This is a genomic window from Sphingomonas sp. OTU376, from assembly GCF_038440415.1.
GTDB classification, from domain to species: Bacteria; Pseudomonadota; Alphaproteobacteria; order Sphingomonadales; family Sphingomonadaceae; genus Sphingomonas; species Sphingomonas kyeonggiensis_A.
This window is the reverse complement of the sequence record NZ_JASATQ010000037.1, coordinates 1-49,816: the sequence shown is the minus strand read 5'-3', so window position 1 is coordinate 49,816 and position 49,816 is coordinate 1. Positions and strand designations below refer to the sequence as shown.

Below are 49,816 nucleotides of genomic sequence, written 5' to 3'. Positions count from 1 at the left end.
CCCCCCCCCCCCCCCCCCCCCCCCCCGGGGAACTTGTACTCTTTGTGCGATGCGCCATCATGCGGCCCGATGGCGATCGGGGGCACGCTTTGACCAGCACGGACGCGCATGCCCGGCGCCGCAACGTTCGTTTCTGGCATGCCTTCATCTGGCTGCTGGTCGGCGCGGTGAGCTATGCGGTGGCGCTGGCGGTCGCGGTGCTGCTCTATCCCGATCCCAAGGACGTGCTGGCGCCGGTGATCGGGCCCAGCCTGTATCTCACGCCGTTGTTCGGCATGCCCTATCTGTTCGCCAGCGCCCGGCAGCGCGGCTGGGTGCGAAGGGTGGTCTATTTTTCCGCGGTGCTGACTTGCGCGCATGTCGCGGCCAACTATCTCGCGTGGCGGCATGCGATGCTGAGTTACTCGTTCGAGCCGGGCACCCAGACCTGGGTGCGTGACCTGGGCACCGGGGCGGTGGGTGGCCTTGCCGGCGGCGTGCTGGCGCTGATGCTGCTGGTGCCGCTGCGCCTGGCGCCGTTCACCGCCGCCAGCCGGGCGATCATCCTGTTCGGGATCGCGGCGCTGACCGTCTTGGGGGCATGGGGCATGGCCGAGGGGCTGCAGCTGACCAACGCGCTCGAATATGAACTCAAGTCCTCGCGCTTCGTCTTCTGGTTCGAGTGCGTGCATCTGCCCTGGCAGGCCTGTCTGGCGTTTTTCCTCGCCTGGCTGATGCGGCTCGGGCGGCGGGCCTAGTTGGCGTGATAATGGTGGAGAAGGAAGCGGTTCCACCCGCGTTTCGTGCGGCTCTCCACCGCAAAGTCGAATCCCTCCCCCAAGCCGGGCCAATATGCAAAGCGCGCCAGCCCGGCCGGCATCTCCGCTTCGAAGGCGATGGCTTCCGGATGGATATCGCTGGCGTCGGCGAGCTTGCCCTGTGATCGCTTGCCGTCCGAAGTGAACGACCAGAAGGCAAGGGTGCCGTCACTGTCCTTGCCGAACAGCGCCATCTCCTCATAGCCCATGCCGCTCCACTGCGCGTCGAGCCGGATAAAGGCGCCATTCCAGATTCGCTCGAAACGGCGGCTGCAATTGGCCTGGCTCGCGGGTTCGGGGCCGCCCGGCCGTGCGGTCCAGCTGCCGATCAGCGGCGCGAGTGCGCCCAATGCGCCACGACCCTTTTTCCAGCCGTTCATCCCTGCTTCCGCATCAACAGGGTGTAGATTGCCAGGGCGATCGCCAGGCCGATGAACCAGGCCCAGGTATAGATCGCCATCCACAGCGCCCCTGCCGAGAAGATCGAAGGCACGGCGGTGGCCAGGAAACCGGGCAGGTTGGGCAGCAGGCCGGCCGCAAAGGCGATCAATGCCGCCGGGTTCCAGCCGCCGCGATAGCGATAGGCGCCGTCGGTGCGGTAGAGATCCGGGACCAACAGCTCGGTGCGCCGGATCAGCCAATAGTCGGCGATGAGGATGCCGGCGATCGGGCCGAGCAGCGCCGAATAGCCGGTGAGCCAGACGAAGATGTAGCCGCCGCTGGAGGCAAGGAGCTTCCAGGGCATCATCAGGATCGCAATGGTCGCGGTGATCATGCCGCCAGCGCGGTAGTTCACCTTCGACGGCCAGACCGATGAGAAGTCGTAGGAAGCGGAGACAAGGTTCGCGGCGATGTTGCACGAGATCGTGTCGATGCTGATCACCAGGAGGCCGAGCAGCACCAAGGGCCCCTCGAATCGGCCGGCGAGCGCGACCGGATCCCAGATCGCTTCGCCATAGATGGTCACGGTCGCGCTGGTGGTGATGACGCTGGCGAGCGCGATCAGGCCCATCATCGGCGGCAGGCCGATCAACTGCCCGATCAACTGGTCGCGCTGGGAACGGGCGAAACGGGTGAAGTCCGGAATGTTGAGCGCCAGCGTTGCCCAATAGCCGACCATTGCGGTGAGTGCAGGCCAGAACACCGTCCAGAACTGGCCCTGCCTCGCACCGCCGGGAGCAAAGGCCGACGGTGCGTTGAAGATCGGGCCTAGCCCGCCTGCGGCGTCCACGGCCCACCAGACCAGAGCGATGCAGACCAGGATCTTCACCGGTGCCGTCCAGGTCTCGAGCCGACGGATGGTCAGCAGACCCTTGCGCACGAAGAAAAGCTGGAATGACCAGAAGGCAAGGAAGGCGATCAGCTGGCCGATTCCGATGCCGAGCAGCGGTAGCTGAGCGCCGCGAAGGTCGCTGCCGAGTGCCACGCCGAGCAGGGTGAGCAGTGCTTCGCCACCGATCCAGGTCTGGATGCCGTACCAACCGCAGGCGACCAGAGCGCGGGCAAGGGCAGGAAGCCGCGCGCCGGCGGTGCCGAACGAGGCGCGGACCAGCACCGCATAGGGAATGCCGTGGCGGGCGCCGGCATGGCCGATCAGCAGCATCGGAATGAGGACGACAACATTGCCGAGCAGTACGGTCAGCGCGGCCTGGGCTGCGGACATGCCCTGCTCGACGAGCCCGGCTGCGAGCATCCAGGCCGGCACCGCGACGATCATCCCGATCCACAGCGCGGCATAGTGATACCAGGCCCAGTTGAGCTGTTCCGGCCCGGTGGGCGCAAGGTCGCTATTCCAGAGCTTCTCGTCCGCCACGCTTCCCCCCGAAATGCCGGCTCCAACGCGCTGGAATGTCGCCCGATCTTCGCTGCGCTGCAAGATCGACTTTTGTTGACGCGACTCAAGATGAGGCGCACCCTCGCTGTATTAGCCGGATAAAGGAGTTGTCCTATGTCTGATGCTGCAATCCTCGCGGACGAAGACCCCCGCGAGTATCATTCGTCGTTCAATCTTGCGCTCGATTCCGCTGCGGGCACGGCTTTCAAATGGCTCGTCCTTGGCCATCTGTTCTTCATAGCGGCGTTGTGCGTGCTCACCTTGGCGAATGTCGCCAACGGAGCGGTGTGGATCACGCCGTTGCTTACTTTGCCCCTCGTCTGGGCCGGGCGAGGCCACAAGCTGGTGATGAAGATCGCCGTGCTGATCGTCGGGCTCACCTTCGCACATTGGGCGGCCGCCCAATTGGCGAACCAGGTCAGCCTGTCGACCGATCCGATGCGGTTCGGCCTGATCGGCGGCGGTGTCGGCTCCGGGTTGGCGCTGCTGTTCGTGCTGGGCAGCGGACTTGGCCGGCCGGGGATCGCCACGGCAATCTTCGCGGTGTTCGGCACTGCGTTGCTTGCGGGCCTCGGCGCGCTGGTCGTCTATCTCTACATGACGACCGTTACGGCAAACCAGGGCTTCCCCGGCGACTGGCTCCAGTTGCTCAAGATCTATGTGCCCTGGCAGATCGCCTTCGGCTTCGTACTGGCCAAGGTGCTGCGGCCCGATGGCGGGCTGATCGAGGAGTAACTTTCCCCCGGGCTCAGAGGAGCCCGGGTACGAAGCGCTTCACGCGCGCGGCATAGGCGTCATAGTCGGCGCCGAACTGTGCGCGGAGAAGCGCTTCTTCGCGCCGCACGCGCATCCAGGTCCCGATCCAGTAGAGCGGCACCGCGATCAGCAGGCCGCGCCAATGGCCGAGTGCCAGCGCCATGACGAGGATCCAGGCGAACAGCGCGACGTAGATCGGGTTGCGGATCACCGCGAAGGGCCCCCAGGTCACGAGTTGGTGATCGTCGCGGGTGCGCGCGACGATCGCCCAGTTGCGGCCCATCGCCCGCGAGGAGGCGAAGAACAGCGCCAGCACGGCGCCGGCAAGCAGCAGTACGGCGATCGCGGCGCCGTCCGGCGCCCCGAGGATCAGCTTGAGCGGACCAAATCCCACCGCGAAAAAGGCGAGCCCCTGTACCGCTACGCCCAGCATCGAGCCCGAATCGCGTTCGCTGGTGACCTCGCTGCCCGCTGGACCGCGCCTGGCCTTCGCAATCAGCAGCATCACGATCCAGACGAGCAGGCTGCCGGACAGGATGGCGACCGCATAGATACTGGTGGGCTCGGGATGGACCAGTCCGATCATCGATCACCTCCGATAGGCGTAGCGCTGAAACGCATCGACCGCGGCCGAATATTTGAGGATGCGCGAATCCGGATCGACGATGACATGCGCCCCGGCGGGCACGGTCAGCGTCGCGGTGCCGCCCGGCATCTCGACCTTCTTCACCTTGCCGTCGATCGACACTTCCACCGGCAGCGGGAAGGGCTTGTTGTTCTGCACTTCCCACTTGAGCGTCAAGCTATCGCCCTGGCGCTGCTCGACCAGCTTCGGCAGTTGGGCCTGGTAGAGATAGACGTCGAAGAACCATTGCAGGTCCTGGCCGGTCACCTGTTTCACATAGCCGATGAACTCGGGTGTAGTCGCGAAGCGCGGCTTGAAATTGCCGGGCTTGGGATCGGTCCGGCCATAGACGAGCAGGCGCGTGGCATCGAGGAACTTGTCGTCGCCGATCAGGTTGCGCAGCGTGTGGAGGATCCAGGCGCCCTTGACGTAGATGTCCTGGCCCGGTCCGCCATTGTCCTCTTCATAGACCTGCTCCTCGGTGCGGATCTGGCCCGAGACGATCGGCGCGTGGTTGGTGATCGAGAGGCGGAAATCCTCCATCATGATCGCATAGCGCGCCTCGCCCTCGCGCCAGCGGCCATAGAGCGGCTGCATGTACTGGGCGAAGCCCTCGTGCAGCCAGTAATCGTCCCAATTGCCGGCCGACACCTGGTTGCCGAACCATTCATGGCCGAGCTCGTGCTGGAAGATCTCGTCAAAGCCCGACGGGTATTGCTTGTAGTTGTTGCCGTAGGCGTTGATCGTCTGGTGCTCCATGCCGAGATGCGGGGTCTCAGCGACGCCCACCTTCTCGTCACCCCAGGGATAGGGGCCGATCACGCTCTCATAGAAGTCGAGCGACGGCGCGAACTCGTCGAACAGCTTCTTGGCCTTCTCGTCGCGGCCCGGCAGATACCAATATTGCATCGGGATCGTATTGCCGAAGCGGCTCTTATAGTCCGCCTGGAGCAGCTTGTAGGGCGCGATCTGCAGCGTCACCGAATAGGGATTGGGGCTGCGCGCGGACCAGTTCCAGGTCGAGCGGCCATCGGCAAGCTCGTCCACCTTCACCAGCTTGCCGTTGCCGGCGGCCTTCAGCCCCTTGGGCACCGTGATGTGCAGGTCGACCGTGTCCGGCTCGCCGCGCGGGAAATCGAGGCAGGGCCAGAACAGGTCGCAGCCATAGCCTTCGGCGGTGCTTGCGATCCAGGGCTGGCGGTCCGCCCCCGGCGTCTTCGCCCAGACCATGCCGTCATCCCAGGGCGCGCGCACGGCGACGTGCGGCGTGCCGCCATAGGTGATCTTCACTACCACCTTGCCGCCGGCCTTGAGCGGGTGGGGCAGGGTGACGGTGAGCCGCCCTTCCGGATTGCTCCAGTCCGCGGCGGTCAGCGCCTTGCCGTCCACGCTCACCGCGCTGACCGGCAGGTTCTTGTCGAGATCGATCTGCAGCGCCTTCTGGGCAATCGCGCTGGTGATGGTCAGCGTGCCGGTACCTTCGATGCGCTGCTTGTCGGGAAACACCTCGATTGCGAGATCGGCATGGTCGAGGTGCAGCGCGGCGCGCTCCGGACTGATCGGGCCGCCCGATTCCTGCGTGGTCGGGGTGATCGGCGGCTCGCCGGGCTTGATCGTCTGCGCGCCCGCGGAAGTGGTGACAAGCGCCAGGGTGGAGGCGGCGAGGAACAGGGACGTACGGATGAGAGCCTCCTTCAGGCGAGTTCGACGTCAAAGGCGTCGATCCGGAGATCAAAATCAAATGCTTTTTGCAGCACCTGGATGCGGGCAGGCCACGCGATCCTGTTTGGCGAGCGCACGCGACCCTCGAAGATCAGCTTCTCTTCGATCGTCGGGCCTCCGTCGGGAGAATCGACCTGATAGGTGCCTGTAGCAGGGCGGCCGTCGGCGCCCAGCGTGAAGCGGATATCGGGGAATCCCTCTCTCTGTGCGATCACATCGTTACCTTCGGCGCGCAATCGTGCGCCGACGAGAAGCAGATAGCCGTAGATGCCGAATTGCTGCAGCTCGTGCAGCGCCTGGGGAGCGGGCAGGGAGTCCGCTTTCCGGCCTGTTCCACGAACCCGCCGCTCGGTTCGACCGTCATCGTCCTGGCAGTCCAGGAGCCGTGCAGGGGCAACCAGCTACGGGAAATCGCCTGGCCAAAGGGAGTAACTCTCGTCTCGACCGCGATTTCCACAGGATTGTCCCGCATGCCAGTGTAGATGGTTGCTCGGCCATCCCACTTTAACACCCTGACGCGGCTCAATAATTTTCGTCCGCCCAGTGCTTCGATCGCCTGTTCGGCCAGGTCGGGGGCAGGAAAAATGCTTGCCCGTGCCGCAATGGGAAGCAACACTCCGCATCCTAAGAGCGTTCGCCGATTGATGCGGGCTCCGCGGCCACCATATAATGGAGGATAGGAGCCCTGTACGGGCTCAGGAGTATTCATGAAGCAGTCCTACCCCGTTCTTCCCCTTCGGGACATTGTCGTCTTCCCGCACATGATCGTGCCGCTGTTCGTGGGCCGCGACAAGTCGGTCGCCGCGCTCGAGGCAGCGATGGCCGACGACAAGGAGATCTTCCTCGTCGCCCAGCTCGATCCGGCAGAGGATGATCCCGGCCGCGAAGACCTGTACGATACCGGCGTCTCCGCCGAAGTCCTCCAGCTGCTCAAGCTGCCCGACGGCACCGTGCGCGTGCTCGTCGCCGGCAAGGAGCGCGGCTCGCTTGTTACCATGCAGGAAGGCGGCGCCTTCCTGACTGCCGAGGTCGCGCCGATCGACGACGATGCCGTCGAAGGTAGCGAGATCCAGGCACTGATGCGTTCGGTCGTCGACCAGTTCGAGAACTACGCCAAGCTCAACCGCAAGCTGCCGGCCGAGACCGCCGTGCAGCTCGGTGAGCTGGAGGACGCCTCGCGCCTGGCCGACGCGGTTGCCGCCAACATTGCCGTCAAGGTTTCCGACAAGCAGTCGCTGCTGGTCGAGACCAATCCGATGAAGCGCCTCGAGATGGTGTTCGCCTTCATGGAAGGCGAGCTCGGCGTGCTGCAGGTCGAGAAGAAGATCCGCAGCCGCGTGAAGCGCCAGATGGAGAAGACGCAGCGCGAATATTACCTCAACGAGCAGCTCAAGGCGATCCAGCGCGAGCTGGGCAATGAGGGCGAGGAAGGCGATGGCGACGAAGTCGCCGAGCTGACGCAGAAGATCGCCACGCTCAAGCTGTCGAAGGAAGCGCGCACCAAGGCCCAGTCGGAGCTCAAGAAGCTCAAGACCATGGCGCCGATGAGCGCCGAGGCGACGGTGGTGCGCAACTATCTCGACGTGCTGCTGGGCCTGCCCTGGGGCAAGAAGTCGAAGCTCAAGAAGGACATCGCCGAGGCGCAGGGCGTGCTTGACGAGGACCATTATGCGCTCGAGAAGGTCAAGGACCGGATCGTCGAGTATCTCGCGGTCCAGGCGCGCACCAACAAGCTGAAGGGGCCGATCCTGTGCCTCGTCGGCCCGCCGGGCGTCGGCAAGACCTCGCTGGGCAAGAGCATCGCCAAGGCGACCGGGCGCGAGTTCATCCGTCAGTCGCTGGGCGGCGTGCGCGACGAGGCCGAGATCCGTGGCCACCGCCGCACCTATATCGGCTCGCTGCCGGGCAAGATCGTCACCAACCTGAAGAAGGCCGGTACGTCGAACCCGCTGTTCCTGCTCGACGAGATCGACAAGCTTGGCCAGGATTTCCGCGGCGATCCCGCCTCGGCGCTGCTCGAGGTCCTCGATCCGGAGCAGAACAACAAGTTCAACGATCACTATCTGGAGATCGACATCGATCTTTCGGACGTGATGTTCGTGTGCACCGCGAACTCGCTGAACCTGCCGCAGCCGCTGCTCGACCGCATGGAGATCATCCGCCTCGAAGGTTATACCGAGGACGAGAAGGTCGAGATTGCCGAGCGGCACCTCATCGAGAAGCAGATCGAGGCGCATGGGCTCAAGGAGGGTGAGTTCACCCTCACGCCTGAAGGCCTGCGCAAGCTGATCCAGCAGTACACCCGCGAGGCGGGCGTGCGTACGCTGGAGCGGGAGATCGCCAAGCTCGCCCGCAAGGCCCTGCGCAAGATCCTGGAAGGCAAGGCCGATAGCGTGACGATCACGCCGGAGAACCTCCACGAGTTCGCCGGGGTGCAGAAGTATCGTCACGATATGGGCGAGGAAGAGAACCAGATCGGTGCGGTTACCGGCCTGGCCTGGACCGAGGTGGGCGGCGAACTGCTGACCATCGAGAGTGTCACCGTGCCCGGCAAGGGTGCGATCAAGACGACCGGCAAGCTGGGCGACGTGATGAAGGAATCGGTCGAGGCCGCATTCAGCTTCGTCAAGGCGCGCAGCCCGGTCTATGGGATCAAGCCGAGCCTGCTCCAGCGCAAGGACATCCATGTCCACTTGCCGGAAGGCGCGGTGCCGAAGGACGGTCCGTCCGCCGGCATCGGCCTGGTCACCGCGATTGTCTCGACGCTCACCGGCGTGTCGGTGCGCAAGGACATCGCGATGACGGGCGAGGTCACGCTGCGCGGCCGCGTACTGCCGATCGGCGGTCTCAAGGAAAAGCTGCTCGCGGCGCTGCGGGGGGGCATCAAGACGGTGCTGATCCCTGACGAGAACCAGAAGGACCTCGCCGAGATTCCGCAGAACATCCGTGACGGGCTGGAGATCGTGCCGGTCAAGCATGTCGACGAGGTGCTGCGCCTGGCGCTCACCGAGCCGCTTACGCCGATCGACTGGACCGAAGCCGATGAACTGGCCACCCAGCCACCGGCTGCTCCCACCGGAATGGGGGACCCCCTGCATCATTGATGCAGGGCAACCCCAGCCGTTCGCTGACCGTAACCTTTTCGTCACTTCGAGGGAAAAGCGGGCCGAAACGTTTTGACAGTCCGGGCGGCGGCGTGCTGACGTGATAGCTCGGCCTGCCGCCGCGACTCACGTATTTGTGCGAATTTCATGAGGGGGAAAGTCACGAAATGAACAAGCAAGAGCTGATCGGACAGGTCGCCGATACCTCGGGCCTTGGTAAGGGCGATGCGAGCAAGGCTGTAGAGGCCGTGTTCGATGCCATCCAGGCCGCGCTCAAGAAGGGCGATGAGGTTCGCCTGGTCGGCTTTGGCACCTTCTCGGTCAGCAAGCGCAAGGCGTCGACGGGCCGCAACCCGCGTACGCGCGAGCCGATGACCATCAAGGCGTCGAACCAGCCCAAGTTCAAGGCGGGCAAGGGCCTCAAGGACGCAGTCAACTAAGACTGCACAAAAGCGGGTTTGGGGGCTGGACAGCTGGGGCTGTGCCGCCTAAAGGCCCGCTTCCCATTTCGGCCGCAAGGGTTTTCGAACCTGGCCAATGGGCGCGTAGCTCAGTGGTAGAGCACACCCTTCACACGGGTGGGGTCGTAGGTTCAATCCCTACCGCGCCCACCATTACAAGCCCGTTGGTCCCTGTGACCGGCGGGCTTTTTGGTTTGTCCGTGTTTCGGAGTGTTGCGGCTTCGCGTAAGGATATTGCGCAGCCCCTCACGCCGTGACAACTTGCCCCCAGACGCGCCTAAACGTCTCAATTCGGGGGACCTCCATTGAAGAAATATCTGCTGCTCGCATCGGCCATGGCCGCGCTTGCCGTGCCTGCGATCGGTTTCAGCCAGCAATCCGCCGCGCCCGTTGCTGCGGGTGCCGCCGCTGACGCCGGGGCCACGCGCTATGGCGCCTGGGGCTTCGACCTGACCGGCATGGACAAGAACGTGAAGCCGGGCGACGACTGGTATCGGTTCGTCAACGGTGCCTGGAACGACCGCACCCAGATCCCGGCCGACCGTTCGTCCTTCGGCGCCTTCGCGGTGCTGCGCGACCTGTCCGAAGTGCGCCTGCGCAGCCTGATCTCGGGCTACAGCGCCACCGACAGCGCGCATCCGGACCGGATGAAGGCAGCGATCCTCTATAGCGGCTTCATGGACGAGGCGCTGGCCGAGAAGCTCGACGCGCAGCCGCTCACCGAGCGCCTGGGCGCGATCCGCGCGGTTGCGTCCAAGGGCGAGATGAGCGGGCTGATGGGCCGCACGCTCGGCGGCTTCGGGGCCAGCTTCTTCGGCGCGGGCGTGAGCGACGATGCCAAGAACCCGGACGTCTATGCGCTCTACCTGCGCCAGTCGGGCCTGGGCCTGGGCGACCGCGACCTCTATCTCGACGCCAAGTTCGCGCCGCAGGTTGCGCGCTACAAGCAATATGTCGCGCAGATGCTCGGCATGGCAGGATGGGCCGATGCAGAGGCGGCGGCCGACAAGGTGGTCGCGCTGGAGACCAGCATCGCCAAAGCGCACTGGACGCGCGTGCAGAGCCGCGACCGCGACAAGACCTATAATCCGGTGACTCCGGCAGAGTTGAAGGTGCAGGCGCCGGGATTCGACTGGGATGCCTTCTGGGTCGGCGCGGGCCTGTCCAGCGCCGATCGCGTGATCGTCGCGCAGAACACCGCGATCCCGGCGATCGCCAAGGTGTTCGCGGATACCGACCTGGAGACGCTCAAGGCCTGGCAGGCTTTCCGCACCACCGACGATATCTCGCCGCTGCTCTCGAAGCGCTTCGTTGATGCGCAGTTCGAGTTCCGCTCCAAGTTCATGAACGGCCAGCCCCAGCAGCGCGAGCGCTGGAAGCGCGCGGTGGCGTTCACCGAGCGCGGAATCGGCGAGGGCGTGGGCCGCGACTATGTCGCGCTCTATTTCCCGCCGGCTTCCAAGGCGAAGATGGACACGCTGGTCGCGAACCTGCGCGTCGCGCTCGCCGGTCGCATCAACAACCTCGCCTGGATGAGCCCGGCGACCAAGGAGCAGGCGCAGGCGAAGCTGAAGGGATTCACGGTCAAGATCGGCTATCCCGACAAATGGCGTGATTATTCGGCGTTCGAGGTGAAAGCAGGCGACCTGGTCGGCAATGCCGAGCGTTCCGGCCGCTTCGAATGGGACTATCGCCGCAAGCGCCTGGGCGGGCCGGTCGACAAGGCCGAATGGGGCATGACCCCGCAGACCGTGAACGCCTATTACAACTCGGTGAAGAACGAGATCGTCTTCCCCGCGGCGATCCTGCAGGCACCGTTCTTCGATCCGCAGGCGGACGATGCGATCAACTATGGCGGCATCGGCGGCGTGATCGGGCACGAGATCAGCCACGGCTTCGACGACCAGGGCCGCAAGTCCGACGGCAACGGCGTGCTGCGCGACTGGTGGGCGCCGGAAGACGCCGCCAAGTTCGAAGCCCAGGCAGTGCGCTTCGGCGCGCAATATGAGGCCTATAGCTTCGAGGGGCTGCCGGGCGTGCACATCAACGGCCGCGCCTCGATGGGCGAGAATATCGGCGATCTCGGCGGTGTTCTGATCGCGCTCGACGCCTACCACCAGTCGCTGGGAGGCAAGAAGGCCAAGGTGATCGACGGCTTCACCGGCGACCAGCGCTTCTTCCTCGGCTGGGGCCAGGTGTGGCGCACGTTGTTCCGCACCGAAGCGCTGCGCCAGCAACTGGTCGGCGACCCGCACTCGCCGGGCCAGGTCCGCGCGGTGAACCCGCTGCGCAACGTCGATGCCTGGTACGAAGCGTGGAAGATCACGCCCGACCAGAAGCAGTATGTCGCGCCCGCAGACCGGGTGCGCATCTGGTGAGGTGAGAAGGGTGGGGCTTCGATAGCGGAGCCCCACCTGCTCGCGTGACAGAGCGTGGGGTTTATTCTAGCCAGGCTGGATGGGGCCTGGCGATTGGACCGACGCGCAGAATGACGCGATCGTCGCGGACTATTTCGCGATGCTGGCGGACAATGAGGCTGGCCGCCCGTACAACAAGGCCGAACATAATCGCCGGTTGCAGCAGCGTATCGATCGGCCGCGTGGCGCGATCGAATACAAGCATCAGAACATTAGCGCGGTACTGAAAGGCTTGGGTGAGGCTTGGATCCCCGGCTACAAGCCCGCCTTCAATTTTCAGACATCGCTGGTCGACGCCGTGGCACGGTGGCTGGCGCGACATCCCGATTGGCTGGCGTCGGCGACCAGGATTGGATCGGGTGCGTCCAGCGCTATTCGGGAGGCGCCCGCGCTCTGGATCGGCCCACCTCCCACGCTTAGCAACGCGCCACCTCCGGACGAGTGGGAGAAGATGCAGGCGGTTGCGCACCGCTTCGACGTGGCGGAGCGTGACGCGCGCAATCGGGCACTGGGCAGGGCAGGCGAAGAGCGGGTTCTGGAGCATGAGCGCTCTGCACTCACGTCAATCGGACGCACCGACCTGGCGCGGCAAATACGCTGGGTCTCCGATCTCGACGGGGACGGGGCAGGCTATGATATCGCCAGCTTCGAGCCTGACGGGCGAGAGCGCCTGATTGAGGTGAAGACGACCAACGGCTGGGATCGAACGCCCTTTCACATATCGCGCAACGAGCTGGCGGTCTCACAGGATCGGCGCGATGCATGGTGCCTCGTTCGCCTCTGGAACTTCGCTCGCGAGCCGCGTGCGTTCGAACTCAGGCCGCCGCTGGAGGCGCATGTGTCCCTCATGCCGACGGCGTTCCAGGCCAGCTTCGGGTAGCGCCTGCACAGCCTCTACACATGTTTCCTCCAAAAGCCGGTTGGTGCCCGCTGTCGCAGAAGCGCAGGTCCACTGCCTTCGGCACCGATCCCGTGCAGCAGTGACCCGGGTGCGCTCGCGCCGAGCAGCCAGAGCGCGAGCGCGTGGCGGATCATTTGGCCTTGCCCGCCTTCTCGTCGGCGAGGCGCTCCGCCAATGCCTTTGCGGAGCGGGCGGCATAGGCGCGGCAGGCGCCGGGATCGAGATAGGGGTTGGGGCGCACGCTCCTGGCAAAGCGCGCGTACTTCTCGACCCCGCCCGAATTGTCGGGATGGGCGCTGAACATGATGTCGCAGGGCATGGCTCGGAATTTCGCGTGGGAGGCGCGGAAGCTGGCGACGACCTCGGGGTGCTTCGTGAACCGATAGCCGTTCGCCGCGACCGGATTGATGCTCGAGGCGAACACTATCGTCCTGCATGCACCGCCTTCGCAGCTGCGCCAGGTCCAGCTCATGCTGCCCGGGGTATGCCCCGGCGTGGCGCGGGCGGTGACGGCGACATTGCCCAGCCGGATCACCTCGCCATCCTTGACCGCGCGCACGCGCGAGACGGCGGGGAAGGGGACGAGCCAGGCGGCCTGGGGATCGTCCGGCGTGCTCATGCCCTGCTTGAGCGCGGTTACCGCCCAGGCTCCCGCCAGCACGGTCGCGCCGCTGTCGCGGGCCAGCGCGGCGAGGCCGCCGGCATGGTCGAAATGCGGCTCGGTGCTGAGTATCAGCTTCACGTCCTCGATCCGGAAGCCGAGCTTCCTGAGGTTCGCCTCGACCGAGCGGACCGACTGCGGCACCGCGCCGTCGATCAGGATCAGCCCCTTGCCGGTGTCGATCAGCGCGACGTTCATCCCCGCGAATCCGACCAGATAGGTTTTGCCATGGACGCGGATCGGCGCCTGCGGTCCGATCCACTTGGCGGCGGCCTCGGGCGCGATCGGGCGGGTGAGCGGGTCGTCCTGCTGCTGGGTGGCGGCAGTGGTGAGCAGGGCGAGGGCGGCGAGGTGGATCGACTTCATCCGGGGCTCCTTGGTTTGCGCCGCATGAAATGATCCATGAGCCGGGAACCGCACAAACCACCATTTCTGGGAGGAGCCATTAGCGGGATTGATGGCTCGCGCGGGTCTGCCTAAGCGCGGCTCGGGTATCGATCGGGAGTAAATGCGTGCTCTGGGCAGTGGCGACGGTGGCGGCGGCGGGATTTCAGGTGGGCCGCAATGCGCTCCAGCGGGGCATGATGTCGAACACCGGCCCCTGGGGTGCGACGCTGGTGCGCTTCCTGTTCGGCCTGCCCTTCTCGCTGGTCTTCACCGCGATCGCGTTCGCACTCAGCCCGCATCTCGATCCGCAATTCGGCTGGGAATTCTGGTGGCCGGCGCTCACCGGCGCGGCGGCACAGGTGATCGCCACCGCCGCGCTGCTGCTCGCCATGCATCATGCCGGCTTCGCAGTGGGCACCGCGCTCCAGCAGAGCTCGGTCCCGCTGGCGGCCACGGTCGGGCTGATCGTGTTCGGCGACAACCTCTCCACGCTCGGCTGGGTGGGCGTTGCCGTGACGACGCTGGGTCTGGCCCTGCTGGTCTGGCCGAAGAAGATCGAAGGCGCCCATCACCCGGTGCTGGGCATCACCTATGGCGTGATCTCGGGCCTGTTGTTCGGCTTCGCGCTCAACGCCTTCCGCCATGCCGGGCTCCGGCTCGAGCCGCATCATCCCTGGTTCTCGGCGATGGCATGCGTCGCGATCGTCCAGGCGGTGCAGGCGGGCGGGCTGGGCCTCTACCTCGCCATTCGCGACCGTGCCGCGCTGGTCGCGGTGGCGAAGGGCTGGCGCCAGTCGCTTGGGGCGGGGCTGTTCGGCGCGCTGGCCTCGTCTGGCTGGTTCCTGGCGCTGAACCTGGCACCCGCGGCGGCGGTACGGGCGCTGGGGGTGATCGAGATGCCGATCGCCGCCGCTGCGGGCCACCGGCTGTTCCGCGAGAAGCTGAGCCTGCGCCAGATCGCCGGCGTGGTGGTGATTGCCGCGGGCGTGGCGATGACGGCGATGTATTGAGACGGAGCGATACCTGTTCCCCGGCTCTCGCCGGAAAGCAGAGATGGAACCGGGCTGGTCTAAGGCAGGCGCCTTTGTCAAACTCCGGCGATGACCAAGCTTCGCCGCCTGCTCGCCATCGCCGCGCTTCTCCTGCCCGGCACCGCCCTCGCGCAAAAGGTGCCGGTGCTGCTGGTGCCCGACCGCGTGTTCACCGCGACCGACCGGGTGGTGCACGAGGGCTGGAAGGTGCTGGTTGCCGATGGCCGGATCGTCGCGGTCGGTCCCGACGTCACCGCCCCGACCGGGGCCGAAACCCGGGCGTTGCCGGGCACCACGCTGCTGCCTGGCCTGATCGAACTTCACGTCCACCTGTTCCTGCATCCCTATAATGAGACGAGCTGGAACGACCAGGTGATGAAGGAGCCGCTGGCGCTCCGCACCGCCCGCGCGGTCGCGCATGCGCGCGCGACGCTGATGGCGGGCTTCACTACCGTGCGCGACCTCGGCACCGAAGGGGCGGGGGACGCCGATGCCGGGCTCAAGATGGCGATCCAGCAGGGCATCGTGCCGGGGCCGCGCCTGCTGATCGCCAGCCGCGCGCTGGTCGCCACCGGCGCCTATGGCCCCAAGGGCTATGCGTTCGACGTGCCGCAGGGCGCCGAGGAAGTGAGTGGCGAGGGGATCGTCGCCGCCGTCCGTCGCCAGATCGCGCATGGGGCGGACTGGGTGAAGTTCTACGCCGATTATCGCTGGGGGCCGGGCGAGCCGAGCCGCGCCACCTTCAGCCTCGACGAGCTCAAGGCCGGGGTCGCCGCCGCGCATGATGCCCGGCGCAAGGTCGCGGTGCATGCGAGCACGCCCGAGGGGATGCGGCGCGCCGTGCTGGCCGGGGCCGACACGATCGAGCACGGCAATGACGCGACGGACGCGGTCTTCGCGTTGATGAAGGCGAACAAGGTCGCCTTCTGCCCGACGCTCGCCGCCACCGATGCGATCACCCGCTATGGCGGCTGGAACGGCGCGGCCCCCGAACCGGAGGCGATACGCGCCAAGCGGGCGAGCTATGCCGCCGCGCTCCAGGCCGGCGTGACGATGTGCGTGGGCGGCGATACCGGCGTGTTCGCGCACGGTGCCAATGCCCGCGAGATCGAACTGATGGCCGGCTGGGGCATGGCAAGGAATGACGCGCTCTGGACCGCTACCGCCGGCAATGCCGCTATATTGGGGATGTCCGACCACATTGGCAGCATCGCGCCCGGCCGAATCGCCGATCTGGTCGCGGTTGCCGGCGATCCGCTCAAGGATTTGTCGGCGCTCGAAAATGTCCGGCTCGTGATGCAATCGGGCAACATCGTCACCAATCCGTGAACCGTTTCCGTCCCATACGCTGACATTGTCACAATCGAGTCACGCAAGTGTCTCGAAACCTTCTTCGAAGTCGCGCCAACGCGTAACAGACCCCGCCTAGCGCCCCCTTGCGGCCGACGGGGGACAGCCGAGTCGATCCCGCACCGTAATTCGATGCAACCCGGCGTCCGCCGGAACGGAGATCCTATGGCCAGCTTCAAACGCGTCAGCCTTATCATGATGACTGCCGCTGCATGCACCGCCCTTGCGGCGTGCGACGGCGCGAACGACATCGCCTCGCCGGGCACCGGCGGCAACGTCATCATCAACAACCCGCCGGCTCCGACGCCGTCGCCGACCCCGACGCCGACCACGGCGCTCGTGAGCCCGGCCACCGGCTGCCCGACCATCGGCGACCCGAAGGGCCTGACCAACGACGGCACCATCAAGGGCCCGACCGGCGAATGGCGCGTCTGCACGCTGCCGTCGATCCTGTCGGCCAGCGTCACGCTGCCGAAGATCGCCGGCCTGGTCTATCAGCTCAAGGACCGCGTGAACGTCGGCTGCGACGGCGGCTTCACCGCGCCGACCAGTGCTGCGCCGCGCGCCAGCACCACCGTCGGTTGCACCACCGCCAACGGCTTCACGCTGAACGGCTCGGGTCAGCTGACCGCCGACACCAACGTGACGCTGACGATCGCGCCGGGCGTGATCCTGTTCGGCGGCACCGGCACTTCGTGGCTCGCCGTCAACCGCGGCAACAAGATCGCCGCCAACGGCACCGCGACCGCGCCGATCATCTTCACCAGCCGCGACAACCTGCTCGGCCTCGCCGACGACACCTCGATCGGCCAGTGGGGCGGTGTGGTGCTGATGGGCCGCGCCAAGATCACCGATTGCAACACCGGCACCACCGGCGCCGGCACCTGCGAGCGTGAGACGGAAGGCGCCTCGGGCACCGGTCCGGCCACCTTCGGCGGCACGGACGACACCTATAACGCCGGCAGCATCAAGTACACGCAGATCCGCTACTCGGGTTATGTGCTCGGTGCGAACGTCGAGCTCCAGGGCCTGACCACCGAGGGCACCGGCAGCGGCACCACGCTCGACTCGGTCCAGAGCCACAACAGCTCGGACGACGGCGCGGAATTCTTCGGCGGCACCGTCAAGTTCAAGCACTACATCGCCACCGGCGCCGATGACGACAGCCTCGACATCGACACGGGCCTGCAGGGCTTCTTCCAGTACGTCCTGCTGCTGCAGCGTCCTGGCCAGGGCGACGCCCTGATGGAAGTCGACAGCAACAACAACGAAGCCGACACGCCGCGTCAGGTGACCGCGGTTGCCAACTTCACCGCGATCCAGAGCCAGACCAGCGCGAACAACGAAGCCAATGACCAGGCTTCGATCCTGCTGCGCGGCAATGCGGACCTGAAGCTCGTCAACGGCCTGGTGATCAGCCCGGTGAACGAGTGCCTGCGCATGAACGGTTCGGGCGGCGCCAATGCGGCCACCCTGCTGGCCCGTGCGGTCGCGATGCAGTGCAACGCCACCAAGTATCTCGGCACCGGCAGCTACACCGCCACGCAGGTCGCGACCTTCTTCGGCACCGGCGCCAACGGCAACAACGACGCCTTCACGCCGTCGCTGACCAGCCTGTTCATCAACGGTGCGACCGAGACGGCGCTCACCGCGGTCGACCCGAAGACGGTGGACGCCACCGGCTTCTTCGACACGACGACCTATGTCGGCGCGGTCAAGGACGCGAACGACAACTGGTACAAGCAGTGGACCTGCAACTCCGGCTACGCCGCGTTCGACGATGCGACGAACGCCAACCGTCGCTGCACTTCGCTGCCGACCAACTGAGGCTAGCCTGACCTGAGACTGGGGCGGGGCGTGGCCAATCGGCGACGCTCCGCCCTTTCAGGATTTGATTGGGGGTTACCATGACGAAGCCGCTCCGGCTTGCCAGCCTGTTCCTTTTCACTTCTGCGCTTGTTGCGCCTTCCCTTGTCTATGCGCAGACAGCGCCTTCGACGCCGGACACCACCGGCACCCCGTCCGACGCTGCAGCCGTGCCCCAGGACCAGGCTGCACCGCAGGAAGAGCAGGCTCCGGACGTCTCGGTTCCGGGCGGCGACGCCATCGTCGTGACCGGACGCCGCGTCAACGTCGCGCGTGATACCCCGCAGGTGGTCTCGGTGCTGTCGAGCGCCGATATCGCCCGCACCGGCGAAGGCGATATCGCCGGCGCCCTGAGCCGCGTCACCGGCCTGAGCGTGGTCGGCAACGGCTATGTCTATGTCCGCGGCCTTGGCGACCGCTATTCGCTCGCGCTGCTCAACGGTTCGCCGCTGCCCAGCCCCGAGCCGCTCAAGCGCGTCGTGCCGCTCGACATCTTCCCGACCAACGTGGTCTCGTCCTCGCTGGTGCAGAAGAGCTATTCGACCAACTTCCCCGGCGAGTTCGGCGGCGGCGTCATCAACCTGACGACCAACTCGGTGCCGAAGGAAAGCTTCCTCACCGTCAGCGGCGGCGTGGGCGCGAACCTCGTGACCACCGGCCATGTCGGCTATGTCTATGCCGGTGGCGGCCATGACTGGACCGGCTATGACGACGGCTCGCGCGATCTGCCTCCGGCGCTCGCGGCCTTCTTCGCCAGCGGCGAGAAGATCAGCTCGGGCAATGTCGACACCCAGGCGATCGCGGGCCAGCTGATCAACGCCAACAACGCGCTGGTCCAGCGCCAGTCGCGTATCGGCCCGAACTGGTCGGCGACGCTCTCGGGCGGCACGTCCTTCCCGATCGGCGACGACATGACGCTCGGCGTGATCGCCACCGGTGGCTACAGCAACAAGTGGACGACGCGCGACGCGATCCAGCAGACCTCGCTCAACAGCGACCTCTCGACGCTCGAGAACGACTTCCGTCGCGTCTCGACCGACAACCGGATCGTGGTCAACGGACTGCTCGGCCTCGGCCTCGAGTATGGCGACAACAAGATCCGCTGGACCAACCTCTACATCCACGACACGCTGAAGCGTGCGCGTCTCGGCCTCGGCAAGACCAACAACAATGCCGTCACCGACGTCATGCAGCAGGATACCGCCTGGTATGAGCGCCAGCTGATCAACACCCAGCTGGTCGGCGAGTTCAAGTTCAGCCCCGAGTGGAGCCTCGATCTTCGCGGCAGCTATGCCAATTCGAAGCGCAAGGCCCCGAACGAGCTGACGCTGGAATATGTCCGCACCAACGTGGCCTCGGACCTGTATGGCGCGTACTTCGTCAATCGCCTCAACAACGGCAACAACGGCGACGCGCATATCAGCTATTCGGACCTGAACGAGAATCTCTACTCGGCCGGTGCCGACCTCACGTTCAAGCCGGTCACCGATCTCGCGCTGACCGCCGGCTATGCCTATCTCAAGACCGAGCGCACCAGTTCGCGGCGTGACTTCCAGTTCACGGCGCCGAGCAGCTTCCCGACCGCGGTCGGCATGCTGCGCCCGGACCTGCTGCTCGGTTCGGCGATCATCGACTATTACAACATCGCGCTGATCGACACGAACGAAGGCGCTCCCGCCTTCCGCGCCGAGCTGAAGAACCATGCCGGCTACGGCAAGGTGAACTGGCAGGTCTCGCCCGAGCTCTCGCTCGACTTCGGTGTCCGCTACGAGACGGCGAAGGAAACGGTGGTTCCGGTCCAGGTGTTCAACACGCCGACCGGCAGCACTGCGGCGACCAATCTCGACAACGACTATTGGCTGCCGGCCGCCACGCTGACCTGGCAGTTCCGCCCGGACATGCAGGTGCGCCTCAGCTCGTCGAAGACGATTGCCCGTCCGCAGTTCCGCGAGCTGATCTACCAATTCTATTTCGACCCGGACAGCAACCGCCAGTATCGCGGCAACCCGCTGCTCCAGGACAGCACGCTGGTGAACTCCGAAGCGCGCTACGAATGGTATTTCGCACCGGAGCAGCGCCTGACGGTCGCGGGTTTCTACAAGCGGATCAAGAATCCGATCGAGACCTTCATCACCGGCAGCGACTTCGTCACCAGCTTCGCCAACGCGCCGCGTGCTGACCTGTACGGTGCCGAGGTCGAAGCCGTGAAGAAGTTCGCGCTGGCCGACTGGTCGGGCTCGAACTTCTTCGCCGAGCGCTACCTGATCGCGATCGCCAACTACACCTACACCCAGTCGGAGCTGAAGGTGAAGGCAGGCGACCAGACCCGGATGTTCGCGGCGTCATCGACGCTGGCGACCGACTATTTCCAGGACGGCTCGCCGCTTACCGGACAGTCGGACCACCTGGTCAACTTCCAGTTCGGCATGGAGGACAAGGCCTCGCTCTCGCAGCAGACCTTCATTCTCTCCTATGCCAGCAAGCGTGTAACCAGCCGCGGCCTCGCCAATAGCGGCCAGCCGGACATCTATGAATATCCGGGCCTGAACCTGGACTTCGTGATGCGCCAGGGCGTGAAGATTGCCGGCCGCCAGCTCGATCTGAAGCTGGAAGCCCGCAACATCACGAACCGGAAGCACAAGGAAACCCAGACGCTGGGCAAGAACACCGTGATCTACAACAACTACTCGGTGGGGCCGACGTTCACCTTCTCGCTCTCGACCACCTTCTGATCGCGAGCATGCGCAACTGAAAAGGGAGCGGCCCGCCTGGCGGTGCCGCTCCCTTTCTTGTTCCCGCTACGAGGCTGGGTTCACCAGCCCCAAGGGTATTCGCGGTACCATTGCGTGACCACATATTTCAGGCCAGCTCGGACCTTCATCGCGTGGTGGATGGTCGAGGGGTTGGTCGTCCCGTCGGGGCGGAGATTGCTCCAGGCGACCACCTTGCCGGTTTCGGGCTGGATGATCTTGTCGACAGCCTTGAAGCGGGTCGCGCCGCCGGCCTCGACTTCGTTGAGATAGAGCATCACCGTCCAGGTGCGCTGCCCGGCGATGCCGCAATATTTCTGATAGTCGCGGCCTTGCGGCTCGAAATAGTCGGTATGCGCCTTGAACTCCTGGCCGATCTCGTAGCGCTGGCCCTGCATCGGCTCGCCATGCGTCGGGTCCAGTCCGGTCAAGAGCGTCATCCGCCGCTTCAGCTCGGCCACCACCGGATCGTCCGAATTGAAGTCGCAGGTCTCGCTGGTGCGGAAGGCATAGTCGTCATTGGCGTCGGCGATGGTCGAGGGGCGGCGCTCCGCATCGATCTTCGCCATCAGCTGCCGGCAGAGCTCGGGCTCCAGGAAGTTCTTGGCGATGAACATCTGGATCTTGGGGTGCGGCACGCGCTGCACGCCCGGCCAGCGCAGGATCTGGTCGATGATCGGCTCGAGAGGGAAGCCGGAGCCAAGAGCAGGAAGAGGGGAAGCGGCACTTTGCATGGCGGCGTTCTGCCAAAAGCCATGGCGTGGCGCCAGAGTGACCCGAAACCGTCACAAAATCGCAAGCGAGGTGTCACATGATCTGCCTAGCGGATGACACATCGCAACGAGGAATCCGATGGACATGGAAGCCGAAGCGCTGGCGCCGGTTGCCGGAACGTCGCCGCAGCCGTTGCTCTTTTCGGGTTCCCACCCCGATTCGGCGGCCGAGGCGCTTATTGCCGAAGGGCGCCGGCGCCGCGCCTCGCACATCCACCTCGAAATCGGTGCGACTGCCATCGTGGTGCGCATGCGCATCGCCGGCCAGCTCACCGAAGCGCGCCATTATCATGCCGACCCTTCGCTTGCTCGCGACTTCCGGGCGATGGACGGCGCGTCGGTGTTGGAGCAGGGGGAGGGCGAGCGCATCGTCCTGCGCCTCGACGGCGGCGAACGGCGTGAGCGCTCCCTTGAGGCGATCGGCATGAGCCGCGTGCTGGTCGATGCGTTGCTTCCGGCGTTGCGGCGGGGCGGGCTGGTGCTGGTCGCCGGGCTCGCGGGATCGGGCCGCAGCACGACCCTTGCGACACTGCTCCGGCATTTCTCCGGCTCGCCTCGTCACATCGCGACGATCGGCACGTTTCCGGTGGAAGGGGCCACCCGTATCGAGGGCTGCACCGGTGCCGCCGCGATCCAGGCCGCGATCGAGCAGGATCCCGACATCATCGCGCTGGATGGCCTGGAGGGGCGGGAGGCTGCAGCCGCCGCGGCCGAGGCGGCCGAGCGCGGGCATCTGGTCCTGGCCACGATCGACGCGCCGGACGCAGTTTCGGCGATCCGGCGGATGCGCGACTGGCGGGTAGAGCCATTCCGTCTGGCGTCCAACGTTGCCGCGGTGCTTGCCCAGCGGCTGGTCCGGCGGCTCTGTCCCGATTGCCGCCGCCCGGTGCAGGCGCAGGGTTCCGTTTCGGCGCTGCTCGGCTTCGATTCGGGCGCGATCGTCTTCGCCCCGGTCGGCTGCGAGAGTTGCGAAGGCATCGGCTTTGTCGGCCAGACTGGCGTGTTCGAGGCGATCGTTGCCGATGGCGCGATTCGCCGGCTGATCAACGATGGCGGCGACGAAGCGATCCTGGCGCGCCATGCTTTCCTGCGCGCACCCAATCTCGGATCGGCCGCACGGGCGCTTGCGCGAGAGGGGATTACCACGCCGGAGGAGGCTGTGCGAATTTCCCGCGGATAGCGCCAATATTTCTGGCGTAATTATCTTGCCCTTCGCATCGACCCCCGCTAAGCGCGCCTTCTTCACGGCGGTTGTAGCTCAGTTGGTTAGAGCATCGGTTTGTGGTACCGAGGGTCGCGGGTTCAAGTCCCGTCATCCGCCCCATTTCTTCCCCTTGTGACCGCACGCGGCCCACAGACGTGTGGCACTCTCCGCAGGAATGTAGCGCGTGATCACCGACTGGGGTTTCCCTGATTTCGACGACCATGAAGGCGTCCATCTGTTCAGCGACCGCGAATCGGGCCTGAGCGCCATCATCGCAGTCCATTCGTCCAAGCTCGGCCCGGCGGCCGGCGGCGTGCGCTTCTGGCATTATGCCGATCACCGCGCCGCGATCACCGATGCGCTGCGCCTGTCGCGCGGCATGAGCTACAAGAACGCGATGGCCAACCTGCCGCTTGGCGGCGGCAAGGGCGTGATCCTGGCGAGCCAGCCGGGCGCAACCGTCACCACCGAGCAGCTCCAGGCATTCGGCCGCGCGGTCGAATCGCTGGGCGGCAAATATGTAACTGCCGAGGATGTCGGCATGTCCGAGGAGCGGATGAAGGTCGTTGCGACCCAGACCCGCCACGTCTCGGGCCTGCCGGTGGCCGAAGGCGGCGCTGGCGGCGATCCCGGCCCGGTAACGGCGCGCGGCGTGTATCTGGGCGTCAAGGCTGCGGCGAAGCGCGGCTTCGGTGCCGATTCGATGGCCGGTGTGCGTGTTGCGATCCAGGGTGTCGGCTCGGTAGGCGGCGGCGTTGCCCGCCTGCTCGCCAAGGACGGCGCCAGGCTGGTGCTGGCCGACGTCAATGCCGAGCGCGCCAAGGCGCTGGCGGCGGAGTTGGGCGGTGAGGCAGTCGATGCTTCCGAGATCCTCGGCATCGAAACCGACATCCTCAGCCCGAATGCACTCGGCGCGATCTTCACCGAACAGTCGATCGCGGCGCTCAGGACCACCGTGGTCGCCGGCGGCGCGAACAACCAGCTGGCGACGCGTCAGGACGGCCACCGTCTCCACGATCGCGGCATCCTCTACGCGCCCGATTATGTCATCAATGCCGGCGGCATCATCAATGTCGGCCTGGAGTATCTGGGCCAGGGCAATATGGCCGAGGTGCAGGCTCGCGTGGACAAGATCCCCGATCGCCTGATCGAAGTGTGGGACGAGAGCGCCCGCACCGGCGATCCAGAGAGCGAAGTCGCCGATCGTATCGCGCAGAGGCTGATCGGCCGGGGCTGATTGCACCACAGTCTTGCATGGGGGATGCGCGGCCAATAGCGTCGCGCATCCCCCTCGCATTTCTGCGGAGCCCCATGCGCACTTTCCTCCTCGCCACCGCCGCTCTGCTGATCGCGGTGCCGGCCACCGCCCAGTCGATCGATCCCTCGACCGTCGCCGTCCTCGTCGACCAGGGCACCAGCCATTCGGAGGTGATGACCACCGCCGAATATCTCGCCGACGTGATCGGCCCGCGCATGACCAACTCGCCGGCGATGCGCGAGGCGGAGAAATGGACGCAGGAGAAGTTCACCGGCTGGGGGCTCACCGATGTCCACAAGGAAGGCTTCGACTTCGGTCGCGGCTGGTGGATCGAGAAGTCGAGCGTCCGCATGGTCGCGCCGCGCCCGGTCCAGCTCACCGCCATTCCGATCGCCTGGACGCCGGCGACCAACGGCCCGGTCACCGCACCGGTGATCGTCGCCCCGCTGCGTAGCCCGGGCGATTTCGCCCAGTGGAAGGGCAAGCTGGCCGGCAAGATCGTGCTGACTTCGGCGCCGGGCACCGGCTCCGAGCCCAAGGAAGCGGCCTTCCAGCGGCTGAGCGACGAGGACCTCGCCAAACTCGACGTCTATGAGGAGCCGACCTGGGATCCCGGCAAGCTCGATCAGTCGCTGTCCCGCGCCAAGTTCGAGGGCCAGCTCGCCAAGTTCCTCGCAGATGAGGGCGCGGTCGCTTACGTCACCCGCTCGCGCAGCGACGGCAAGCTGATCCATGGCGAAGGCTATCTCCACCATGTCGGCGAGACGCCCAAGGTGCCCGGCATCGAGATGGCCGCCGAGGATTATCGTCGCCTTGTCCGCCTCGCCTGGACCGGCAAGGCGCCGACGCTCGAGATCGACAGCAATGTCCATTTCGACGACAGCGACACCAAGGCGTACAACATCATCGCCGACATCAAGGGCCGTGATGCCAAGGCCGGCTATGTGATGGCAGGCGCGCATCTCGACAGCTGGGTGGCGGGCGACGGCGCCGCCGACAATGGCGCGGGCAGCGCGGTTGTGATGGAGGCGGCGCGGATCATCGCCGCCAGCGGGATCAAGCCGAAGCGCACGATCCGCTTCGCGCTCTGGGCCGGCGAGGAACAGAGCCTCTACGGTTCTATCGCCTATATCGAGCAGCACCTCGCCAAGCGCCCGGCCTGGGATCATGTGCCGAGCGCCGACGAGTTCTACTATAGCTGGGCGACGCGCTTCCCGATCACCCCGCTGCCGGGTCACAAGGAACTGGCCGCCTATTTCAACCTCGACAATGGCTCGGGGAAGATTCGCGGCATCTATGCCGAGAACAACATGGCGGCAGTGCCGATCTTCCGGGAATGGCTGGCGCCCTTCGCTTCGATGGGCGCATCGACGGTGGCGATCCAGAAGACCGAGGGCACCGATCACCAGTTCATGCAGGCGGTCGGCATCCCGGCGTTCCAGTTCATCCAGGACCCGCTCGATTATGAGAGCCGGGTGCATCACACCCAGCTCGACACCTTCGATCACCTGAAGGCGGCGGACATGCGCCAGGCAGCGATCATCCTGGCGGCGTTCCTGCTCGACGCGGCGAACGCCGACAAGCCGCTGCCCCGCCTGCCGATCCCGACCCAGCCGGCGGTGACCGATCCGTTCGCGGCGCCGAAGGAGAAGTAGGGCTTTGCTCCCGCACTCGTCACCCCGGCCGTAAGCCGGGGTCCCGCTGCCCAATCCAGGTGAAGAAGAAGCGGGATCCCGGCTCAGGGCCGGGATGACGGTGATTATTTTCGGTTATCGCGAAAAAATCGCACCCCCATGTCACATCCGGCGCGGCCATCTCGTCTTGCCTGCATCCAACCAAGGAGATGCAAGATGACTGGCCGCCTCGACCTCTTCACCGCCGCCCCCGCCGAGATGAAGGCGTGGTACGAAATGTCGCTCAAGATCGCGCCGAAGCTGGAGCACAGCCTGCTCGAACTGGTGAAGATCCGCGCCTCGCAGATCAACGGCTGCGCCAATTGCCTCAACATGCACACCGCCGACGCCCGCAAGGCCGGCGAGACCGAGCAGCGCATCTATCTGCTCAGCGCCTGGCACGAAGCGCCCTGCTACACCCCGCGCGAGCGCGCTGCGCTGGCATGGACGGACGCGATGACTCTGGTATCCACCGCACGGGCGCCCCAGGCGCTCTATGAGGAACTCGCCTTCGAGTTCACGCCGGAGGAACAGGTGCAGCTCACGCTCATGATCAACGTGATCAACGGCTGGAACCGCTTCGCGGTCGGCTTCGACCTGTTCTACGACGCCAAGCCGGCGGTGGCCGCGGCATGACCGGCGCGGACGCAGCGGCGAGCTTCGATCCGCTGCGTCCGCGGCTGGCGCGCATCGCCTATCGCATGCTCGGCTCGGTCGCGGACGCGGAGGACGTGGTGCAGGACGCGTTCCTGCGCTGGCTCGATACCGACCGCGACCAGGTCCGCGAGCCCGAGGCGTTCCTGCGCCGGGTGGTGACGCGGCTCTGCCTCGACCAGCTCAAATCGGCGCGCGTCCGGCGCGAGACCTATGTCGGCCCCTGGCTGCCCGAGCCGGTGGTCGAGGAGGAGGACGAGGTGGAGGACGTCACGCTTCCGCTGATGATGGCGCTCGAACGCCTGTCGCCGCTCGAACGCGCCGCCTTCCTGCTCCACGACGTGTTCGGGGTGAGCTTCGACGAAGTCGGCGAGACGATCGGCCGCGATCCCGCCGCCGCCCGCCAGCTCGCCAGCCGTGCCCGCAGCCATGTCCGCGCCGCCCGCCCGCGCTACGAGATGCCCAAGGAGAAGGGGCTGGAGATCGCGGCCGCCTTCTTCGCTGCCTCGCGCAGCGGCGACATGGGGGCGCTGCGTGGGCTGCTCGCCGGCGATGTCGCAACCTGGTCGGATGGCGGCGGCAAGGTCCATGCCGGCCTGCGCCCGATCCACGGTCTCGACGACAATATGAAGCTCTACACCTCGCTCGCGCGCTTCTTCGCCAAGGAGATGTCGCGGATCGTGCGCTACGGCATGATAAACGGCCTGCCGGGCTTCGTCTCGATCGAGCCGGGCGGGGTGCTCCAGACGACCGCCCTGGCGATCGAGGACGGCAGGATCACGGGCATCTACGTCACCCGCAATCCGGACAAGCTGGGGCACCTTGCTGCAGTGCATTAACTCTCGCCGTTATGAGGCTGGCAACGTCGGTTAATCCAAGGTTCCGCCCATGCGATCCGTGCTTCTGCTCCTCGCCGTATCGGCACTCTCCTCCTGCAACCAGACCAATGGCAAGGCGGCCGACGGGATTATCGGCCATCGCTGGGCGCGCGCCGCCGCCGATTGCGGGGATACCTATTTCCGTTTCTCGAAGGACATGATCGATTTCGTGCAGAACGGTCAGTCGGTGAACTCGCTGCCGGTGCGGCGTATCGTCAGCCAGGCCTCGGATCCGTCCACGGTGATGTTCGTGATCGAAGTCGACAGCGCGCTCGCCGCCCGGTCCGACGCGCCGAACGCCGCTTCCGACGTGGCGATGGCGTTCCGGATCGAGGGAGACAGCCTGCGCCTGGTCGGCCAGGGCGCGCCGGACAAGCTGCTGCCGGTCGAGCCCGGCATGGCGCGATTCCCGACCATGGCCCTACGCCGCTGCCCCACATCATACTGATCGTGCGGGACGCCGGATCAGGGACTAACAGAACCTGACAACTCTCACGATGGACCGACGCCCGGATCCTCGCTAGTCGTTACGCGTGCCTGCGCTTCATGCCCTCGCCAATCCTGCGCGTTTCCTTCGAATCGCGCGCCCGCTCACGCCGATCCTGTTCTGGCTCGGCGTGGTGCTGGTGGCGTTCGGTTGCTGGGCCGGGCTGATGCTGACGCCGCCCGATGCGCTGCAGAAGGAAAGCGTGCGCATCCTCTATATCCATGTCCCCAGCGCCTGGTTGGGGATGGGCGGGTGGAGCGGGCTGGCGATCGCCTGCCTCAGCTATCTGATCTGGCGCCATCCGCTGGCCAGCGTGGCCGCCCGGGCAATCGCACCGGCGGGAGCGACCTTCGCGGCGCTCTGCCTGCTCACCGGGTCGATCTGGGGCCGCCCGACCTGGGGCACCTGGTGGGAGTGGGACGGGCGGTTGACGTCGATGCTGCTGCTGTTCTTCGTCTATATCGCCTGGATCGCGCTCGACCGGGCGGATGCCGACCGGTCCGGTGACGGACGGGTGCCGGCGCTATTCGGCGTGGCAGGCAGCGCGCTGCTGCCGATCGTCCATTATTCGGTGATCTGGTGGAACACGCTCCACCAAGGCGAGAGCGTGGTAACGGGCAAGATCGCGCCGTCGATGCTCTGGCCGCTTTTCTTCACGCTGGGGGGCTTCACCCTGTTCTTCGCCGGCGTCGTGCTGATGCGGATGCGGGCGATCCTGGCGAACCAGAAGGTCGAGGCGCGGTTGCGGCGGATGGCGGCGGCATGAACCATTGGCCGTTCATCACCGCTGCCTATCTCGTCGTGCTGCTCGGCACGGTGGGGCTGGCCGCGCTCAGCTATGCCGCGATGCGCCGGGCAGAGGCTGCGGCCAATTCGCTCAAGGGCAATCGCGAATGAAGGCCAAGCACCAGCGGCTCGTCCTTGCGCTGCTCGCGCTGGGTGCCATCCTCGGCGCCTCCGCGCTGGCGATGTCGGCGCTCAAGGACCAGGCGGCCTTCTTCTATGCGCCCGCTGATGTGAAGGGGAAACCGCTGCCGCTCGACAAGCATGTGCGCCTTGGCGGCATGGTCGAGAAGGGGTCGATCCAGCGCCAGGCGGATGGGGTCTCGATCCGCTTCCTGGTGACCGACGGGCAGGCCAAGGTGCCGGTGGCGTTCCGCGGGGTTACGCCGGACCTGTTCAAGGAAGGGTCGGGCGTGGTCGCCGAAGGCAGGTTCCAGCCCGATGGCAGCTTCATCGCCGACAACATCCTGGCGAAGCATGACGAGCGCTACATGCCGCCCCAGGCGGCGGGCAACATGCACGAGACGAAGTCGCTCGAGCAGTGATCGCCGAAGCCGGTCTTGCCGCCCTGTGGCTCGCGACGGGCTTTGCCCTGATGCAGGTGATGCTCGCCTGGGGCGCGGCACGAGGGGCCGCGCAGGGTACCGGCATCGAGGTGATGACTGCGCTGCGCCGTGTGGCGGTAGTCCAGGGTCTGCTGGCGCTGGTGGCGTTCGGCATGCTGATCGCGCTGTTCGTGGTGTCGGACATGTCTGTCGCGCTGGTCATCGAGAACAGCCACTCGATGAAGCCGCTGCTCTACAAGATCGCCGGAGCCTGGGGGAATCATGAAGGCTCGATGCTGCTCTGGGTCACCGTGCTCGCGGTGTCCGGGGCAGGGGTGGCGCTGTTCGAGAGGCGCCTGCCCCAGGGCACGCTGGCCGCGACCCTGGGCGCGCAGGCGGCGATCGCGATCGGTTTCTACGCCTTCCTGGCCTTCGCCTCCAACCCGTTCGTCCGCGTGGACCCGGCGCCGCTGGACGGGCAGGGGCTGAACCCGCTGCTGCAGGACCCCGGTCTCGCCTTCCATCCGCCGACCCTCTATCTCGGCTATGTCGGCCTCTCGGTCGCCTTCAGCTTCGCAGTCGGCGCGTTGCTGATGCGCGACGTCGGCCCGGCCTTTGCCCGGGCGATGCGGCCCTGGGTACTCGGCGCCTGGATCTTCCTGACCATCGGCATCACCGCCGGCAGCTATTGGGCCTATTACGAGCTCGGCTGGGGCGGCTGGTGGTTCTGGGATCCGGTCGAGAACGCCTCGCTGATGCCCTGGCTGGCGGCGACCGCGCTGCTCCATTCGGTGACCGTACTCGCCACCCGCGACGGGCTGCGCGCCTGGACGGTGATGCTGGCGGTCGTGGCCTTTTCCATGTCGATGATCGGCACCTTCCTGGTGCGTTCCGGAATCCTGATCAGCGTCCACGCCTTTGCCGTCGACCCGACCCGGGGCGGCTTCATCCTTGCGCTGCTCGGCATCTACATCGGTGGCGCGCTGGCGCTGTTCGGGGCGCGGATCGGCACGGTGAAGCAGGGCGCGACCTTCGAACTGGTCAGCCGCGAGGGCGCGCTGGTGCTCAACAATTTGCTGCTCTCGGTGATCCTCGGCGTCGTCTTCATCGGTACGCTCTATCCGCTGGTGGCGCAGGCTGCCGGGGTGCAGCTCTCGATCGGGGCGCCTTTCTTTGAGAAGGCAGCGGCGCCGGTTGGCCTGGCGCTCGTCGCTGCGACCGCTGCCGGGCCGCTGCTCAAGTGGCGGCGGGACCAGTGGAATACGCTGTTCGGCAAGCTGCTGGTGCCGGTAGGCGTCGGCGGGCTGGCCTTCGCACTCGTCTTTGCCCTGGGCGGGGCGCATTGGCTTCCTTCGCTTGCGCTGGGACTGGCCGCGATGCTCGCCGTCGCCAGCGTCATCCCGCTGATCCGCCGCAACCTGCGCCGCACGCCGCTCCACATCTACGGCATGGTTGTCGCGCATTTCGGCATCGCGGTCAGCATTGCCGGCATGGCCGCGGATGGCGCCTTCAAGACTGAAAGGCTCGCGGCAATCGCGATCGGCCAGAACGTGACCGTCGGACCGTACCGGATCGAGCTGGTCAAGGTGCAGCCGGCAGTCGGCCCCAACTGGTCGGCGCTGGAAGCGCACCTCAAGGCGACCCGCACCGGCGCAGTACCGTTCGACCTGTTCCCGCAGCAGCGCTTCTTCGCCAACCCGACCACGACCACCAACGAAGCCGCGATCGCCACCGAGCTCGACGGCCAGCTCTACACCGTGATCGGCCCGGGCGACGGGCAGGGCCGCTGGCAGGTGCGGCTGTGGTGGAAGCCCTTCGTCACGCTGATCTGGGGCGGCGGTTTCCTGATCGCCCTGGGCGGGCTGCTCTCGCTGATCGGCCGCGTCCGTCGCGAGCGGCGCGATGCGGAGAATGACGCATGAGGCGGCTGCTGATCTGGGCGCCGCTGGCGCTGTTCGCGCTGGTCTTCGCGCTGGTCGCCAGTGGCCTGCTCAAGCCGGGCGACCGCACCATCCATTCGGCGATGGTCGGCAAGGCGGTGCCTGAACTGGCGCTCAAGCCCTTGCTGGCCGACCGGCCCGGCGTTGCCAGCGCCGAGCTGCGGGGCAAGCCGCGGCTGCTCAACGTCTTCGCCAGCTGGTGCATTCCCTGCATCGCCGAGGCGCCGCAGTTGCTCAAGCTCAGGCAGGCCGGGGTGGAGATCGATGCCATCGCCATCCGCGACACGCCCGAAGCGGTGCAGGCTTTCCTGGCGCGCAACGGCGATCCCTATGCCCGGATCGGGGATGATCCCACCGGCAAGGCGCAGATCGCGCTTGGCTCGTCCGGGGTGCCCGAGACCTTCCTGATCGACGCGCAGGGCAGGATCATCGACCAGCATATCGGCGACATCCGCGCCGACGACATCCCGGCGATCCTCGCCAAGCTGGAGGCGGCGAAGTGAGGCGGGCCGCGCTTGCACTCCTGCTGCTTGCGGCTGGACCTGCCGTGGCGGATTCCAATCTGCCGCCGGCCCGGCTTGCCTATACCCAGCTGCCCAATGCAGCGCAGGAGGCGCAGGCCAAGGCGCTGATGGAGACGCTGCGCTGCCTCGTCTGCCAGGGCCAGTCGATCGCCGACAGCGATGCCGAGATGGCGGGGGACATGCGCGCGCTGGTCCGCGAGCGGATCGCAAGGGGCGAGCAGCCGGCCGCGATCCGGAGCTATCTGATCCAGCGCTATGGCGACTATGTCACTTATGACCCGCCGTTCAGCTGGGTGACCGCGCCGCTGTGGATCACGCCGCTGGTGCTGCTGGTGATCGGGCTGCTGCTCGCGCGGCGGCTGTTCGGCAAGGGAGGTGCGTGATGGGCTGGCTGATGCTTGCCGCGGTCGCACTCCTGGCGGGCCTCGCGCTGGTGCTGCTGCGCTACCCGCGCAAGCTGTGGAGCGTGCCGGCGACCGCGATCATGCTCGGGGCCGCGGGCTATGCCTGGCAGGGGAGCCCCGGTCTCCCCGGCCATCCGATCGAGGCCGATGCCAAGCCGATCAAGGTCGACCAGGAACTGATCGACATGCGCGATGCGATGTTCGGCAAATACGGCACCTATGCCTGGAGCTACGCCAACCTGGCCGACGGCATGCTGCGCCAGGGCGACCGGCCGCGCTCGGTGATGGTGTGGCAGGGGGCGGTGCGTCAGGTGCCGAACGACGCCGCGCTGTGGACAGGCTTTGGCGGCGCGCTGTCGGAATATGACGGCAACCAGATGTCGCCGGCGGCGCAGTTCGCCTTCGACAAGGCGCTGGAACTGGCACCGCAGCATCCCGGACCGCCTTTCTTCTACGGCCTGGCGCTGGTCCGGGCGAACCGCTTTGCCGAGGCCAAGCCCTGGTGGGAGAAGGCGCTGGCGCTGACTCCGGAAAAGGCGAGCTACCGCCAGCAGATCGCGACGCGGCTGCTGATGCTCGACATGTTCCTGCAGGATGCTGCGCAGCGGCAGGGGCCGCAACCGGCCAGGCCCTGATTTCCTACGCTGCTGCGAAGGGCGACGCGCCAAAGTACACGAAGTACAGCCCAAGAGCGGGTTTTCGGGCCGGCAAATTTGACCTTCCTTACGGGAACGCGATCCATCCCGAACGATTGTTGCGCGCGGCTGATCCTATCTTTCCTACAAGGCAAAGAGCGGCCGGGACCCGGGTCCCGACCGCTCCAGCGAACCATGCGGAATCCTACGTTGCAAGCAGGCTGATCAGCCCGCCCATGCTTCGTAGGGGAGGTCGAGATCGTCGGCGACGGCCTTGAATGCGATCTTGCCCTTGTAGACATTGAGACCGTTGGCGAGGTGCTTGTCGGCCTTCATCGCGCCCTCGGCGCCGAGGTTCGCCAGCTTGAGCACGAACGGCAGCGTCGCGTTGTTGAGCGCGAAAGCCGAAGTGCGGGCGACCGCGCCCGGCATGTTGGCGACGCAATAGTGGATCACGCCATCGACTTCATAGACCGGGTTGTCATGCGTGGTGGCATGGCTGGTCTCGAAGCAGCCGCCCTGGTCGATCGCGATGTCTACCAGCACCGAGCCGCGCATCATCGTCTTGAGCATGTCGCGGGTGACGAGCTTGGGCGCAGCCGCACCCGGCACCAGCACCGCGCCGATCACGACCTGCGAGGTCTTCACCGCTTCGGCGATCGCGGCCTTGCTGGCATAGGCGGTCTTGATCTGGCTGCCGAAATGCATGTCGAGCTCGGCCAGGCGCTCGTTGTTGATGTCGTAGATGGTGACGTCGGCGCGCTGGCCGGTGGCCATCTGCGCGGCGTTGATGCCCGAGACGCCGCCGCCGAGGATCGCGACCTTGCACGGCGCCACGCCCGGCACGCCGCCGAGCAGCTCGCCGCGACCGCCCTGTTCCTTCTCGAGATAGTGCGAGGCGACCTGGACCGACATGCGGCCGGCGACTTCCGACATCGGCTTGAGCAGGGGCAGGGCGCCCGAGTTCGAGGTGACGGTCTCGTACGCGATGCAGGTCGCGCCCGACTTCATCAGGCCCTCGGCCTGCGGCTTGTCGGCGGCGAGGTGGAGATAGGTGAACAGCACATGGCGCGGCTCGAGCAGCGCGATTTCCTGCGCCTGCGGCTCCTTGACCTTCACGATCATGTCCGAGCCGGCGAAGACGGCGGCGGCATCCGGGGCGATCTTCGCGCCGACCTTGGTATAGGCCTCGTCGTCGAAATCGATGCCCATGCCGGCCTTGGTCTCGACCAGCACTTCGTGGCCGGCATGGACCAGCTCGGCGACCGAAGCCGGGGTCAGGCCGACACGATATTCGTGATTCTTGATTTCCTTGGGAACGCCGATGCGCATGGAAGCCTCTCCGTGAATTGGGTTGGCGCGCACGATATAGCATGGATCGCGGCAAATCCCTGCAAAGATGTGACAGTCGATGAGGGTTGGCGCATGAATTCCCTGTATCATGCGAGAAAACCGTCTATCCATGCAGGATGGACAGGATTGACGCAGCTATCCTCAAGTCGCTCGCCGCCGATGCGCGGGCGCCGGTGAGCGCTATCGCGGTGCAGGTGGGACTTTCACAGTCGGCCTGCACCCGCCGTATCCAGGCGCTGGAGGCCTCAGGGCATGTCCAAGGCTATGGCGCGCGACTCGGGCACCGGCGGCTGGGCTTCCGCATCACCGCGCTGGTCGACATCACGCTGGGGACGCAGGTGGAGGAAGACCTGGCGCGGTTCGAGGCGGCGGTGGCGCAGATCGACGGTGTGGTGGAGTGCGCGCTGGTCTCGGGCGGGCAGGATTATCGGCTCAAGATCCTGGCGCGTGACCTGGACGATTATGAGCGGCTCCACCGCGAGCATCTCGGACGGCTGCCCGGGGTGGTGACGATCAACTCGAGCTTCGTGCTGCGGTCGATCCCGACGCGGAGCGAGGCGGAGGCGCTGTTCGGCGGGCGATAAAGGCGGGTGATCGCCCGAAGAAGCGGTTAGGCGGAGAGACAGCTATGCCCCTTCGATCGCGCGCATTTCCTGGGCGGCGGCCATCGCGCGAAACGCCGGGACGAGCCAGTCGCGGAACCGGGCGATCTTGCGCGTATGCCTGCGGTTTTCGGCATAGACGAACCAGTAGGCGGTGCCTTCATCGGCTATGTCGGCGAAAGGGCATACGAGGCGCCCGCTCGCGAGTTCCGGACGCCATAGCATCGGAGTCATCAGCGCGATTCCATGCCCCGCAAGCGCCGCCTGCCCCTCGGTCGCCTGGGAGTCCATGCGAATGCCGCCGCGCCCGGGATCGTCCCCTATCTCTACGCCGGCACTTCGGAACCATATCGGCCACCACCGATCCTGCGGACTGATCCGCCGCATTTCCAGGGCTTTGCCTGCGTCCAGCGGCAGATCGCGCCCCTCGAGCAGCGCCGGACTGCACATCGGGGTGAAGTCGACCTTCGCCAGATGCTCGGATTTCAGCCCCGGCCAGTCGCCGCGGCCGGATCTTATGGCGACGTCGATGCGGGCTTCCGCGAGGTCGATCACCGTACCGCTGACTTCGAGCTCGATCTCGATATCCGGATGCGCGGCCTGGAAGGTGCCGATGTTCCCCGCCAGCCAGTTGTTCGCGAAACTCGCCGTCGTGGCGATGCGCAAGACCGTCTCGCTCTCGCCGGTGAGTTCATCGAACGCCATCTCGATCTCGTCGAAAGCGGTCGCCAGCCGTGCGGCGACGCGGGCCCCGCCGGCAGTCAGTTCGGCGCGTCTTCCCCGCCGGACGAAGAGCGGCTCGCCGACCCGCTCCTCCAGTATCTTGATCTGATAGCTGATCGCGGCCTGGGTCATCCCCAATTCGGAGGCGGCCGCCGTGAAGGTACCCCTTCGCGCGACCGCTTCGAATGCGCGAACTGCGGGAAGCGGGGGGAGCCGTCGCATGGTGCTTGATAAAGCCTGTTGATAAGGCGTGTCGATCCCTTTGTTGGACGCGGCAGCCGAAGATCCGCATCTCTTCCGGGCCAGCTTCAAGTCCGGAGGGCAGCCATGATCGATGAGATGTATGATCGCGCCTGGGGTGAACATCACCAGCGCTTCAGCCAGGATGTACACGCTCTGCTGCGAAAGGCCGGGCGCGCGTTGAAGAGCGTATTCGGGCGCCGGACGTCTTCGGGTGGCGAGCCGGATATTTCCGGTTCTGAGCGAATCGCGCGCGAATGCGTGGAATCCGGCGCGACAGACATTGGCTGAGCCCTGGCGAAGACCGTCGCCTTCGCCAGGACCTGTACGCAATCACTTCACCGGGCGGCAATTCTCCAGCAGCAAGGCGTGGGAATTGGGGTTGAAATTGGCGTAGACGCCCGAGAGCTTGACCTTCTTGCCGGGCTTTTGCTGCAGCGCGAACACGGACTGGCCCTTTGCCAACCGGCAGAAGATGTCGGTCTTGAACGGCGCGGTGCCGGGCAGGCGGATCGCTTCGTTATAGGGCTCGGGGATGTCGTAGGTGACGACATAGGCGTCATCCAGCTTGTCGATCGACTTCACCGTGCCGCTGACGATGAAGGTCTTGTCCTTGTAGCGCAGCGGGATCGCAGCGGCGTTGCGCTGGGTGTCCTTCGAGATCTGGTGCGAGATGGACAGCGCGTCCATTTCGAGCGGCGCCTTGTTGCCGGCTGCAGTCATGCCCGCGCCGGCGGCCGCGGTGCCGGCCTTGCCGGTCTTGAGCTGGTTGAGCATGCCGCACATCTCGGCCTTGGCGGGCTCGCTCGGGGCCGACATGCCGGCGCGCAGCTTCGCTTCCATCCGGACATTGCCGTCGGGCGTCGCGGTGATGGTGATCGGGAAGGCGCGGGCCTTGCCGGTCTGCGCCTGCTCGATCAGCATGCTGCCGTCCTCGGGCTCGACCGCCAGCACGTCATAGCCCTTGGCGACGACGATGCCGCGCATCTGGCCGATCGCGCTGGCGGGCGTCAGGCCCGGCAGCGTCACCGACGCGGCGAACTTCTGGCCGCTGATGAAGCTGCCACCCTTGGTGAAGGATTCCTCACAGGTGCCGGCATGGGCAAGAGCTGGAGCAAGCAGCGCAATCGGTGCGAAGAAACAGGACAAGCGCATTGTTTTCCCTCTTTGTTTTCCCGCCATGGTAAGCTGGCGAGGGCTGTATGGCCGCAAAGCGGGCTCGCGCCAACGCGCGATGCCTTAACCAGGAGGGAAGCCGGCTATTTCGCGCCGGGCAGCTTGATCCCGAGCAGGACCAGCCGCTCGCCGGTGATCCCGAACCAGTGCGGCACGCCGGCGGGGACGAGGATGACGTCGCCCGGGCCGAGCGTGCGGGTGGTGCCGCCTTCGATCCGGCTGCCGTCGACCAGGCCGGGGTTGCGGGTCGTCGGATCGGCGAGGGTGCCGCCCGAGACCAGGGTGCCGGCGCCTTCGAGCACGATCGCATATTCCGCCTCGGCCGGATGGACGGCGGGGCGGCCCGGCTTCTTCCAGATCTCGATCGCGGCCACGCGCGCGCCGTCGCGGACCAGTGGGCGCCACATGAAGCCCTGATCGGGCTTCATCTCGGCGAGCATCGCGCGGGTCTGGGCCTGCACGTCCGCGCCGCCGGCGAAGGCGGTGGGGTCGGTGGTCGTCTGGGCGGCGGCGATGCCAGGCGAACATGCGAGGGTGAGTGCGAGTGTCATGCCAAGGGTCTTCACCGCGTGTCTCCTCAAGCCGCTTTGTTTGCGCCAAGACATAAGAAGCGGGCCCCCGGGTCAAGCCCGGGGTGACGGCAAGGGCTACGACCTTAGCCGTGCTTGCGGCGGCGGACGTTTCGCGCAACGCCCTCGGCAGGGAGAGTCGAACGATGCGAATTGTCCGTGTGCTTGGCCTTTTGGCGACCGTGCTGGCGCCGTTTCCCGTTGCCGCCCAGTCGCTGGCGACGGTCGAGCGCAACGGCGCCTTCGTTGCCGTCGAACCCTATGCGCCGAACATCGTTCGGGTGACGATCTCGCTCGACCGGGGGCTGAGCGACGCGGCTCCCGGACATGGCATCTCGGGCAAGGTCGATGCGAAGGGCTGGACCCACAAGACGGACGGCTCCGGCGATGTGTTCGCCTCGCCTGCGCTGACGCTCAGCGTCGATCCGCAACCCTGGCCCAAGGCGCCGAGCCAGATGGAGCGCTATTTCGTGCCGTCGCTGCCCCGGGTCTCGCTGTCGGTGCGCGCGGCGGACGGGCGGCTGCTCACCAAGATGAACGGGTGGGAGTTGGCGCCGCATACGGTCAATGGCGAGAAGACATTCAAGGCCGGGGCGAGCTTCGCGGCGCCGCAGGACGAGCATTATTACGGGCTCGGCCAGAACCAGGAAAGCACTGGCCCGCTCAACCTGCGCGGGCGGACGATCGACTGCCGGCACTATTACGATGCGCCGGCGGGCGAGACGGTGTGCATCCCGTTCCTGGTGACCAACAAGGGCTATGCGGTGGTGTGGGACAATCCTTCCGCCACTATCGTCTCGCCCGGGCTGCATGGCAGCACCCACTGGCAGTCCGAAGTGGGCGAGCGGGTTTCCTTCTTCGTCATCACCGGCGCGACCACCGACGAGATCTATGCCGGCTATGCCCGGCTGACCGGCGACACGCCGCTGCCGCCCAAGGCGGCGTTCGGGCTGATCCAGAGCAAGGCGCGCTATGAGAGCCAGAAGGAGCTGCTGGGCGTGGCCGAGGGCTATCGCAGCCGCGGCTATCCGCTCGACGTGATGGTACTCGACTGGTTCTACTGGACGCGGATGGGGCAGATCGACATCGACCGGAGCTTCTTCCCGGACCCCGTGGCGATGAACAAGCAGCTTCATGATGCGGGCATGCACAGCATCATCAGCGTGTGGCCGCGCTTCGAGCGGGAATCGCGCTATTTCAACATGCTGAGCGCCAGGGGCTGGCTGCTGAAGGACAAGGACGGCAACACGGTCGACGGATTGCCGGTGCGCGCGGACCGGGCGGGGGCGCTGCTCGACAGTACCAATCCGGAGGCGCGTACGTGGTTCTGGGAGAAGATCCGCGACAATATCGCGAGCCAGGGCTTCGACTGGTTCTGGCTCGACGAGACCGAGCCCGACCTGGTGCCCGACGGCAATTTCTATTCGATCGGATCGGGTGACCGCTATCACAACCTCTATCCGCTGGTGCACACGTCGAGCGTGGCGGAGGGGTCGGCGCGCGACCGGCCGGATTTCCGCAACCTGATCCTCGCCCGGGCCGCCTATCTCGGCACCCAGCATAGCGGCGCGATCTTCTGGTCGTCGGACGTGCAGGCGACCTGGGAAGCGCTGCGCCGCCAGGTGCCGGCGGGGCTGAACTTCACGGCGAGCGGCCATGCCTATTGGAGCAGCGATACCGGCGGCTGGCAGTGGCCGAACGGCCCGGCCGCCGAGCGCCCGGTGCTGCTCGATCCCGCCGGCGCCACGGCGATGGGGGCGGACTACAAGGACTATCCCGAGCTGTTCACCCGCTGGTTCGCATATAATGTCTTCACCCCAACGCTGCGCATCCACGGCCAGCGCCCGGCAACGGCGATCTGGGAATATGGCGCGGCGGCCGAGCCAGTGCTCGCGAAGTTCCTGCGCCTGCGATACGCGCTGATCCCCTATCTCTATTCGCTGGGATACCGGACGCATGAGACCGGTGCGCCGTTCATGCGCGCGCTGTTCATGGACTTCCCGGACGATCCCAATGTCGCGAATCTGGGCGACGAATATATGTTCGGCCCGGCCTTCCTAGTCGCGCCGGTGACCGAGCAGGGGGTGACCTCGCGCCGCGTGTACCTGCCGGCCGGCACCGACTGGTATGACTATTGGACCGACGAGAAGCATGCCGGCGGCCAGTGGGTGACCGCAGCGGCGCCGATCGATCGGATCCCGCTGTTCGTCCGCGCCGGATCGATCGTGCCGCTGGGGGTGCAGGTGCCGAACACCGCGGCGCGCCAGCCGCTCGAGAGCATTCGAGTCTATCCCGGCCGCGACGGCGCCTTCACCCTCTTCGACGATGACGGGGTGACCAACGCCTATCGCAAGGGCGCGGGGACCCGGACCGAGCTGCGCTGGAACGACCGGGAAGGGCGGCTCTCCGCATCGGGGAAGTTGCCGGGCGGACAGGATCTCCAGGCGCTGGTGCGACTCGCGGGTGCGTCCCCCGCGCCCAGGTGACCGGCCTATCTTTTCGCACGGGAACCAGCCGGCCCCCTTGCGCGTCGAGCCCTGCGTAACGACATTCGTTGATTGCCTTTGCTGCGCGTGCTAACGGCCCGCCCGCAATTAGAAGATCGAGAACGCAGGTCGCATGACCAGGTCCGTTTCCTTTCCGACGCGACACCCGCGCCCGTGAACATCCCGAAAGAAGGAGCCGACGAGTCGGCTCCGGCTCATTTCGACGCGCATGCTGCGCATGGCCACAGCCTCGACGGCACGTGGAAGCTGGCGATCGGCGCGATCGGTATCGTCTTCGGCGATATCGGCACCAGCCCGCTCTACGCCTTCCGCGAAACCTTCGCGGGGCACCACAAGCTCGACCTCGACACGCTGCACATCATGGGCGTCATCAGCCTGATGTTCTGGTCGATGATGGTCGTGGTGACGCTGAAATACGTCACGATCATCATGCGGGCGGACAACAAGGGTGAGGGCGGCAGCCTGGCGCTGCTCGCGCTGATCTCGCGCAGCAGCGGCAATGCCAAGCGCTGGACGCAGGGCATCGTGCTGCTCGGCGTGTTCGCGACCGCGCTCTTCTATGGCGACTCGATGATCACGCCGGCGGTGTCGGTGCTGTCGGCCGTCGAGGGCCTGTCGGTCGCCGCGCCCGCCTTCGCCAAGCTGGTGCTGCCGATCGCGGTGGTCATCCTGGTGCTGCTCTTCTCGATCCAGCGGACGGGCACGTCGCGGGTCGGCGCCTTTTTCGGCCCGATCATGCTGTTCTATTTCCTGACGATCGCGACGCTGGGCACGCTGAGCCTGGTGCAGACGCCGACGATCCTCAACGCGCTGCTGCCGCATCACGCGATGATGTTCTTCGCCGCCGATCCGTTCCGCGCCTTCCTCGCGCTCGGCTCGGTCGTGCTGGCGGTTACCGGCGCCGAGGCGCTCTATGCCGACATGGGCCATTTCGGGCGCAAGCCGATCCGCATCTCCTGGCTGTGGTTCGTGCTGCCGGCGCTGATCCTCAATTACATGGGGCAGGGCGCGCTGCTGATGCGCGACCCATCGGCGCTGCACAGCCCGTTCTATGAGCTGGCACCGGAAGTGCTGCAATTCCCGCTCGTCATCCTGGCGACGATGGCTGCCGTCATCGCCTCGCAGGCGGTGATCTCGGGTGCCTTCTCGGTGACCCAGCAGGCAATCCAGCTCGGCTTCGTGCCGCGCCTGCGTATTGAGCATACCAGCGCCTCGACCGCCGGGCAGATCTACATCCCGCTCATCAACTGGGCGCTGATGATCATGGTGATCCTGCTCGTCCTGACCTTCCAGACCTCGTCGAACCTCACGGCGGCCTATGGCATCGCGGTTACCGGCGCGATGCTGATCGACAACTGCCTGCTGGCGGTGGTGCTGTTCGGCCTGTGGAAGTGGAAGAAGCGCTATGCGATCCCGCTGCTCGCGGTGTTCTTCACCGTCGACCTGGCCTATTTCGCGGCGAACCTGACCAAGGTTCCCGATGGCGGCTGGTTCCCGCTGTTCATCGGCTTCGTGGTGTTCACCCTGCTGACCACCTGGTCGAAGGGCCGCCAGCTGATGATCAACCGGCTGCGCGAGAGCGCGATGCCGATCAAGATCTTCATCACGTCAGCCGCAACCACCGCCACCCGCGTGCCGGGCACCGCGGTGTTCATGACCTCGACGCCCGAGGGCGTGCCGCACGCGCTGCTGCACAACCTCAAGCACAACAAGGTGCTGCACGACCGCGTCATCCTGCTGACGGTGAAGATCAAGGACGTGCCCTATGTCCCCGACGAGAATCGCATGATGCTCGAGGACCTGGGGCAGGGCTTCCACCGCATGATCCTGGCCTATGGCTTCATGCAGGAGGCGGATGTTCCGGCGGCGCTCAAGTCGGTCAACGCCTGTGGCGCCGAGTTCAAGATGATGGAGACCAGCTTCTTCCTCGCCCGCCAGACGCTGTTGCCCTCGGCCCGGCCGGGGATGATGATCTGGCGCGAGAAGCTGTTCGCCTGGATGCTGCGCAACGCCGAAAGCGCGATGGAGTTCTTCCGCCTGCCGACCAATCGCGTGGTTGAACTGGGCAGCCAGGTCGAGATTTGACCGAACGCGCGGCGCCGCTGATCGTCACGGCGCTGTTCGGGCGGCAGGACCAGGCCTGGTTCAACGCCTTGCGCCGCGAGCATTATCCGCCCGAGCGGAACGTGCTCGACGCGCACCTGACGCTGTTCCACCAGCTGCCGCCCTCGGTGGCGGACGAGCTCAAGCACCGGCTGTCGGTCGAGACGCGCGGGGTTCGCGCGCCGCGGGCGCGCGTGACCGGGTTGATGTCGCTGGGCGGGGGCGTGGCCTACCGGATCGAGGCGCCCGAGCTGGTGGCGATTCGCGAGGGGCTGGTCGATGCCTTTGCCGGGCTGCTGACCCCGCAGGATGCCGGGCGCTGGCGCCCGCATGTGACGATCCAGAACAAGGTCCGGCCGGTGCTGGCCAAGGCCGTGATGGCCGCATTGGCGCGGGATTTCGTGCCGCGCGAGGTGGAAATCTCCGGCCTGGCGAGCTGGCATTATCGTGGCGGGCCCTGGGAAGCACATTCCCGGCATATGTTCGCTTGACCTCGGGCGAAGCCGGACCTATTGGGCCCCCTCGCTTCGGCGACACCCTGTTTGGGGCGGAGTAGCTCAGTTGGTTAGAGCAGCGGAATCATAATCCGCGTGTCGGGGGTTCAAGTCCCTCCTCCGCTACCATCATTACCCCCGATCACCGTTGAATTCCCGCCAGGTGGAACTGTCCGCGTCCGCCGTCGCGATGCGCCGCGTGGGCGGGCGCGTCGTGCTGGGGACCCGGCGCACCCGCCCGTCGCAGCGCGGAGGGGCAGGGCGCTGCGGGTGAGCCCGGCCGGGGGGATGTCCGGGCACCATGTTCTTGCTGATTCGCGCAGGTTTCGCGACCCCCGCACGGGCGCCGGTGGGCTCACCCTTTCGGGGAGGCTTTCGCCGACTCGCCTTTGGCGCGCCGGCGGGCATGATGGCGGCTCTGCGAATCGGGGGATCGGGGGATCGGGGGATGCTGAGCCGGCGGGAGATCATCGGGCTGCTTGCGGCGGGCATCGCCGCGCCTGCCTTTGCCCTGGACGCACCCACGCAGCCGCGCCTGCCCTGGGCGGCATTCCGCCGTGGTCCCGACTATCCGCGGCTGGTGGAGGCCGTGCGGCGGATGAAGGCCAATCGCGACGAGAGCGATCCGGCGAGCTGGAGCTTCTGGCCGCTGGTCCACATGCACCACTGCCCGCACGGCAAACCCTATTTCCTCGCCTGGCATCGTGGCTATCTCCACCTGTTCGAGGCGACGCTGCGCGAGGTCTCCGGCTCGCAGACCTTGCGGGTGCCCTATTGGGACTATTTCAGCGACCCGCGCCTGCCCGCGGAGTTCACCAGCGGCAATTCGGCGACCAACCCGTTGTTCGAGCCGCGTATCGGCGGCGAAGTGGGGCAGGCGCTGGGCTTTGCGGCCTTCGCACCCGAACTGATCGGCTTCCAGCGTACCGCCGGTGCCGACTGCTTCGAGGCGCAGGTCGAGGCGTTCCACAACAAGGTCCACAACCTGGTCGGCGGGCGGATGGCGAGCATGCTCTCGCCTTCGGACATGATCTTCTGGGTGCACCACGCCAATGTCGACCGGCTGTGGAGCGGCTGGTCGGCGGCCGGGGAGGGGCGGACCATGCCCGCTGCGGGCGATGCCTATTGGGGTGGCCGCTTCGACTATGCCGATGGGATGGGGCTCGACCGTGCGGTGGCGATCGACGGGGCCGGGCTCGGCTATCGCTATCCCGATCTCAGGCTGCCGGCGCGCGAAGGCGCGGCCGGCGGGGCGATCCGATCGGGCGAGGTGCGGGTGCCGCGTCCGCCGGTGCCTGCGCGAGGGGCGCCAACCGCGGTGCCGGTGGAGGCCCCGCCGCCGGTCGCCGTGCCGCCGCCTCCCGCCGACGCTGCGCCCATGGCGATGGCGCCCCCGCCGGCCGCCGCCGCGCCTGCGCCGGTGCCCTATCGCGGCATCTGGCTGGGTAGTGCCCTCTACCAGCGCGAACCGTTGCGCCGGACGCGCGACGCTGCCTATGTCCCTGACGAAGTGACGATCGTGCTCGACCAGGTCTCGCTCAGTGGCGCCGGGCAGCTCGGTGGCTATTATTACGACCTGTACCTCGATCTCGACGGAGAGGGACGCACGTTGCCCGAATGCCTGCTCGGCTCGATCGGGCCTTTCCAGATCTCGGCGGCGCGGCATCACAGCGACGACGGCATGGCGCGGATCGAGCTGCCGGTGGGCGAGGTGATCCGTCGTGAGGCGCAGGGGCTGGACCTGGCCGATCTCGGCGTCGTTTTTCGTCGGGTGGAGGTTGCCGGAGCCGCCGTGGGCGAGACCATCGCGATCGGATCGATAGAGGTGGCGGGCTAGCAACGCTTGGGCTACCCGAGCAAAAGCTGTTGTCCACAGCCATTGCTGGCCGTGTGACACCACCCATGTTGCCTCAAGCCTTTCCCAGCCCCTAGATGCGGGGCTCAGCCATTTCGGAAGCCATGATGACCGCCACCCATTCGACTCGCATGCTGATCCTCGGTTCCGGCCCCGCCGGCCTCACCGCCGCCATCTATGGCGCGCGTGCGGGCATGGCGCCGATCGTGGTCCAGGGCATCCAGCCCGGTGGCCAGCTGATGACCACCACCGATGTCGAGAATTATCCCGGATTCCGCGACGTGATCCAGGGCCCGTGGCTGATGCAGGAGATGCAGGCCCAGGCCGAGCATGTCGGCGCGCAGATGATGTGGGACACGATCGTCGAGGTCGATGTGACGCAGCGCCCGTTCCGCATGGTCGGCGACAGCGGCACCATCTATCTGGGCGACGTCCTCGTGATCGCCACCGGCGCGCAGGCCAAGTGGCTGGGCCTCGATTCGGAGCGGCTGCTCCAGGGCAAGGGCGTAAGCGCCTGCGCGACCTGCGACGGCTTCTTCTTCCGCGGCAAGAAGGTCGCGGTGATCGGCGGCGGCAACACCGCGGTGGAAGAGGCGCTTTACCTCACCAACCACAGCCATGACGTGACCGTGATCCACCGCCGCGATTCGTTCCGCGCCGAGAAAATCCTGCAGCAGCGCCTGTTCGCCAATGAGCGGATCAACGTGCTGTGGAACAAGAAGGTCGAGCGCTTCATCGGTGGCGGCGAGCCCGAGGGACTGGTCGCGATCGAGCTGAAGGACATGGAGACCGGCGAGCTGTCGACGATCGACGTCGATGGCGGCTTCGTCGCGATCGGCCACCACCCGGCGACCGAGCTGTTCCGTGGTCATATCGAGCTCGACGACGACGGGTACATCAAGGTCGAGACCGGCACGACCAAGACCAGCGTGCCCGGCGTGTTCGCCTGCGGCGACGTGATGGACAAGCATTACCGCCAGGCGGTCACCGCTGCCGGCACGGGTTGCATGGCCGCGCTCGACGCCGAGCGCTTCCTGGCCGAGGCGGACTTCGAGACCGTCGTCCAGCACGCGGCGGAGTAAGTTAGGCGAGGCGCTCCAGCACGCGCTGGAGCAGCCAGGCCTTGTCGGCGGCGCTGGCGAAGCTGTGGCTGTCGCTGTCGAGTGTCTCCACCTTTGTCCGCGCGCGGGTGGCCTCGTAAGCGGCGCCCTTGAAGGCGTCGGCAAAGGCGATGGCGGTGTTGTCGCCCTTTGCGAGCAGGATAGTCACCGGCACCTGGGCCGTGCCCAGCGCCGCGGCGAGGCGCGCGGTCAGCCCGGCCGGCGCTTCGGATGGCTTCTGCGAGGCCTTGCGCAAGCCCTTGAGTAGCTTGGCAATGTTCACACCACCGCGCAGCAGGCGCAGCCATTCCCTCGGATCGCGCAGCTTGGCGGCATAGTGCGAGCGGATTGCGGCGGCGGGCGGCAGCGCGTCGGTCGGCTCGATCGCCCAGGGATTGGCGAGCAGCAGCGCGTCGATGCCTGCACCCGCATGGAAGAAGGCGAGGGCGGTGGCGGCGTCGCAATTGCCGAATGCCAGGATGCGCTCGGCGCCTGCCGTGCGCAGGGCGTGGGCGGCGGTGGCGATGTCCTCCGCGTTGCTTTCATAGCCGCCATTCTCGCCGGTCGAATCGCCGATGCCGCGGCGATCGAAGCGGAGCACCGGATGGCCTGCCTGGGCGACACGGGCAGCGAGCAGCGCCATGCCGCGATGCGCGCCGATCCGAATTTCGTTGCCGCCCGAGACGATCAGCAGCCCGGTTTTGCCCGGGGCCTCGTCGAGCGTGGCGGCGAGGGTTTCGCCGGCGCAGGGGAAGGAGATCAGCCTTCGCATGCGCGCACCCAGGCGGCGATATCGTCGGCAAGCAGCGCGGCGAGTGCGGGGTCGTTGTCCGGCTCGCTGCGGCGCCAGAGCGGTGCGCCGGGCACCTTGTGGTCGGCGGGCCGGGGATCGCTCTCGAGCCGTACCACGCGGCGCGGCGTGACCGATTCGGCGAAGGGCTGCTTGCCCTCGAGCTCCGCCAGCAGGTCGGCGGAGATCAGATTACCGGCGATCTCGACCCGGGCGGCGGACGCGGGCAAAGGGCTGCCATGGACGCGCTTGAGCTCGCGCAGGAGGTCGCTGCCGTCCTGCGGCGCCAGGTGCCAGCGACCCGAGGCAAGGGCATGGGCATCGAGCAGCGCGCCGCTGCGGACGCCGAGCGCATAGGCCGCGCGGCCCTCGTCCAGGATATGATCGACCACGCCGCCAAAGGCTTCCTGGATCCGCAGAAAACCAAGCGTTTCCAGTGCCATCAGGCTCTCGCCCTGGCCCGGCATGTCCGGCAGCGCGCCCGCCACCCCGCGCTCGGCGAGCAGGCGGAGGAGCGTGACCGTGAAGGTGCGGGTACGGTTGGCTTCCTCGAACAGCGGCAGCGCCGCGACCACGACCGGGCCGCTCGACGGACCGAAGCGAAGCATCGCCTCCTGTCCCCCGGCCCAGTCGTAGCGATCGATCATCCGAGCGCCTTGGCCGAGGCGAAGCGGGTTAGGGCGCCGAAGCTCTCGAGCATCTCGCCATCGACCTCGTCATCCTCGATCAGGATGCCGAGCCGGTCCTCCAGCTCGGTGAGCACGCCCGCCACCGCGAGCGAGTCGAGTTCGGGCAGCGCGCCGAACAACGGCGTGTCCGCACGGAATTCCGCGACCCTGTCGGCACTTAGGCCCAGTACGTCGCGCAGGACTGCGCGGACGGTGTCTTCGACTTGGAGCGACCCATCGGGCTGCAATGATCTTCCCCTGACCGGTTTTTCGCCCCCGTAAGGCTTGGCGCGGGCGCTGCCAAGTATAAGGGTGGATAGGTGATCGCCCTCGACTCGCTTCCCCGGCCGCTCGACACCCTGCCATCGCGGGGCAAACCCGATGCAATTGCCCTGGAAGACAAAGCCGGGACAATGACTTACGCCGAGCTGGAGGCGGCCGTCGGGCAGATGGCCGCGGCCCTGCGCGATTTGGGGCTGGAGCCCGGCGACCGGGTGGCGACCTGGCTGCCCAAGACGCGGGCCGCCTGCCTGATGCCGCTGGCGGCGGTGAGGGCGGGGCTGGTGCACGTGCCGGTCAACCCGGTGCTCAAGCGCGCCCAGGTGGCGCATATCCTGGCCGATTCGGGGGCGCGGGCGCTGGTCAGCCAGACTGTACGCCTCCAGGCACTCGAAGTGGGCGATGTTGGCGACCAGTGCCGGGTTGTCGAAGACACTTCGCTCACCTCGAACCGGACGCTTCCAGCCTCGGATGTTGACACCGGCGCCCTTGCGGCGATCCTCTACACCTCGGGATCGACCGGAAAGCCCAAGGGCGTGATGCTGAGCCACGCCAATTTATGGTTGGGTGCCATCAGCGTAGCGCATTATCTTGAGATCGCGCCCGACGACCGGGTTCTCGGCGTGCTGCCGCTAAGTTTCGATTACGGACAGAACCAGTTGCTGTCGACCTGGGCGGCGGGCGCCCGCATCGTACCGCTCGACTACCTGACCGCACGCGACGTCATAAAGGCGGTCGAGCGGTTCGACATCACCACGCTCGCCGGCGTGCCGCCGCTCTGGGTGCAGCTGCTCGAAGCCGAGTGGCCGGTTGAGACTGCGTCTAAACTCAAGCGCCTAACCAATTCGGGTGGTGCGCTTACCCCCAGGATGATCCGCGACCTGCGGACGCGTTTCCCCCAGGCCGACCTCTATCCGATGTACGGGCTGACCGAGGCGTTCCGATCGACCTATCTCGATCCCGCGCTGGTGGACAGCCATCCGGACGCGATCGGCAAGGCGATCCCGTTCGCCGAGGTGCTGGTGGTGGGACCGGACGGGGCGCCGGCCGAGCAGGGCGAGCTGGTTCATGCCGGCCCGCTGGTCGCCCAGGGCTATTGGCAGGACCCGGAACGCACCGCCCAGCGCTTCAGACCAGCCCCTTCATACGCCGAAAGTGGCGGCATGGCCGTTTGGTCCGGCGACACGGTGCGCCTGGGCGCCGACGGACTGCTGCGCTTCGTCGGGCGCGATGACGAGATGATCAAGTCCGCCGGCAACCGGATCAGCCCGACCGAGATCGAGGAAGCCGTGCTCTCCGGCGGGGAGACCGGGGAGGCGGCGGCGTTCGGCGTGGCGGACGAACGGCTGGGCCAGGCGATCGTGGTGATCGCACGCGGCGACGGCAGCGCGGAAGAGGCGCTGCGCACCCGGCTTCGGCGCGACCTGCCGAGCTTCATGCAGCCCGCGCGCTTCGATTGGCGTATGGAACTGCCCAGAAACGCCAACGGCAAGCTGGACCGGACGGCGCTGCGGGCGAGTTTGGGGTAGCGCTCCATTCCTTACACGCTTCAGCCGTCATCCCCGCGGAGGCGGGGATCTATTGCCGCTGAGTGTAATGAGACTCATTCGGGTAGCCAGAATGGATCCCCGCCTTCGCGGGGATGACGAAGGCGTGTAGGGGAAGGGTATGACCATCACAGCCAAACCTTTCGGCCCGATCCCGCCCGAATTCGCGGAGCTGCGCCAGCTTCCGTGGCTGGATGTGTCCACTCCTGCCTATGTCTATGACTTCGCGGTAATCGAGGCCCGGATCGCGCTGTTGCGGGCGGCGCTGCCCGCGAAGGTGGGCGTGCATTATGCGATCAAGGCCAACCCGTTCCCGGCGCTGCTCGAGCGGATCGCGCCGCTGGTCGACGGGATGGACGTGGCCTCTGCGGGCGAGATGGGGCGGGCGCTCGACGTCATGGCGGCGAGCCTCATCAGCTTTGCCGGGCCGGGCAAGCGCGATGCGGAGCTGGAAGCGGCGATCCGCGCCGGGGTGACGGTCAACCTGGAGTCGATCGCCGAGGGGCAGCGTGCCCTGGGGATCGGCAAGGCGCTGGGCGTGACGCCGCGACTGGCGGTGCGGGTGAACCCCGATTTCGAACTGCGCGGCTCGGGGATGAAGATGGGCGGGCGGGCATCCCCCTTTGGAATCGAAAGCGCGCACGTGCCCGAACTGGTGCGGCAGCTGCGCGGAGAGGGCGCGGAGTGGCGCGGGCTGCACATCTTCGCCGGATCGCAGTCGCTCGACACCGAAGCGATCATCGCGACCCAGGCGGCGACGATCGACCTTGCCGCGCGGCTGGCCGACGAGATCGGCGCGGTGCCGCCCCTGGTCAATCTCGGCGGCGGCTTCGGCATCCCCTATTTTCCGGGCGACACGCCGGTGGACGTCGGCGCGATCGGCGCGGCGCTGGCGGGTGCGGTCGGGCGGCTCGACAGCGAATATGCGATCGAGCTCGGCCGCTGGCTGGTCGGTGAGGCGGGCGTGTACCTCGCCCGCGTGGTCGACCGGAAGGAGAGCCAGGGCGAGACGTTCCTGGTCGTCGAGGGCGGGCTCAACCACCATCTCGCCGCGACCGGCAATTTCGGCACGGTGGTAAGGCGCAACTACCCGATCGCGGTGGCGCAACGGATGCAGGACCCGGCGGAGGAAGTGGTGACGGTGGTGGGGCCGCTCTGCACCCCGCTCGACCGGCTGGCGGACCGCGTGGCGCTGCCGCGCGCCGAAGTGGGGGACATGATCGCGGTGTTCGCGTCAGGGGCCTATGGCGCAACGGCGAGCCCGAGCGCGTTCCTGGGCCATCCGGCGGCGGGGGAGATGCTGGTCTGAGGCAATCCGGCGTGCGGCCGGAATTTGCAGTTCCGCCGGGGGGGGGGGGGGGGGGGGGGGGGGGGGGGGGGGGGGGGGGGG

Annotated in this window: 46 protein-coding genes and 3 tRNA genes; 35 read left to right on the top strand and 14 right to left on the bottom strand. The window is 66.6% G+C overall.

Annotated features, from left to right (window positions below; genetic code table 11):
• Nucleotides 1-89: 89 nt before the first annotated feature.
• Entirely contained in the window at nucleotides 90-737 is a 648-nt protein-coding gene (locus tag AAHM44_RS15485; protein ID WP_342250548.1) for a hypothetical protein, read from the top strand.
• Here AAHM44_RS15485 and AAHM44_RS15480 read toward each other — a convergent pair.
• Together AAHM44_RS15480 and AAHM44_RS15475 are read right to left on the bottom strand one after the other, a co-directional pair.
• Nucleotides 734-1,177 carry a hypothetical protein gene (locus AAHM44_RS15480; RefSeq protein WP_342250547.1) on the bottom strand — a complete coding sequence of 148 codons (444 nt, stop codon included), beginning with the start codon at nucleotides 1,175-1,177 and terminating at the stop codon, nucleotides 734-736. The two genes, AAHM44_RS15485 and AAHM44_RS15480, sit on opposite strands and share 4 nt — an antisense overlap.
• Nucleotides 1,174-2,610, bottom strand: a complete 1,437-nt coding sequence (locus tag AAHM44_RS15475; RefSeq protein ID WP_342250546.1) for an NCS1 family nucleobase:cation symporter-1 — start codon at nucleotides 2,608-2,610, stop codon at nucleotides 1,174-1,176. The genes AAHM44_RS15480 and AAHM44_RS15475 overlap by 4 nt, the downstream gene beginning before the upstream one ends.
• Nucleotides 2,611-2,745: 135 nt before the next feature.
• Between AAHM44_RS15475 and AAHM44_RS15470 the strand changes: the two genes are divergently transcribed.
• Nucleotides 2,746-3,366 (top strand): hypothetical protein, encoded by a 621-nt coding sequence (locus tag AAHM44_RS15470; RefSeq protein WP_269574816.1) that lies wholly within the window; start codon nucleotides 2,746-2,748, stop codon nucleotides 3,364-3,366.
• A 13-nt stretch (nucleotides 3,367-3,379) separates the two neighbouring features.
• Here AAHM44_RS15470 and AAHM44_RS15465 read toward each other — a convergent pair whose 3' ends face one another.
• The 3 genes from AAHM44_RS15465 to AAHM44_RS15455 are packed head-to-tail and all read right to left on the bottom strand — an operon-like array spanning nucleotide 3,380 to nucleotide 5,970.
• Nucleotides 3,380-3,973, bottom strand: a complete 594-nt coding sequence (locus tag AAHM44_RS15465; protein ID WP_342250545.1) for a methyltransferase family protein — start codon at nucleotides 3,971-3,973, stop codon at nucleotides 3,380-3,382.
• Nucleotides 3,974-3,976: 3 nt separating this feature from the next.
• Nucleotides 3,977-5,695: a M1 family metallopeptidase gene (locus tag AAHM44_RS15460; protein WP_446745995.1), complete on the bottom strand. Its 1,719-nt coding sequence runs from the start codon at nucleotides 5,693-5,695 to the stop codon at nucleotides 3,977-3,979.
• An 11-nt stretch (nucleotides 5,696-5,706) separates the two neighbouring features.
• On the bottom strand, nucleotides 5,707-5,970 hold the full coding sequence (locus AAHM44_RS15455) for a hypothetical protein (protein WP_342250544.1): 264 nt from the start codon (nucleotides 5,968-5,970) through the stop codon (nucleotides 5,707-5,709).
• Nucleotides 5,971-6,441: 471 nt separating this feature from the next.
• On the opposite strand from AAHM44_RS15455, the gene lon reads away from it, so the two are divergent.
• The 5 genes from lon to AAHM44_RS15430 all read left to right on the top strand — a co-directional run bounded on the left by lon (nucleotide 6,442) and on the right by AAHM44_RS15430 (nucleotide 12,596).
• Complete coding sequence (lon, locus tag AAHM44_RS15450) at nucleotides 6,442-8,838, top strand: endopeptidase La (RefSeq protein WP_342250543.1); 2,397 nt, start codon at nucleotides 6,442-6,444, stop codon at nucleotides 8,836-8,838.
• A 167-nt stretch (nucleotides 8,839-9,005) separates the two neighbouring features.
• Nucleotides 9,006-9,278, top strand: a complete 273-nt coding sequence (locus tag AAHM44_RS15445) for an HU family DNA-binding protein (RefSeq protein WP_086129015.1) — start codon at nucleotides 9,006-9,008, stop codon at nucleotides 9,276-9,278.
• Between the two features lie 99 nt (nucleotides 9,279-9,377).
• Nucleotides 9,378-9,452 (top strand) — tRNA-Val (locus tag AAHM44_RS15440).
• A 152-nt stretch (nucleotides 9,453-9,604) separates the two neighbouring features.
• Nucleotides 9,605-11,677 (top strand): M13 family metallopeptidase, encoded by a 2,073-nt coding sequence (locus tag AAHM44_RS15435; RefSeq protein ID WP_342250542.1) that lies wholly within the window; start codon nucleotides 9,605-9,607, stop codon nucleotides 11,675-11,677.
• A 79-nt stretch (nucleotides 11,678-11,756) separates the two neighbouring features.
• Entirely contained in the window at nucleotides 11,757-12,596 is an 840-nt protein-coding gene (locus AAHM44_RS15430; protein ID WP_269574821.1) for a DUF3883 domain-containing protein, read from the top strand.
• A gap of 151 nt (nucleotides 12,597-12,747) precedes the next feature.
• Here AAHM44_RS15430 and bla read toward each other — a convergent pair whose 3' ends face one another.
• Nucleotides 12,748-13,644, bottom strand: coding sequence for a subclass B3 metallo-beta-lactamase (gene bla / locus AAHM44_RS15425; RefSeq protein WP_342250541.1), 897 nt, complete (start codon nucleotides 13,642-13,644; stop codon nucleotides 12,748-12,750).
• Nucleotides 13,645-13,790: 146 nt separating this feature from the next.
• Here bla and AAHM44_RS15420 point away from each other — a divergent pair, with 146 nt between their 5' ends.
• The 4 genes from AAHM44_RS15420 (at nucleotide 13,791) to AAHM44_RS15405 (ending at nucleotide 20,644) form a co-directional block, all read left to right on the top strand.
• Nucleotides 13,791-14,675: a DMT family transporter gene (locus AAHM44_RS15420; RefSeq protein ID WP_342250540.1), complete on the top strand. Its 885-nt coding sequence runs from the start codon at nucleotides 13,791-13,793 to the stop codon at nucleotides 14,673-14,675.
• 90 nt (nucleotides 14,676-14,765) lie between these two features.
• A complete protein-coding gene (locus tag AAHM44_RS15415) occupies nucleotides 14,766-16,025 on the top strand; it encodes a metal-dependent hydrolase family protein (protein ID WP_342250539.1) in 1,260 nt (419 codons plus the stop codon).
• A gap of 186 nt (nucleotides 16,026-16,211) precedes the next feature.
• Entirely contained in the window at nucleotides 16,212-17,873 is a 1,662-nt protein-coding gene (locus AAHM44_RS15410; RefSeq protein ID WP_269574825.1) for a hypothetical protein, read from the top strand.
• A gap of 80 nt (nucleotides 17,874-17,953) precedes the next feature.
• The gene (locus AAHM44_RS15405) at nucleotides 17,954-20,644 is read left to right on the top strand and encodes a TonB-dependent receptor domain-containing protein (protein ID WP_342250538.1); all 2,691 of its coding nucleotides are present in this window, start codon (nucleotides 17,954-17,956) and stop codon (nucleotides 20,642-20,644) included.
• Nucleotides 20,645-20,724: 80 nt separating this feature from the next.
• On the opposite strand, the gene AAHM44_RS15400 is transcribed toward AAHM44_RS15405, so the two are convergent.
• A complete protein-coding gene (locus AAHM44_RS15400; protein ID WP_269574827.1) occupies nucleotides 20,725-21,396 on the bottom strand; it encodes a prolyl hydroxylase family protein in 672 nt (223 codons plus the stop codon).
• A gap of 118 nt (nucleotides 21,397-21,514) precedes the next feature.
• Between AAHM44_RS15400 and AAHM44_RS15395 the strand changes: the two genes are divergently transcribed.
• The 14 genes from AAHM44_RS15395 to AAHM44_RS15330 all read left to right on the top strand — a co-directional run bounded on the left by AAHM44_RS15395 (nucleotide 21,515) and on the right by AAHM44_RS15330 (nucleotide 32,420).
• Nucleotides 21,515-22,615 (top strand): GspE/PulE family protein, encoded by a 1,101-nt coding sequence (locus tag AAHM44_RS15395; RefSeq protein ID WP_269574828.1) that lies wholly within the window; start codon nucleotides 21,515-21,517, stop codon nucleotides 22,613-22,615.
• A gap of 67 nt (nucleotides 22,616-22,682) precedes the next feature.
• Nucleotides 22,683-22,759: transfer RNA gene (locus AAHM44_RS15390), tRNA-His, on the top strand.
• A gap of 64 nt (nucleotides 22,760-22,823) precedes the next feature.
• On the top strand, nucleotides 22,824-23,876 hold the full coding sequence (locus AAHM44_RS15385) for a Leu/Phe/Val dehydrogenase (protein WP_342250537.1): 1,053 nt from the start codon (nucleotides 22,824-22,826) through the stop codon (nucleotides 23,874-23,876).
• Between the two features lie 74 nt (nucleotides 23,877-23,950).
• The gene (locus AAHM44_RS15380) at nucleotides 23,951-25,552 is read left to right on the top strand and encodes a M20/M25/M40 family metallo-hydrolase (protein ID WP_269574830.1); all 1,602 of its coding nucleotides are present in this window, start codon (nucleotides 23,951-23,953) and stop codon (nucleotides 25,550-25,552) included.
• Between the two features lie 195 nt (nucleotides 25,553-25,747).
• On the top strand, nucleotides 25,748-26,206 hold the full coding sequence (locus AAHM44_RS15375) for a carboxymuconolactone decarboxylase family protein (protein WP_184167616.1): 459 nt from the start codon (nucleotides 25,748-25,750) through the stop codon (nucleotides 26,204-26,206).
• The gene (locus AAHM44_RS15370) at nucleotides 26,203-27,063 is read left to right on the top strand and encodes a sigma-70 family RNA polymerase sigma factor (protein WP_342250536.1); all 861 of its coding nucleotides are present in this window, start codon (nucleotides 26,203-26,205) and stop codon (nucleotides 27,061-27,063) included. The genes AAHM44_RS15375 and AAHM44_RS15370 overlap by 4 nt, the downstream gene beginning before the upstream one ends.
• 49 nt (nucleotides 27,064-27,112) lie before the next feature.
• Nucleotides 27,113-27,550 carry a hypothetical protein gene (locus AAHM44_RS15365; RefSeq protein ID WP_269574832.1) on the top strand — a complete coding sequence of 146 codons (438 nt, stop codon included), beginning with the start codon at nucleotides 27,113-27,115 and terminating at the stop codon, nucleotides 27,548-27,550.
• Nucleotides 27,551-27,635: 85 nt separating this feature from the next.
• Entirely contained in the window at nucleotides 27,636-28,355 is a 720-nt protein-coding gene (gene ccmC, locus AAHM44_RS15360) for a heme ABC transporter permease CcmC (RefSeq protein WP_184167609.1), read from the top strand.
• The gene (locus AAHM44_RS15355) at nucleotides 28,352-28,486 is read left to right on the top strand and encodes a hypothetical protein (protein WP_260396071.1); all 135 of its coding nucleotides are present in this window, start codon (nucleotides 28,352-28,354) and stop codon (nucleotides 28,484-28,486) included. The genes ccmC and AAHM44_RS15355 overlap by 4 nt, the downstream gene beginning before the upstream one ends.
• Nucleotides 28,483-28,917: a cytochrome c maturation protein CcmE gene (gene ccmE / locus AAHM44_RS15350; protein WP_342250535.1), complete on the top strand. Its 435-nt coding sequence runs from the start codon at nucleotides 28,483-28,485 to the stop codon at nucleotides 28,915-28,917. The genes AAHM44_RS15355 and ccmE overlap by 4 nt, the downstream gene beginning before the upstream one ends.
• The gene (locus tag AAHM44_RS15345) at nucleotides 28,914-30,839 is read left to right on the top strand and encodes a heme lyase CcmF/NrfE family subunit (RefSeq protein ID WP_342250534.1); all 1,926 of its coding nucleotides are present in this window, start codon (nucleotides 28,914-28,916) and stop codon (nucleotides 30,837-30,839) included. The genes ccmE and AAHM44_RS15345 overlap by 4 nt, the downstream gene beginning before the upstream one ends.
• Entirely contained in the window at nucleotides 30,836-31,360 is a 525-nt protein-coding gene (locus AAHM44_RS15340) for a DsbE family thiol:disulfide interchange protein (protein WP_269574835.1), read from the top strand. Before AAHM44_RS15345 ends, AAHM44_RS15340 begins: the two co-directional genes overlap by 4 nt.
• A complete protein-coding gene (locus tag AAHM44_RS15335; protein ID WP_342250533.1) occupies nucleotides 31,357-31,764 on the top strand; it encodes a cytochrome c-type biogenesis protein in 408 nt (135 codons plus the stop codon). The genes AAHM44_RS15340 and AAHM44_RS15335 overlap by 4 nt, the downstream gene beginning before the upstream one ends.
• Nucleotides 31,764-32,420 (top strand): tetratricopeptide repeat protein, encoded by a 657-nt coding sequence (locus tag AAHM44_RS15330; protein WP_269574837.1) that lies wholly within the window; start codon nucleotides 31,764-31,766, stop codon nucleotides 32,418-32,420. Before AAHM44_RS15335 ends, AAHM44_RS15330 begins: the two co-directional genes overlap by 1 nt.
• Nucleotides 32,421-32,645: 225 nt before the next feature.
• Here AAHM44_RS15330 and ald read toward each other — a convergent pair whose 3' ends face one another.
• Nucleotides 32,646-33,752: an alanine dehydrogenase gene (gene ald / locus AAHM44_RS15325; RefSeq protein WP_269574838.1), complete on the bottom strand. Its 1,107-nt coding sequence runs from the start codon at nucleotides 33,750-33,752 to the stop codon at nucleotides 32,646-32,648.
• 137 nt (nucleotides 33,753-33,889) lie between these two features.
• On the opposite strand from ald, the gene AAHM44_RS15320 reads away from it, so the two are divergent.
• Entirely contained in the window at nucleotides 33,890-34,357 is a 468-nt protein-coding gene (locus AAHM44_RS15320) for an Lrp/AsnC family transcriptional regulator (protein ID WP_342250532.1), read from the top strand.
• Between the two features lie 42 nt (nucleotides 34,358-34,399).
• Here the strand turns inward: AAHM44_RS15320 and AAHM44_RS15315 are convergent, their stop codons facing one another.
• Nucleotides 34,400-35,320, bottom strand: a complete 921-nt coding sequence (locus AAHM44_RS15315; protein WP_342250551.1) for a LysR substrate-binding domain-containing protein — start codon at nucleotides 35,318-35,320, stop codon at nucleotides 34,400-34,402.
• Nucleotides 35,321-35,425: 105 nt separating this feature from the next.
• On the opposite strand from AAHM44_RS15315, the gene AAHM44_RS15310 reads away from it, so the two are divergent.
• On the top strand, nucleotides 35,426-35,629 hold the full coding sequence (locus AAHM44_RS15310) for a hypothetical protein (protein WP_342250531.1): 204 nt from the start codon (nucleotides 35,426-35,428) through the stop codon (nucleotides 35,627-35,629).
• Between the two features lie 42 nt (nucleotides 35,630-35,671).
• Here AAHM44_RS15310 and AAHM44_RS15305 read toward each other — a convergent pair whose 3' ends face one another.
• Both AAHM44_RS15305 and AAHM44_RS15300 read right to left on the bottom strand, forming a co-directional pair.
• Nucleotides 35,672-36,493: a hypothetical protein gene (locus AAHM44_RS15305; RefSeq protein WP_269574841.1), complete on the bottom strand. Its 822-nt coding sequence runs from the start codon at nucleotides 36,491-36,493 to the stop codon at nucleotides 35,672-35,674.
• A 104-nt stretch (nucleotides 36,494-36,597) separates the two neighbouring features.
• Nucleotides 36,598-37,080, bottom strand: a complete 483-nt coding sequence (locus AAHM44_RS15300; RefSeq protein ID WP_269574842.1) for a cupin domain-containing protein — start codon at nucleotides 37,078-37,080, stop codon at nucleotides 36,598-36,600.
• 149 nt (nucleotides 37,081-37,229) lie between these two features.
• On the opposite strand from AAHM44_RS15300, the gene AAHM44_RS15295 reads away from it, so the two are divergent.
• From AAHM44_RS15295 to trxB, 6 genes are all read left to right on the top strand, one after another.
• A complete protein-coding gene (locus tag AAHM44_RS15295) occupies nucleotides 37,230-39,569 on the top strand; it encodes a glycoside hydrolase family 31 protein (RefSeq protein ID WP_342250530.1) in 2,340 nt (779 codons plus the stop codon).
• 180 nt (nucleotides 39,570-39,749) lie between these two features.
• The gene (locus tag AAHM44_RS15290) at nucleotides 39,750-41,675 is read left to right on the top strand and encodes a potassium transporter Kup (RefSeq protein WP_342250550.1); all 1,926 of its coding nucleotides are present in this window, start codon (nucleotides 39,750-39,752) and stop codon (nucleotides 41,673-41,675) included.
• Nucleotides 41,672-42,184, top strand: coding sequence for a 2'-5' RNA ligase family protein (locus AAHM44_RS15285; RefSeq protein WP_269574844.1), 513 nt, complete (start codon nucleotides 41,672-41,674; stop codon nucleotides 42,182-42,184). The genes AAHM44_RS15290 and AAHM44_RS15285 overlap by 4 nt, the downstream gene beginning before the upstream one ends.
• A gap of 55 nt (nucleotides 42,185-42,239) precedes the next feature.
• Nucleotides 42,240-42,316 (top strand) — tRNA-Met (locus AAHM44_RS15280).
• Nucleotides 42,317-42,635: 319 nt separating this feature from the next.
• Complete coding sequence (locus AAHM44_RS15275; protein WP_342250529.1) at nucleotides 42,636-44,024, top strand: tyrosinase family protein; 1,389 nt, start codon at nucleotides 42,636-42,638, stop codon at nucleotides 44,022-44,024.
• Nucleotides 44,025-44,149: 125 nt separating this feature from the next.
• Complete coding sequence (gene trxB, locus AAHM44_RS15270; RefSeq protein WP_269576597.1) at nucleotides 44,150-45,124, top strand: thioredoxin-disulfide reductase; 975 nt, start codon at nucleotides 44,150-44,152, stop codon at nucleotides 45,122-45,124.
• 1 nt (nucleotide 45,125) lies between these two features.
• Here the strand turns inward: trxB and AAHM44_RS15265 are convergent, their stop codons facing one another.
• From AAHM44_RS15265 to AAHM44_RS15255, 3 genes are read right to left on the bottom strand one after another with little or no spacing between them, the layout of a single operon-like run.
• On the bottom strand, nucleotides 45,126-45,914 hold the full coding sequence (locus tag AAHM44_RS15265) for a hydrolase 1, exosortase A system-associated (RefSeq protein WP_342250528.1): 789 nt from the start codon (nucleotides 45,912-45,914) through the stop codon (nucleotides 45,126-45,128).
• Complete coding sequence (locus AAHM44_RS15260) at nucleotides 45,902-46,579, bottom strand: hypothetical protein (protein WP_269574847.1); 678 nt, start codon at nucleotides 46,577-46,579, stop codon at nucleotides 45,902-45,904. The genes AAHM44_RS15265 and AAHM44_RS15260 overlap by 13 nt, the downstream gene beginning before the upstream one ends.
• The gene (locus tag AAHM44_RS15255) at nucleotides 46,576-46,848 is read right to left on the bottom strand and encodes an acyl carrier protein (RefSeq protein ID WP_269574848.1); all 273 of its coding nucleotides are present in this window, start codon (nucleotides 46,846-46,848) and stop codon (nucleotides 46,576-46,578) included. The genes AAHM44_RS15260 and AAHM44_RS15255 overlap by 4 nt, the downstream gene beginning before the upstream one ends.
• 72 nt (nucleotides 46,849-46,920) lie before the next feature.
• Between AAHM44_RS15255 and AAHM44_RS15250 the strand changes: the two genes are divergently transcribed.
• Nucleotides 46,921-48,408, top strand: a complete 1,488-nt coding sequence (locus tag AAHM44_RS15250; protein WP_342250527.1) for an acyl-CoA ligase (AMP-forming), exosortase A system-associated — start codon at nucleotides 46,921-46,923, stop codon at nucleotides 48,406-48,408.
• Nucleotides 48,409-48,547: 139 nt separating this feature from the next.
• Nucleotides 48,548-49,735 carry a pyridoxal-dependent decarboxylase, exosortase A system-associated gene (locus tag AAHM44_RS15245; RefSeq protein WP_446745994.1) on the top strand — a complete coding sequence of 396 codons (1,188 nt, stop codon included), beginning with the start codon at nucleotides 48,548-48,550 and terminating at the stop codon, nucleotides 49,733-49,735.
• Nucleotides 49,736-49,816 lie beyond the last annotated feature (81 nt).

Coding starts and splice junctions, on each gene's coding strand:
- trxB (WP_269576597.1), top strand. CDS start 44,150: ATGACCGCCACCCATTCGACTCGCATGCTGATCCTCGGTTCCGGCCCC.
- AAHM44_RS15275 (WP_342250529.1), top strand. CDS start 42,636: ATGCTGAGCCGGCGGGAGATCATCGGGCTGCTTGCGGCGGGCATCGCC.
- AAHM44_RS15465 (WP_342250545.1), bottom strand. CDS start 3,973: ATGATCGGACTGGTCCATCCCGAGCCCACCAGTATCTATGCGGTCGCC.
- AAHM44_RS15380 (WP_269574830.1), top strand. CDS start 23,951: ATGCGCACTTTCCTCCTCGCCACCGCCGCTCTGCTGATCGCGGTGCCG.
- AAHM44_RS15480 (WP_342250547.1), bottom strand. CDS start 1,177: ATGAACGGCTGGAAAAAGGGTCGTGGCGCATTGGGCGCACTCGCGCCG.
- lon (WP_342250543.1), top strand. CDS start 6,442: ATGAAGCAGTCCTACCCCGTTCTTCCCCTTCGGGACATTGTCGTCTTC.
- AAHM44_RS15365 (WP_269574832.1), top strand. CDS start 27,113: ATGCGATCCGTGCTTCTGCTCCTCGCCGTATCGGCACTCTCCTCCTGC.
- AAHM44_RS15340 (WP_269574835.1), top strand. CDS start 30,836: ATGAGGCGGCTGCTGATCTGGGCGCCGCTGGCGCTGTTCGCGCTGGTC.
- AAHM44_RS15410 (WP_269574825.1), top strand. CDS start 16,212: ATGGCCAGCTTCAAACGCGTCAGCCTTATCATGATGACTGCCGCTGCA.
- AAHM44_RS15315 (WP_342250551.1), bottom strand. CDS start 35,320: ATGCGACGGCTCCCCCCGCTTCCCGCAGTTCGCGCATTCGAAGCGGTC.
- AAHM44_RS15355 (WP_260396071.1), top strand. CDS start 28,352: ATGAACCATTGGCCGTTCATCACCGCTGCCTATCTCGTCGTGCTGCTC.
- AAHM44_RS15305 (WP_269574841.1), bottom strand. CDS start 36,493: ATGCGCTTGTCCTGTTTCTTCGCACCGATTGCGCTGCTTGCTCCAGCT.
- AAHM44_RS15260 (WP_269574847.1), bottom strand. CDS start 46,579: ATGATCGATCGCTACGACTGGGCCGGGGGACAGGAGGCGATGCTTCGC.
- AAHM44_RS15375 (WP_184167616.1), top strand. CDS start 25,748: ATGACTGGCCGCCTCGACCTCTTCACCGCCGCCCCCGCCGAGATGAAG.
- AAHM44_RS15405 (WP_342250538.1), top strand. CDS start 17,954: ATGACGAAGCCGCTCCGGCTTGCCAGCCTGTTCCTTTTCACTTCTGCG.
- ald (WP_269574838.1), bottom strand. CDS start 33,752: ATGCGCATCGGCGTTCCCAAGGAAATCAAGAATCACGAATATCGTGTC.
- AAHM44_RS15310 (WP_342250531.1), top strand. CDS start 35,426: ATGATCGATGAGATGTATGATCGCGCCTGGGGTGAACATCACCAGCGC.
- AAHM44_RS15330 (WP_269574837.1), top strand. CDS start 31,764: ATGGGCTGGCTGATGCTTGCCGCGGTCGCACTCCTGGCGGGCCTCGCG.
- AAHM44_RS15295 (WP_342250530.1), top strand. CDS start 37,230: ATGCGAATTGTCCGTGTGCTTGGCCTTTTGGCGACCGTGCTGGCGCCG.
- AAHM44_RS15400 (WP_269574827.1), bottom strand. CDS start 21,396: ATGCAAAGTGCCGCTTCCCCTCTTCCTGCTCTTGGCTCCGGCTTCCCT.
- ccmE (WP_342250535.1), top strand. CDS start 28,483: ATGAAGGCCAAGCACCAGCGGCTCGTCCTTGCGCTGCTCGCGCTGGGT.
- AAHM44_RS15470 (WP_269574816.1), top strand. CDS start 2,746: ATGTCTGATGCTGCAATCCTCGCGGACGAAGACCCCCGCGAGTATCAT.
- AAHM44_RS15245 (WP_446745994.1), top strand. CDS start 48,548: ATGACCATCACAGCCAAACCTTTCGGCCCGATCCCGCCCGAATTCGCG.
- AAHM44_RS15430 (WP_269574821.1), top strand. CDS start 11,757: ATGGGGCCTGGCGATTGGACCGACGCGCAGAATGACGCGATCGTCGCG.
- AAHM44_RS15445 (WP_086129015.1), top strand. CDS start 9,006: ATGAACAAGCAAGAGCTGATCGGACAGGTCGCCGATACCTCGGGCCTT.
- bla (WP_342250541.1), bottom strand. CDS start 13,644: ATGAAGTCGATCCACCTCGCCGCCCTCGCCCTGCTCACCACTGCCGCC.
- AAHM44_RS15415 (WP_342250539.1), top strand. CDS start 14,766: ATGACCAAGCTTCGCCGCCTGCTCGCCATCGCCGCGCTTCTCCTGCCC.
- AAHM44_RS15265 (WP_342250528.1), bottom strand. CDS start 45,914: ATGCGAAGGCTGATCTCCTTCCCCTGCGCCGGCGAAACCCTCGCCGCC.
- AAHM44_RS15320 (WP_342250532.1), top strand. CDS start 33,890: ATGGACAGGATTGACGCAGCTATCCTCAAGTCGCTCGCCGCCGATGCG.
- AAHM44_RS15395 (WP_269574828.1), top strand. CDS start 21,515: ATGGACATGGAAGCCGAAGCGCTGGCGCCGGTTGCCGGAACGTCGCCG.
- AAHM44_RS15370 (WP_342250536.1), top strand. CDS start 26,203: ATGACCGGCGCGGACGCAGCGGCGAGCTTCGATCCGCTGCGTCCGCGG.